Annotated in this window: 47 protein-coding genes (1 of these 47 running past the window's edge); 23 read left to right on the top strand and 24 right to left on the bottom strand. The window is 42.7% G+C overall.

The genetic code is table 11. The features are described 5' to 3' along the window. Positions 1-1,423, top strand: the 3' portion of a protein-coding gene (locus tag BM156_RS19335; RefSeq protein ID WP_093921557.1) for an endonuclease MutS2. It extends 1,070 nt beyond the left edge of the window; only the last 1,423 of its 2,493 coding nucleotides appear in the window; the start codon falls outside the window, past its left edge; the stop codon is at positions 1,421-1,423. A gap of 195 nt (positions 1,424-1,618) precedes the next feature. Here the strand turns inward: BM156_RS19335 and BM156_RS19330 are convergent, their stop codons facing one another. Both BM156_RS19330 and BM156_RS19325 read right to left on the bottom strand, forming a co-directional pair. Further along, positions 1,619-2,986: a sodium:solute symporter family protein gene (locus BM156_RS19330; RefSeq protein ID WP_093921556.1), complete on the bottom strand. Its 1,368-nt coding sequence runs from the start codon at positions 2,984-2,986 to the stop codon at positions 1,619-1,621. A gap of 112 nt (positions 2,987-3,098) precedes the next feature. Further along, entirely contained in the window at positions 3,099-4,271 is a 1,173-nt protein-coding gene (locus BM156_RS19325; protein ID WP_093921555.1) for a hypothetical protein, read from the bottom strand. 249 nt (positions 4,272-4,520) lie between these two features. Between BM156_RS19325 and BM156_RS19320 the strand changes: the two genes are divergently transcribed. The 18 genes from BM156_RS19320 (at position 4,521) to BM156_RS19235 (ending at position 29,559) form a co-directional block, all read left to right on the top strand. Then, entirely contained in the window at positions 4,521-5,921 is a 1,401-nt protein-coding gene (locus tag BM156_RS19320; protein WP_093921554.1) for a 3-keto-disaccharide hydrolase, read from the top strand. Positions 5,922-5,929: 8 nt separating this feature from the next. Further along, a complete protein-coding gene (locus BM156_RS19315) occupies positions 5,930-6,781 on the top strand; it encodes a sugar phosphate isomerase/epimerase family protein (protein WP_093921553.1) in 852 nt (283 codons plus the stop codon). A 27-nt stretch (positions 6,782-6,808) separates the two neighbouring features. Next, on the top strand, positions 6,809-8,155 hold the full coding sequence (locus BM156_RS19310; RefSeq protein WP_093921552.1) for a Gfo/Idh/MocA family protein: 1,347 nt from the start codon (positions 6,809-6,811) through the stop codon (positions 8,153-8,155). Positions 8,156-8,492: 337 nt separating this feature from the next. Then, positions 8,493-9,716 carry a PQQ-binding-like beta-propeller repeat protein gene (locus tag BM156_RS19305; RefSeq protein WP_093921551.1) on the top strand — a complete coding sequence of 408 codons (1,224 nt, stop codon included), beginning with the start codon at positions 8,493-8,495 and terminating at the stop codon, positions 9,714-9,716. A gap of 42 nt (positions 9,717-9,758) precedes the next feature. Then, on the top strand, positions 9,759-11,003 hold the full coding sequence (locus BM156_RS19300; RefSeq protein ID WP_093921550.1) for an outer membrane protein assembly factor BamB family protein: 1,245 nt from the start codon (positions 9,759-9,761) through the stop codon (positions 11,001-11,003). 1 nt (position 11,004) lies between these two features. Beyond that, a complete protein-coding gene (locus tag BM156_RS19295) occupies positions 11,005-12,426 on the top strand; it encodes an outer membrane protein assembly factor BamB family protein (RefSeq protein ID WP_093921549.1) in 1,422 nt (473 codons plus the stop codon). Between the two features lie 144 nt (positions 12,427-12,570). Continuing rightward, the gene (locus tag BM156_RS19290; RefSeq protein ID WP_093921548.1) at positions 12,571-13,545 is read left to right on the top strand and encodes an NHL repeat-containing protein; all 975 of its coding nucleotides are present in this window, start codon (positions 12,571-12,573) and stop codon (positions 13,543-13,545) included. Further along, complete coding sequence (locus BM156_RS19285) at positions 13,542-13,736, top strand: hypothetical protein (protein ID WP_093921547.1); 195 nt, start codon at positions 13,542-13,544, stop codon at positions 13,734-13,736. The genes BM156_RS19290 and BM156_RS19285 overlap by 4 nt, the downstream gene beginning before the upstream one ends. Continuing rightward, positions 13,726-14,322 carry a 4Fe-4S dicluster domain-containing protein gene (locus BM156_RS19280; RefSeq protein WP_093921546.1) on the top strand — a complete coding sequence of 199 codons (597 nt, stop codon included), beginning with the start codon at positions 13,726-13,728 and terminating at the stop codon, positions 14,320-14,322. The genes BM156_RS19285 and BM156_RS19280 overlap by 11 nt, the downstream gene beginning before the upstream one ends. 57 nt (positions 14,323-14,379) lie before the next feature. Further along, the gene (locus BM156_RS19275) at positions 14,380-15,633 is read left to right on the top strand and encodes a 4Fe-4S binding protein (protein ID WP_093921545.1); all 1,254 of its coding nucleotides are present in this window, start codon (positions 14,380-14,382) and stop codon (positions 15,631-15,633) included. Between the two features lie 72 nt (positions 15,634-15,705). Then, positions 15,706-17,586, top strand: a complete 1,881-nt coding sequence (locus tag BM156_RS19270; protein WP_170847017.1) for an outer membrane protein assembly factor BamB family protein — start codon at positions 15,706-15,708, stop codon at positions 17,584-17,586. Beyond that, a complete protein-coding gene (locus BM156_RS19265) occupies positions 17,583-19,961 on the top strand; it encodes an NAD(P)H-dependent oxidoreductase subunit E (RefSeq protein WP_212733562.1) in 2,379 nt (792 codons plus the stop codon). The genes BM156_RS19270 and BM156_RS19265 overlap by 4 nt, the downstream gene beginning before the upstream one ends. Positions 19,962-20,191: 230 nt before the next feature. Next, positions 20,192-21,274 (top strand): SGNH/GDSL hydrolase family protein, encoded by a 1,083-nt coding sequence (locus tag BM156_RS19260; protein ID WP_244525764.1) that lies wholly within the window; start codon positions 20,192-20,194, stop codon positions 21,272-21,274. 33 nt (positions 21,275-21,307) lie between these two features. Then, the gene (locus BM156_RS19255; protein WP_093921541.1) at positions 21,308-22,876 is read left to right on the top strand and encodes an FAD-dependent oxidoreductase; all 1,569 of its coding nucleotides are present in this window, start codon (positions 21,308-21,310) and stop codon (positions 22,874-22,876) included. A 3-nt stretch (positions 22,877-22,879) separates the two neighbouring features. Then, on the top strand, positions 22,880-23,992 hold the full coding sequence (locus BM156_RS19250; protein WP_093921575.1) for an outer membrane protein assembly factor BamB family protein: 1,113 nt from the start codon (positions 22,880-22,882) through the stop codon (positions 23,990-23,992). A gap of 54 nt (positions 23,993-24,046) precedes the next feature. After that, the gene (locus BM156_RS19245; protein ID WP_093921540.1) at positions 24,047-25,348 is read left to right on the top strand and encodes a glycosyltransferase family 4 protein; all 1,302 of its coding nucleotides are present in this window, start codon (positions 24,047-24,049) and stop codon (positions 25,346-25,348) included. A 138-nt stretch (positions 25,349-25,486) separates the two neighbouring features. After that, on the top strand, positions 25,487-26,191 hold the full coding sequence (locus BM156_RS19240) for an ABC transporter ATP-binding protein (RefSeq protein ID WP_093921539.1): 705 nt from the start codon (positions 25,487-25,489) through the stop codon (positions 26,189-26,191). A 134-nt stretch (positions 26,192-26,325) separates the two neighbouring features. Beyond that, a complete protein-coding gene (locus tag BM156_RS19235; protein ID WP_093921538.1) occupies positions 26,326-29,559 on the top strand; it encodes an ABC transporter permease in 3,234 nt (1,077 codons plus the stop codon). Positions 29,560-30,484: 925 nt separating this feature from the next. Here the strand turns inward: BM156_RS19235 and BM156_RS19230 are convergent. From BM156_RS19230 to BM156_RS19200, 7 genes are all read right to left on the bottom strand, one after another. After that, a complete protein-coding gene (locus BM156_RS19230) occupies positions 30,485-31,804 on the bottom strand; it encodes a citrate (Si)-synthase (protein WP_093921537.1) in 1,320 nt (439 codons plus the stop codon). Between the two features lie 37 nt (positions 31,805-31,841). Beyond that, positions 31,842-33,110, bottom strand: coding sequence for an NADP-dependent isocitrate dehydrogenase (icd, locus tag BM156_RS19225; RefSeq protein ID WP_093921536.1), 1,269 nt, complete (start codon positions 33,108-33,110; stop codon positions 31,842-31,844). A gap of 2 nt (positions 33,111-33,112) precedes the next feature. After that, positions 33,113-34,345: an isocitrate dehydrogenase (NADP(+)) gene (locus BM156_RS19220; RefSeq protein ID WP_093921535.1), complete on the bottom strand. Its 1,233-nt coding sequence runs from the start codon at positions 34,343-34,345 to the stop codon at positions 33,113-33,115. 21 nt (positions 34,346-34,366) lie between these two features. Beyond that, complete coding sequence (locus BM156_RS19215) at positions 34,367-36,628, bottom strand: aconitate hydratase (RefSeq protein ID WP_093921534.1); 2,262 nt, start codon at positions 36,626-36,628, stop codon at positions 34,367-34,369. 327 nt (positions 36,629-36,955) lie between these two features. After that, entirely contained in the window at positions 36,956-37,714 is a 759-nt protein-coding gene (locus tag BM156_RS19210) for a phosphosulfolactate synthase (protein ID WP_093921533.1), read from the bottom strand. A gap of 2 nt (positions 37,715-37,716) precedes the next feature. After that, the gene (locus tag BM156_RS19205) at positions 37,717-39,135 is read right to left on the bottom strand and encodes a tetratricopeptide repeat protein (RefSeq protein ID WP_093921532.1); all 1,419 of its coding nucleotides are present in this window, start codon (positions 39,133-39,135) and stop codon (positions 37,717-37,719) included. Between the two features lie 50 nt (positions 39,136-39,185). Then, positions 39,186-40,718, bottom strand: coding sequence for a DUF4301 family protein (locus BM156_RS19200; protein ID WP_093921531.1), 1,533 nt, complete (start codon positions 40,716-40,718; stop codon positions 39,186-39,188). A gap of 242 nt (positions 40,719-40,960) precedes the next feature. On the opposite strand from BM156_RS19200, the gene BM156_RS19195 reads away from it, so the two are divergent. Then, a complete protein-coding gene (locus BM156_RS19195) occupies positions 40,961-41,908 on the top strand; it encodes a tRNA modification radical SAM protein MnmL/YtqA (RefSeq protein ID WP_093921530.1) in 948 nt (315 codons plus the stop codon). A gap of 46 nt (positions 41,909-41,954) precedes the next feature. Here the strand turns inward: BM156_RS19195 and BM156_RS19190 are convergent, their stop codons facing one another. From BM156_RS19190 to BM156_RS19180, 3 genes are read right to left on the bottom strand one after another with little or no spacing between them, the layout of a single operon-like run. Then, positions 41,955-42,707: a DUF4197 domain-containing protein gene (locus tag BM156_RS19190; protein ID WP_093921529.1), complete on the bottom strand. Its 753-nt coding sequence runs from the start codon at positions 42,705-42,707 to the stop codon at positions 41,955-41,957. 40 nt (positions 42,708-42,747) lie between these two features. Further along, the gene (locus BM156_RS19185) at positions 42,748-43,164 is read right to left on the bottom strand and encodes a response regulator (protein ID WP_093921528.1); all 417 of its coding nucleotides are present in this window, start codon (positions 43,162-43,164) and stop codon (positions 42,748-42,750) included. A gap of 36 nt (positions 43,165-43,200) precedes the next feature. After that, positions 43,201-44,667 carry a PAS domain S-box protein gene (locus BM156_RS19180; protein ID WP_093921527.1) on the bottom strand — a complete coding sequence of 489 codons (1,467 nt, stop codon included), beginning with the start codon at positions 44,665-44,667 and terminating at the stop codon, positions 43,201-43,203. A gap of 300 nt (positions 44,668-44,967) precedes the next feature. Here BM156_RS19180 and BM156_RS19175 point away from each other — a divergent pair, with 300 nt between their 5' ends. After that, entirely contained in the window at positions 44,968-45,822 is an 855-nt protein-coding gene (locus BM156_RS19175) for a hypothetical protein (RefSeq protein ID WP_139218338.1), read from the top strand. A gap of 86 nt (positions 45,823-45,908) precedes the next feature. Here BM156_RS19175 and BM156_RS19170 read toward each other — a convergent pair whose 3' ends face one another. The 11 genes from BM156_RS19170 to BM156_RS19120 all read right to left on the bottom strand — a co-directional run bounded on the left by BM156_RS19170 (position 45,909) and on the right by BM156_RS19120 (position 54,259). Continuing rightward, on the bottom strand, positions 45,909-46,136 hold the full coding sequence (locus BM156_RS19170; RefSeq protein ID WP_093921525.1) for a putative signal transducing protein: 228 nt from the start codon (positions 46,134-46,136) through the stop codon (positions 45,909-45,911). Positions 46,137-46,211: 75 nt separating this feature from the next. After that, positions 46,212-46,715, bottom strand: a complete 504-nt coding sequence (locus BM156_RS19165) for a YkgJ family cysteine cluster protein (protein ID WP_093921524.1) — start codon at positions 46,713-46,715, stop codon at positions 46,212-46,214. Further along, the gene (locus BM156_RS19160) at positions 46,679-47,605 is read right to left on the bottom strand and encodes a DMT family transporter (RefSeq protein WP_093921523.1); all 927 of its coding nucleotides are present in this window, start codon (positions 47,603-47,605) and stop codon (positions 46,679-46,681) included. The genes BM156_RS19165 and BM156_RS19160 overlap by 37 nt, the downstream gene beginning before the upstream one ends. A 193-nt stretch (positions 47,606-47,798) precedes the next feature. After that, positions 47,799-49,226: a sodium:solute symporter family protein gene (locus BM156_RS19155; protein WP_093921522.1), complete on the bottom strand. Its 1,428-nt coding sequence runs from the start codon at positions 49,224-49,226 to the stop codon at positions 47,799-47,801. Beyond that, positions 49,226-49,447, bottom strand: a complete 222-nt coding sequence (locus BM156_RS19150) for a hypothetical protein (RefSeq protein WP_093921521.1) — start codon at positions 49,445-49,447, stop codon at positions 49,226-49,228. The genes BM156_RS19155 and BM156_RS19150 overlap by 1 nt, the downstream gene beginning before the upstream one ends. Positions 49,448-49,450: 3 nt before the next feature. Further along, a complete protein-coding gene (locus BM156_RS19145) occupies positions 49,451-49,666 on the bottom strand; it encodes a hypothetical protein (RefSeq protein WP_093921520.1) in 216 nt (71 codons plus the stop codon). Further along, a complete protein-coding gene (ablB, locus tag BM156_RS19140; protein WP_093921519.1) occupies positions 49,659-50,498 on the bottom strand; it encodes a putative beta-lysine N-acetyltransferase in 840 nt (279 codons plus the stop codon). Before ablB ends, BM156_RS19145 begins: the two co-directional genes overlap by 8 nt. A 2-nt stretch (positions 50,499-50,500) precedes the next feature. Beyond that, entirely contained in the window at positions 50,501-51,811 is a 1,311-nt protein-coding gene (gene kamA / locus BM156_RS19135; protein ID WP_093921518.1) for a lysine 2,3-aminomutase, read from the bottom strand. 187 nt (positions 51,812-51,998) lie between these two features. Then, entirely contained in the window at positions 51,999-52,511 is a 513-nt protein-coding gene (locus BM156_RS19130; RefSeq protein ID WP_093921517.1) for a MarR family winged helix-turn-helix transcriptional regulator, read from the bottom strand. Between the two features lie 330 nt (positions 52,512-52,841). Next, the gene (tpiA, locus tag BM156_RS19125; protein ID WP_093921516.1) at positions 52,842-53,600 is read right to left on the bottom strand and encodes a triose-phosphate isomerase; all 759 of its coding nucleotides are present in this window, start codon (positions 53,598-53,600) and stop codon (positions 52,842-52,844) included. A gap of 140 nt (positions 53,601-53,740) precedes the next feature. Then, on the bottom strand, positions 53,741-54,259 hold the full coding sequence (locus BM156_RS19120) for a YkgJ family cysteine cluster protein (protein ID WP_093921515.1): 519 nt from the start codon (positions 54,257-54,259) through the stop codon (positions 53,741-53,743). 394 nt (positions 54,260-54,653) lie between these two features. Here BM156_RS19120 and BM156_RS19115 point away from each other — a divergent pair, with 394 nt between their 5' ends. Together BM156_RS19115 and BM156_RS19110 are read left to right on the top strand one after the other, a co-directional pair. After that, complete coding sequence (locus BM156_RS19115; RefSeq protein ID WP_093921514.1) at positions 54,654-55,760, top strand: RHS repeat-associated core domain-containing protein; 1,107 nt, start codon at positions 54,654-54,656, stop codon at positions 55,758-55,760. After that, positions 55,753-56,304, top strand: coding sequence for a hypothetical protein (locus BM156_RS19110; protein WP_093921513.1), 552 nt, complete (start codon positions 55,753-55,755; stop codon positions 56,302-56,304). The genes BM156_RS19115 and BM156_RS19110 overlap by 8 nt, the downstream gene beginning before the upstream one ends. A gap of 607 nt (positions 56,305-56,911) precedes the next feature. Here the strand turns inward: BM156_RS19110 and BM156_RS19105 are convergent. Beyond that, the coding region (locus BM156_RS19105) for an IS110 family RNA-guided transposase (protein ID WP_093921512.1) at positions 56,912-57,671 on the bottom strand (760 nt) is incomplete at its 5' end.

Below are 57,671 nucleotides of genomic sequence, written 5' to 3'. Positions count from 1 at the left end.
TGTTGGGCTGTTACAATACATGTTGCAGTGTGGCTTGCTGATTCCGGTTGATGAAACCAGTAAGACTGGAGTTTTTGATCAGCTGTTTATTGATATTGGTGATGAGCAGTCTATTGAAAATGATCTGAGTACTTATAGTTCGCACTTGATGAATATGAAGCATTTCCTCAAGTTTACGAATGACCGAACCTTGGTGCTGATTGATGAGTTTGGAACTGGAACGGAGCCTATGATTGGTGGAGCAATAGCAGAGGCAATTTTGGATCAACTGAACCAGGAAAGAACTTTTGGGGTAATCACCACACACTATACCAACCTGAAGCATTTTGCTTCTTCAGCCGAAGGTATCGAGAACGGAGCGATGTTGTACGATAACCATCGGATGGAGCCTTTGTTTCAGCTTCAAATGGGGAAACCTGGTAGTTCATTTGCTTTTGAGATTGCACGTAAAATTGGGATGCCGGAGTCAATCCTGGAAGAGGCTACCCAGAAGGTTGGGAAAGATCATATCAATTTTGACAAACACCTGCGCGATATTGTGCGAGATAAGCGCTATTGGGAGTCTAAACGACAGCGTATTCGTAAGGTTGAAAGGAGCTTGGATGAGTTGGCCGACAAGTATGAGCATGATTTAGGAGATTTGGCTAGCCAGCGGAAGCAAATTTTAGCAGAGGCCAAGGAAGAAGCTACTCGGGTTTTGGCTGAAGCGAATAAGAAGGTGGAAAACACAATCCGCGAAATTCGGGAAAGTCAGGCTGAAAAAGAAAAGACAAGAGCTATTCGGAAGCAATTGACCAAGTATAAAGAAGAGGTTGTTGATCAGGAGCCGCAGGAGGATGATGCATGGATCAATAAGAAGATTGCCAAATTGAAAGCCAAGGAGAAGAAGCGTCAACAAAAACGGCCAGATCAACCCTTAGCGAAAGTAAAAACATCACCGAAGAAAGAGAAGAATGAGCTGGTGCCTGGCGATAAAGTTCGCATTGAGGGGCAGAATACCATTGGTGAAATTTTGGAGCTCGGGGATAAAAATGCCGTTGTGGCTTTTGGGCAACTACGTACTTCTGTCAGTCGGAAAAAGCTTCAAAAAGTGAGCAACAATGAGGCTCGCAGCGAAATGAGAGGTTCAAATCGTACCTTGCCCAATGTGCATCGCAAACTGTCAGAGAAACGAAATACATTTAAGCCCGAGATCGATGTTCGTGGGCAACGGGCTGAAGAGGCAATTGCCAATATTCAGGCATTTATTGATGAAGCCATCATGTTGGATGTGCGAGAGGTCCGTATTTTACACGGAAAAGGAAATGGAATTTTGCGTGAGATGATCCGGAGTTTTCTGGGATCAGACCCCGCAGTACGTTCGTTCCGAGATGAGCATGTTCAGTTTGGGGGCGCCGGCATTACCATTGTTGAAATCAGTTAGAATAGAGTCAAGATTCAAGAATTAAGACACTAGACAATAGATTTTTGGATGTTTAGACAATTTCGAGAATTTGAAAATAGAAATTCGACCCCGAAACTTGAAATTTTGAATTCCGAATCATTTAAAACAACCTTAAACCATTTCAAACTTAGGAGCTATAGAACTCAGGAACTTCTTCTTCAAATTTAGCACACTTTAAATACTTTTGGCCTTCCTACCTTCTCTACTTCTCTCCGGAATAGCAAGAATGGCGGCATTGATAATAAAAGCCAGAATAACAATCCAGTTACCAAAATCCAGATTCAGATAGCTTCCCATGATTTTCCCGGAAAGAGCAATCAATCCTCCGCAAATCATCGCCACAATACTCAGCTTTTTGTTGACTTTCAGATTGGCTAAAGCGGCAATCAGCGGAACAATAAAAGCACCGGAATAAAACGCCAGTGCCAGCAAGAGGGTGCCAATAATTGACGTAACTTTTAAGGCCATCAGAATGCTGACAATTCCGGTAAGGACAATGAAATAGCGCGTATTGCGTAGCGAGCGGCGATTATCAATATCCGGAGTAATCCATTCACTCAAAATCATGGACGAGGTGAGTAGGGTGGTGTCAGCCGACGATAGCACTGCTGACAGTAAAGCAGCAGCCATTAGCCCAGCCAGCCAATCGGGGAGGTAGAAGTTAAGAACATCAATAAGTGCAGCGGAACTGTCGGTAGCGGTGTGCTGCAGGTGGCTGAAAGCAAACATACCAATGTAGGCCAGCAAAAAGGCAAAAGGAATGAGAATACTGGCCACCAAAACGACACTTTTTCGGGCCGTTTTTTCGTCTTTTGCACAAAAAATACGAGAGTAAATATCAGGTCCTACCACAAAAGTGCTGGAAAACGTCAACACCAGAATCAATAAATCAATCGGTGAAAAGTTCGCATTAAAAGGGAATGTTTGATTGAACGCAGGAACTTGCTCCGGCATTCCCCAAAGAAGTGTGGCTGTTAGCGTAACACCACTTAGGATGATCAGTGATTGTATGAAATCGGTTTTGATAATGGATACTTGGCCTCCCAATAAGGTGTAGAAAATGAAAACAATGCCTGAAATGAGCACGCCCGATTCATACGGCAAGTTGAAAAAGCTAAAGAGGATTTTGGCTGATGCAATAATTTGGGCGGCAACAATACCGGTCCACGCCACAGGAATGATGATTGCCGCCGTTTTTTGAGCTGCTGTACCGTAAAATTGACCAATCAGGTTGGTGAGTGTGAATTTTCCCATTCGGTTTACCTTTCCAACCAGGGGAATAAGTAGCCATAAGCCAAATGACGCAGCCAGAAGGTACCAGGCAGAAGCCCATCCTTGATGTTGGCTGAGGTTGACAGAGCCTAGAATGGCAGAGCCTCCAAGAATGGTCGCCAACAAACTCCCGGCAATTTGCCAAACTCCAGAGCGTTTTCCCGCAATAAAATAGTCTTGTGGGGCTTTTATTCTTAACCAAGAGTATATGCCTAAAGCAGCCATGCCTGCCAGGTAAATAAAAAGAATGAGGACCTTTACACTAATCATGCTTACAAAAGTAGAAAAATGCAGCAAACCATTTGTTGTTGGATAATTTCAAACAACTTCGAACAAGCTCAAACTTGGAACTTCAAACTCATGAACTTCCCCTCCTGCTAGCTTAATCCACCCGTAGTAGCTCGAATGATAAGTCGGTTTTATTGATGCCTTCCACTTTGTAGAGAGCTTTAAAATCATTGGATTGAAGTTGCTTTGGATGTTTTTGGCTCAACTGTAAAAGATAATCCGGAGATGTTAGTTGATTAACGGCGGAAATATTTCCAATGTCATGAGAGGACAGAAAAAACAGAAAGCGATTGTCTGAAAAACCCGGTGTGTTGATTACCAGGGCATAGTCCGTTTCTTTGGCACTGCTGTCTTCTGGTTCATAGATTTGAGCGCAGGGATCATCGGCTGAAATAAGCTGTTCAGATGTGCTTGAAATTCCAAAGGGAAAATCAAGATCGCGGATGATGTTCTCAAAAAGTCCCAGATTTTTGTAGTTCCCAACAAAAATAATATTGTTGTTTTTCAAGTCATCGGGTTGCAAATCGGACGATAATTTGACATGAATGTCTCCTTCTGTTTGAGCAAAAACCTTATAGATACTACTCTGGCAAAACACCGCCATTTTAGAAAGGTAAGTCAGGTGTGATTTGGATAGGGTTTGAATTAGTTCCGGATTTTTATCAATCAGGTGCTCAAATTCAACTTCTGAGTTGATGCTGAAGTCTCGATATATGCCTACATTCCCTGTTGGGAGGTTGCCACTGAAGACAAAATAGTCGCCAAGAACGAGAAGCGTCCGCTTATCATTGTCAGCAAAGGATTGCCAAACAGGTAGCTTCTTCCAGGGATTGTGTTCTTCGTTGAGTTGCTTAATAAATAGAAAACCAACCACAAGTAACATCGAAAGACTTATAATGAAGGGGAGAAGAAAACGGTTGTCCTTGGGGGGACGATGATCTTTTTGCGAATCAAAACGAACCCGGTATTTTCCTTTCTCAACAACAAATACAATGGGGTCTTTGCCGCCTTCTTCCGCATAATATGCTTTTAGCTTCTTTCGAACATTATGGATGTAAACCCGGATGTTGGAATCAGGCTTATCGGTATCCTCATATTTCTTCCCAAAAAGTTCGATTCCAATGGTGTATTCCTTCGGATTTCGTCCTTCCAAAGAAGCTTCGACAAGGTAGCTAAGCAAATCGCAACTAATTTTCGACTTGACAAAGTGCTGACTTGTCGTGATTTTTTTTAGTTGTTTGTATATGAGGTCTTTATTTTTCTTCATAACAGGTGTTATAGCTTAGTTATAACAGTTATAAAACTTGTTTGGCTGGAGCAAATATACCTGAAATATCTATATTTTTCTAAATTCGTTACCGTTAACGAAAAATTGGAACTATATTCAGGTAATCATTAATGAATTATGAAACGAGCATGGCTAACACCAAACCATTGGAACTTGAATTCCTCCCAAATTTGGTACATGCAAATTCATGAGTCTACATAATCAATAAAACAAATAAATTTTAAACAGATGAAAATTGTAACTTCTCTCCTTTTGATTTTTGTATCGGCATTCACTTGGGCTGCCGATACCGATGGCTGGGAATACCTTTTTAATGGTAAAGATTTATCCGGGTGGAAACAGCTGAACGGTAAAGCCAAATACGAAGTTGTTGATGGCGTAATTGTTGGTACAACGGTGGCCAATACGCCGAACTCATTTTTGACAACTGAAAAAACATATGGCGATTTCATTTTTGAAGTCGAATTATTGGTCGAAAACAATATGAACTCAGGCATCCAGTTCCGGAGCTTGAGCAAGTCGGACTATATGGATGGACGGGTACATGGTTACCAATGTGAGGTTGATCCTTCAGCTCGTGCGTGGAGTGGCGGTATTTATGACGAAGCTCGCCGTGGCTGGTTGTATCCTTTGGAGCAAAATCCGGAAGGACGCGAAGCTTTTCGCTTGGGTGAGTGGAACCATTACCGTATCGAGGCGATTGGAAATTCTATTCGTACTTGGGTGAATGGTATTCCTTGTGCTGACTTGGTGGACGATATGACTGCTGAAGGTTTTATCGCACTTCAGGTACACAGTATTCACGATGCAGCTCAGGTGGGTAAGCAAATTAAGTGGCGCAACGTTCGGATTAAAACCGAGAATTTAAAACAAAGCCCTTGGACGGATATTCCTGTGGTGAATTTGATTCCAAATTACCTGTCTCCTCAAGAGCGTGCCCAAGGATGGCAATTGTTGTTCGACGGTAAAACAACCAAAGGATGGCGAGGTGTTGGTGAAGAAGAATTCCCATCTAAAGGCTGGTATGTTGAGAATGGCGAATTGGTTGTTGAAGATGCTGATGGAGCTGAATCAGGAAATGGTGGCGATATTGTTACCTTGGATGAATATTCAACCTTCGAATTTCAAGTTGATTTCATGTACAGCAAAGGAGCCAACAGTGGAATCAAATACTACATTACCGAAAAATATGGTTCTGACATGTCTGCAATTGGGTTGGAGTACCAGATTTTGGATGATGAAAACCACCCCGATGCAAATGCAGGAATGGCTGGTAACCGAAAAATTGCTTCGCTTTATGACTTGATTCCTGCACACAAAAACAAAATCGTTCAAAAACCAGGGAAATGGAACCATGCACGCATCGTTGTTGAAGGAACACGCTACGATGAGTGGTTGAAAGGAAATAACATTGAAGTAACAGAGTTTGTTGGTGCTCACGTAGAACACTGGTTAAACCATCGTAAAGTATTGGAGTATGAGCGCGGAACGCAAGCCTTTTATGCGTTGGTCGCTCGAAGTAAGTATGAAAAATGGGACGATTTTGGAAGCTGGCAATCGGGTCACATCTTGCTTCAGGATCATGGAGATGAAGTTCGTTTCCGTAGTATTAAAGTTCGCAAATTATAAGTCGAACCATGAAAAATAAAGCATTAATCCTGTTTCGGAGTTTGGCTATAGTTGCTATTGTTCTCTTTGTGAGTGCTTGCAATGCCAATCAAAAGCCCGAAACAAATGATCAACAAAAAGCTTCGGAGGTCAAATTCAAATTTGGAGTTGCCTCCTATTCCCTTCGGAAATTTGATATTGACCAAACACTTGCATTCTCGAAGCAGCTGGATGTAGATTACATCGCATTTAAAAGTTTTCATCTAAAACTGGATGCAACGGATACCGAGATTGCAGAGGCTGTTCGCAAGAGCAAAGAATACGGCTTAAACCTGTATGCTGGTGGCGTTATTTATATGAAGTCGGAAGCAGAGGTTGACCAAGCCTTTGAGTATGCCCGGAAGGCAGGTATGGAAATGATTGTAGGAGTGCCTTCGCATGAACTGCTTCCTTATGTGGAAGAAAAAGTGAAAGCTTACGACATCAAGCTGGCTATTCATAACCATGGCCCTGGCGATAAACTTTATCCGAGTGCCGAAAGTGCTTATGTGTTGATTAAAGATATGGATCCGCGCATGGGGCTGTGTATTGACATTGGCCATACCAAGCGAATTGGGCGTAGTCCATCACAAGATGTAAAAGACTTTTTTGACCGCGTACTGGATATTCATATCAAAGACGTTACGAAAGCCGATCATGATGGACGGACCTGCGAAATAGGTAGGGGTGTGATCGATTTCAATACCTTTTTAAATGATTTAGTCGAATTAGGTTATGATGGAGTTGTGGCTCTTGAGTTTGAAAAGGATGGAGATAATCCATTCCCCGGAATGGCTGAATCTATGGGCTACATTAGAGGAGTTTTATCTACATTGAAATAACCTGAATAACCAATAAAAAGAAAGAAAATGAGTTCGAATAGAAGAGATTTTTTAAGAAAAGCGGCTGCTGGGGTAACCGGTATTACGTTGGCAGGATCCACCATGGGAATGTCTGCCAAAAGCTATTCACGAATCATCGGAGCAAATGATCGGTTACGTGTTGCTTACATGGGCTGCGGACGGCGTGTTGGTGCGTATTATACAGCTGTAAAAGATAAAAAGAACAACGTTGATCTGGAATACATCTGCGATGTGATGAAATCGCAGCGTGAGCGAGTTGCTAAAGACTTGAAAGGAAAGGTTTCTGGAAAAGCAGCTTTAGTGTCTGATATTCGTGAAGTGTTTGCCGACAAGAATGTTGATGTGATTTTTAATGCGACACCTGACCACTGGCATGCTCCGGGTACTTGGATGGCCATGGAAGCTGGTAAGCATGTTTACATTGAAAAACCATGTAGTCACAGTCCTCGTGAAGGGGAGTTACTGGTTGCTTTCACCAAAAAGTACGGCAAAGTGGTGCAAATGGGAAACCAGCAGCGTTCAGCAGCTGATTCAATTGAAATCATCAAAGAAATTCATAACGGAGCAATCGGTGAAGTTTATCGGGCAGTAGCTTTTTATACGAACCGGCGCGGTGAAGTTCCTGTGCCAAAGAAAGCTCCTGTTCCTACAGGTTTGGATTGGGATTTATGGCAAGGTCCAGCACCTCACGAAGATTACCGTCACGATACTTGGGACTACAACTGGCACTGGTACGGATGGAACTGGGGAACAGCAGAAACCGGAAACAATGCCACTCACGAGTTAGATATTGCTCGTTGGGCATTGCAAGTCGACTATCCGGAGCGTGTCGATGTGCAGGCTGACAAGCGTCACTTCTTGAATGATGGTTGGGAGATGTACGATACAATGGATGCTTCTTTCCGCTTCCCAGGAAATAAAATCATTGTATGGGATGGCAAAAGCCGCAATGGTTATAGCACTTACGGCTCAGGTCGTGGAACAATTATTTATGGTTCGGAAGGTTCTGTGTATGTTGATCGTGGCGGTTATAAGCTATTTGACCGTAATGGGAAACTGGTTCGCGATAGCAAAACAGCCAGCAACGAAGCCGGAACAGCACTCGGTGGTGGTGGCGATATGACTGATGCGCATATTTTGAACTTCTTCGATAATATTCGTGGAAAGTCAAGCCAGTTGAACTCTCCAATTGATATGGGAGCTAAAAGCCAGATGTTGACACACTACGCAAACATTTCATACCGAATTGGTAAATCGTTTGATGTCGATACGGAGAACGGTCGTATTTATGACCGTGATGCCATGAAATTGTGGGATCGTGAGTATCAACCAGGATGGGAACCTAAATTATAAGATAATAACATTCAATTACTTCTAATGGAAATAGCCTTCAGCAATGGAGGCTATTTTTTTTGTGCAAAATACTAAGCCAGAAAAGGTGGTATGATAAGATGTTTGGAGTGTCTCGATTGATTAAGAAAGAGAAGACTGTTGTTAATGCATTTTAATGGAATTTGTATTTTTTCTTGGTAAGTTGTTGTTGCTTAGTTTGTTATTTGCATCGGGTGGCTGATTTTATTTGTTAATAAATGTAACTATTTAGAAAGCTATTAAATTTTATGCTTCACTGGGTAGTTTGGGCTTTCCTTAATAAATTTGAAAACATCAGATTCACTAATTAACGAAAACCATGAAAAATCAACTGACTACCATTCTTTTCGTCTTGTTCTGCTGTTTGTGTAGCTCAAATGCTCTTGCTCAGGAAGCAACTCGCTGGCGTGGCGAAAACTCCGAAGGGAAATATCCTGCTCCCAATTTATTACAACAATGGCCGGCTGATGGTCCCGAAGTTCTTTGGCATTTCGAAGAGCTAGGAGATGGCTATTCAACACCCGCTTTTGCTAACGGTAAAATCTATTGTACCGGCATGCAGGACAACATTGGCTACATCAATATCTTTCAAGAGGATGGCACTTTTCTGAAAAAAGTAAAGTACGCTAAAGAGTTTGAAGTTAGTTATCCTGGAACACGGCCAACGCCAACAATTGTTGGAGACTTGGCTTATGTAAGCAGCGGCTATGGAGAGTTGGTATGTGTCAATCTCAATTCAGGAAAGATTCTTTGGAATAAGGAGTTGAAAGCTGATTTTAATGCTGAAAACATTCGCTTTGGTTTTACTGAGTCGGTTTTGGTTGATGGAGAAAAGGTGTATTTCACACCAGGCGGAAAAGAATTCAATATGGTGGCTCTTAATCGGATGACCGGAGAATTGATCTGGAAATGTGCAGGAAAAGGGCAGCTTTCTGCTTATTGTACCCCTCAATGGATAAAACTGCCTCAGCGTCAATTGTTGGTTACACATACCGGCGATCAAATCATCGCGGTGGATACTCAAAACGGCCAACTGCTATGGAGTTATCCGCACCCTAACCAGTACAACATTCATCCCAATACGCCAATTTACAAGGATGGAGCACTTTTTTGCTTCAGTGGTTACGGGCAAGGCGGCGTTAAATTGTCTTTAAGTGAAGACGGAAGCGAAGTAACCAAAGTTTGGAGTACTTCAAAGATGGATAATCAAATGGGAGGGGCAATGCTTCTTGATGGTTGTATCTACGGTTCTGGGCATAAATCACGAGGATGGTTTTGTTTGGATTGGGAGACTGGCGAAGAAAAATGGCATTCAACTGATATGGGGAATGGAGCCATTATTATGGCAGGAGATAAGTTCATTATCTATTCTGATCGTGGTGAACTGGCACTGGTAAAACCAGACGCAACAAAGTTTGATATCATCTCAAAGACGAAAGTTAAATATGGATCTGCTCAGCATTGGGCGCACCCCGTGGTGCATAATGGTATTTTGTACGTTCGACATGGAAAATCCTTAATTGCGTATAAAATATCAACTTAAAATCAGCTGCTTAAAACCGAATCAAAAAACCAATAACCAAACATGAAAAAAACCGGACTAATCATTCTTGTTTTGTGCATAAGCATGATTGTAGATGCACAAGTTTTTCAATTTCGAGGACCAAATCGAGACGGTAAATTTCCGGAAGCAGGCTTACTGAAAGACTGGCCTGAGGCAGGACCTGAGCTTATTCTTGAAGTAGAAGGGATTGGAAAAGGGTATTCGTCTGTTATCTCCAATGGCGAGTATATTTATGTCACCGGCATGATAGATACCTTGGATTACCTGACTTGTATTGACTTTGAGGGCAATACAAAATGGCAGGTAGCCTATGGTGAAGCTTGGAAAAAAACCTTTCCGGATACCCGGAGTACACCAACCATCGAAGACGATCGGATTTACTTGGTTAGTGGAATTGGCGAGCTGGTTTGCCTTAATGCTGAAACCGGTGCTATAAACTGGAAAGTAAATGTCGATCGGGATTATCATGGAGAGTGGCATACCTGGGGAGTGTCCGAGTCCGCCCTGATTGTTGATGACAAGGTTATTTGCACGCCAGGAGGAACAGAAACATCGGTTGTTGCATTTGATAAAATGACTGGTCGCGAGCTGTGGAAGTCTCCTTGTATCGAAGGGCAACGGTCGTACGTTTCTCCCACACTCTACGATTATAATGGACAGCGTTTTATTCTGGCGGTTACAGCTAGCCATTTGTTGGCCGTCAACCCCGAAACAGGTAAAATTCAAATGACTTACCAGTATTTTCAACCTGATTTATGGCCACATCAACCCAAGGGAGTTATCTGGACAAACACGCCCCTGTGTCATAACGATGAGATTTTTATTTCCATGGGCTATAATTACCCGGCAAAAATGTTGAAAGTGGCAGCCGATGCCAGCCAGCTGGAGGAAGTTTATACCGATACCATCTTTGATAATCATCATCATGGAATGATTGAGCTGGACGGATTTATTTATGGTTCAAACTGGCAGAATAACCGAAAAGGCAAGTGGGTTTGTAAAAACTGGGATTCCGGAGAGATTAAATACGAAACCGAATGGAACAACAAAGGGGCAATCGTTTATGCGGACGGGCTATTCTATATTTATGAAGAGCAGCGGGGAAATGTTGCTTTGGTAGAACCGAATCCAGACGAGTTTAAAGTGATTAGCTCCTTCCGAATAACCAAAGGAGCAGGGCCGCATTGGGCACATCCTTATTTGTTTGACGGAAAACTCTTTTTGCGACATGGTGATGTGTTGATGGTGTATAATTTGAAAGCATAAGGTGAATAAAACTTGGATAAACTCAATTATTGGACTCTTGGCAATTGTCGGGGTTGTAGCTTTTGGCTTTTGGTTGTCAAAAGATCCTACGGACGATTTTCAGGCTAGTTTGCCGGGAGCTGATAACCGGCAGGCTGGCAATCTGATTCAGGAAATTGTCCGGATTGGGGAGAACTTTAACTTATTTGGTGCAAAAGCTCCTGAAATGAATGGAACCTGGTCACGATTTCGAGGGAAAAATTTTGACAATATCGTTTCTGAAAAGCAAAATTTGAAAGACACCTGGACAGGCGATGAACCTGAGATTTTGTGGTCCGTAGAATTGGGCGAAGGCCATGCTGGTCCTGCAATTTATAAAGGCAAGGTTTACCTACTTGACTATGATGAAGAAAGTCGGGAAGATGCACTTCGCTGTTTTTCATTAGCCGATGGCAAAGAGATTTGGCGACGTTCATACGGGGTGCATGTCAAGCGCAATCATGGCATGTCCCGAACTGTTCCAGCGGTTACCGAAGACTATGTGGTAACAATCGGACCTCGGTGCCATGTGATGTGCGTTGAACGAGAGTCGGGAAACTTGGTTTGGGGCCTGGATCTGGTAAAAGAATATGGAACTGAAATTCCACAATGGTATACAGCACAGTGCCCTTTGATTGATGGCGATCAAGTGATTTTGGCGCCGGGAGGAAGTACCATGATGATGGCTGTTGACCTGCGGACAGGAGAAAAGCTTTGGGAGTGTCCCAATACCATGCAATGGAAGATGTCGCATTCGTCAATCATCCCGATGACTTTCCAGGGAAAGAAAATGTATGTGTACAGTGCTGATGGCGGAGTATGTGGTATCTCTGCATCGGGAGAGGACGAAGGGAAGGTGCTTTGGCAGTCGAATGCCTGGAATCACTCGGTGGTAGCGCCATCGCCTGTTGTACTGGAGGATGGACGGATCTTTCTGACGGCTGGCTATGGTGCAGGCGGCATGATGATTCGCATTGTCCAAAACGGGGAGCAGTTCGATGTGGAAGTGCTGGATGAATACCAGCCACGCGAAGGATTGGCTTGTGAGCAGCAAACTCCCATCGTCTGGAAAGGTCATCTCTTTGGCATTTTGCCCAAGGATGGTGGAGCAAATCGCAACCAATTGGTTTGTGTCCATCCGGATGATGTAAAAACGATGGTGTGGACTTCTGGAAAGGATCATCGGTTTGGATTGGGACCATACCTGATAGCTGATGAAAAGATGTACATTTTGGATGATGATGGAACCTTAACCATGATAAAGCCGGATCCTTCGGGATACATCGAATTGGCGCAGAAGAAAATTTTAGATGGGCATGATGCCTGGGGCCCCTTGGCTATTGCTGATGGACGATTGTTGATGCGGGATTCAAAAACGATGGTTTGTCTGGCAATAGGGAAGTAATCAAGGAGTTGGCTCTGGGTTTGAAGTGCGTAAAGTTGGAGAAGAAGTTTGAAGTTGTTTGAAATGGTTTGAGTTCTTAACCTTGGATTTGGTTCTGAATATCTGAAACTCTGTTGTCTAAAATCTAATGTCTAAGTCTCTATTATGAAGTTTAGAAAACTTGTAAATATTGTTTTGGTAGTTCTGGCACTGGGGATTGCGATTATCATAGCTCGTGATTTTGTGATGAACCGGGCAGGTAAAGTGATTGAAAATCCTTATGCTTTTGATGTGAGTGAATATGCCAAAGTGAGTGCCGACGAAATTCTTTATGAGGAAGAAAAGGTGCTTCAATTGCGAGTTGCAGAACCTAAGGGAATTGCCTTTCATCAAGGGACGCTCTTTGTTATTGCCGACAGTAGCCTACTTCAAATGAATTTGCAAGGGCAGTTGCTCAAGGAAACCAAGTTGGAAGCTTCTCCAACGGCTATTGCTGTTGATGATTTGGTTTGGCTGGGAATGAAGAATCAAGTGGTTTGCTTGAATTTTGATGGGCAGGAGGTTGAGCGCTGGGAGAATTATGGAGACCGTTCTGTAATTACCTCTTTGGCCGTTTCGCCTGACTTTGTGTTTGTTGCTGATGCCGGAAATCGCTTGGTTTATCAATGCAAAAAGAATGGCGAATTGGTACGGCAGATTGGCGAAAAGGATGAGCAGAAAGCAGTTCCGGGCTTTGTCGTTCCAAGTCCTTATTTCGACATTGCCCTGAGTGAAGAAGGTTATTTGTGGGCTGTAAACCCAGGGCGCCATAGTTTGGAAAATTTCAATGCCGAAGGGGCTTTGCGTACTTCTTGGACCAGCTCATCCGTAAAAACAGAAGGGTTTAGTGGATGCTGCAATCCGGCTCATATGACAATTATGCGTGAAAATGCATTTGTCACTAGCGAAAAAGGAATTGTGCGGGTGAAGATTTACGATCAGCATGGAAAGTACCAAGGAGTGGTTGCTGCTCCCAATCAGTTTGAGGAAGTGGCACATGCCCCGGACGTGTGTGTGGATGAAAATGGGCGGGTGATTTTATTGGATTTTGATCGGAAACAAGTACGAATTTTCAAACCCAAAGAAAGGGGAAATTCATGAAGCGAAAAGAGTTTTTACAAACAGGCTTGCGTTTGGGGATTTTAACAGGAATTGTGGGAGGCTCCATTTTCTTGGTGCGCAGAAACCAAATTGATTATAGCTGTACGGCTGAGGGAACGTGCAAGTCGTGTTCATTGTACCGTCGTTGTGATTTAGATCAAGCTAAAGAAACCAGAGCCAATGAACGCTAAAAAAGAACATAAACCAGTTGACCGACGGAAATTTATCCAAAATGGTATGCGCCTGACCTTGGGAGCCTCTTTGGTTGGCGTGACAGGCTTGGCTTCGCTTAAGCTGAGCGCCAACGACTACGTTTGGCAGTTGGATCCATTTAAGTGTGTGTATTGTGGACGTTGTGCCGATTATTGTGTGCTGACTCCTTCCGCGGTAAAATGTGTGCATGCTTACGATCTGTGTGGCTATTGCGACTTGTGTGGTGGTTACCTAAAACCCGATGCCAATGCGTTGTCAACTGCTGCTGAAAATCAACTGTGTCCTACTGCTGCGATCAAACGCAAGTTTGTGGAGGATCCTTACTTTGAATATGAAATAGAAGAAGATTTGTGTATTGGCTGCGCAAAGTGCGTTGAAGGATGTTCTTCGTTTGGAAACGGCTCTTTACACTTACAGGTTCGTCACGACTTGTGTGTGAATTGCAATGAATGTTCGATTGCACGTGTTTGTCCTGCTGATGCGTTTGAGCGTGTTCCTGTTTCGAGTCCCTATAAAATAAAAGGCGATTTTCAGGCTGAAAATAACAATCCTGATCCAGCTTGATGATGAAAAGATGAATACTGAAATCTGCTAACTAAAAAACTGATGAACTGACAACGAATGAACCGACTATCAAAGATATTTTTTACCCTCTCTGCCATTATTCTTAGCATTCCTGCCTGGGCGCAGCAGCGCTTTCCAAAACCGGAGTTTGAGACGGGTTATGTGCAGCCTGCAACGAGTCAGACTTCACCACGTTTGCTGTTTCTGGAGTACCTGGATGTTTTTGTGTTAATGGCGGCTTTAGCTGTTGCCACTTGGTTTGTGGTTAAAAAGAGATCACGTCGGGGCGTAATGTGGACTTCGGTGTTTTCCCTGTTATATTTCGGATTTTACCGCGAAGGATGCATATGCTCAATCGGGGCAATTCAAAACATCACCTTGGCGATTTTCGATCCAGCTTATGTGTTGCCATTGACAGCCCTGTTATTTTTCCTTTTACCCTTGGTGGTTAGTCTGTTTTATGGGCGAACGTTTTGTGCAGGGGTGTGTCCGCTTGGGGCAATCCAGGATTTAGTGGCTTTTCGTCCCATTGAGCTACCAAAATGGTTGCAGAAGGTTTTGGGAATGATACCGTATCTGTATCTCGGATTGGCGATTTTGTACGCTGCTACTCGCTCAGAATTTTTGATTTGCCGATACGATCCTTTCGTTGGTTTTTTTCGCTTCGATGCTGATTTCCAAATGCTGTTGCTGGGAGGACTGTTCTTGCTGGTGGGGATTTTTGTTGCCAGGCCTTATTGTCGGTTCTTTTGTCCATATGGCGTTTTGTTGGGCTGGATGTCCACCTTCTCTAAGAAGCATATGCAAATAACGCCGAGCAATTGTATCCAGTGTAAGTTATGTGCTAATTCCTGTCCTTTTGGTGCAATTGAGAAGCCTGTGGAAGAAGAGGGAAATCGCCGAACAAATGTCCAGCGACTAATGACTTATTTATTTTTCATCCCACTCTGGATTGGAATCGGCGGATTAGCGGGATCTGCTTTGCATGTTCCGTTGGCTAAGTTCAATAAAACCGTTTACCTGGCTGAGCAATTGGTCGTTCATCCGGAATTCAAACAAGATCCGGATCATTTGGATGCTCGTGCATTCATGCAATCCGGTAAGTCGATGGATACATTGGTTGAAGAGGCTAAAGCAATTCGCAGCCAGTTTTATTGGGGTGGTTGGTTATTGGGTGGTTTTATGGGCTTGGTGGTAGGCCTGACTTTGGTGAAACTAGCTTCTCATCGAAATCGGAAAGATTATGAACCAGATAAAACAAATTGCTTAAGTTGTGGGCGCTGTATGGATTATTGCCCGGTGAAAAACTAACGATATTTAGGATTGACCATTTACAATTGAGAACAAATGCTGGTCAATTCGAAACTTGGAACTGTCAACTTTATGGAAGGAAAAGATAAATTGAAACAAACAGATAAATTAAAGCTAGCCCGGATAATTGCTTGGGGTGCTGCAATTTTTAGCTTGATTGTCAGTGTGATGCTGATTGCGAATTACCTTCAGCTAAAAATGGTTGATCCGCTGGAAAGTCCTGCACTAAAACTATTGGTGGAGCAATTGCATGAAAACCCAAATGATGATGTTCTGAAGGAGAATATTCGCGCGCTCGATCTGCTGATCCGTAAGGCTTATTTTACCAGTCAATGGCAAATTCGAACAGGAGCTTACCTCTTAATTTTTGGCGTGTTGGTGTTTGTTTTAGCCGTTCGGTATCAAAAGTCATTGCGTTCGGGTTTGGAAGAGTTGGAAAGCATTGAAAAAGATCCTTTCCTTGATAAGCAGTTAGCTCGGAAATGGCTGGTGTTCTCCAGTGCAGGTTTCTTTGTTTTGGCTTTGTTGGCTGGTTTTTCATCCTCCAATATTTTGGATCAATATGAGCCAGAGACTGTGGAAGAGAAACTGGCTGATAATCAAGTTGAGGTGATCGAAGTCCAGCCTGTAGCTACTCCCGAGCCAGTTGCTGCAGAACCTGAAGTTGAGGAGTCTCCAGATGAAAATCTTGCAACAGAAACGGAGGAGGAGCATGCTGAGGAAGCAGAGCCAGTTGCTGTTAAAGAGGAAAAAGCAGCTGATCCTACCTCAGCAGAAGTTCAGCCTGCAATCCCTTCCAAAGAAGAATTTAGGAAGAATTATCCATTCTTTAGAGGTCCGGATGGCGATGGCATCAGTTATAAAATGAATGTGCCTGAAAAGTGGGACATGGCTAGTGGTGACCAGGTTCTTTGGAAAGTGAAAGTGCCAAAGCATGGCTATAACTCGCCAATTGTCTGGGGTGATCAATTATTTGTTTCCGGGGCTGACCAAGAGGCTCGGGAAGTGTACTGTTATCATGCGACCTCGGGTGATTTGCTATGGACAGCACAAGCCAATCAGATTCAGGGATCACCAGCAAAAATGCCTAAGGTAACAGAAGATACCGGTCTGGCTGCACCAACCATGGCAACCAATGGGCAGGCAGTATTTGCCTTGTTCGGAACAGGCGATCTGTTGGCAACAGATATGAATGGAAAACGAGTCTGGGCTAAGAATTTGGGAGTTCCCGATAATCATTATGGTCATTCTTCATCCCTGATCATTTTTAAAGATAAGCTTATTGTGCAATATGACACCAACCGTGGCTCCAAAGTGATGGCCCTGTCAACAGTTGATGGCTCCACTCAATGGGAAACCACACGCAAGGTGAATATTTCATGGGCATCTCCGGTTTTGGCCGATGTTGAAGGAAAACCTCAATTGATCTTGACTGCAGACCCATTGGTGGCTGGTTACGATCCGGAGACAGGAAAGGAATTGTGGACAGTAGATTGCATGATGGGAGAAGTTGGGCCTTCGGTAGGATATACTAATGGCGTTGTTTATGCGGCCAATGAGTATGCTATTCTGGCGGCGATAAAGATAGGAGCAACTGCTGAGGTGATTTGGGAAGAGAGTGAGTACCTTCCCGAGGTGGCCAGCCCTTTGGCGGTGGATGGCTTTTTGCTGATTGCAACCAGCTATGGCGTGGTGGCTTGTTACAATGCCACAGACGGAACCAAGTATTGGGAGCAGGAATATGCCGATGGCATTTATGCTTCTCCGGTATATGCCGAAGGGAAAGTGTATGTGATGGACATGGGAGGAAATTTGCATGTGATCCGTTTAGGGAAAGAATTTGAGTTAGTTGCTGAATCTGCTCTTGGCGAGAAAGCTGTTTGTGCTCCCGTGTTTGCCAATGGCAGAATGTATCTTCGAGGATTCGATCAACTTTATTGTATTGGAAAATGAGCATGATGACAGACGATGTACAACATATAATTTCGAAGGTTGATGAGATTGTCCGGGAAAAGGGAAATACCAAGCGGGCATTGATTCCTATTCTTCAGGCTATTCAAAATACATTTAACTATTTACCCGAAGAAGCTTTGCGACGGGTGTGTGAGACCACTTCAATTACGCCTGAGAACATAACAGGTGTTGCCAGCTTTTACTCACAATTTCGAATGCAGCCTGCTGGTCGTCATATGATTAAGGTTTGCGTGGGAACAGCTTGCCATGTGAAAGGAGCCATGCAGGTTTACGATGCCTTTAAGCGTCATTTTAAACTAAAAGAAGGTGAAGAAACAGATGCTTCGGGAAGCTATACCTTGGAGAAGGTGTCTTGCCTCGGCTGTTGTACATTGGCTCCCGTTGTTCAGGTTGATGATGTAACTTATGGGCATGTGACGACGGATAAAGTTGACTCGGTTATTCAGGATTTTGAAAGCCAGGTTGGTAAGGTGGGAGATAAGCGAAAGTTCCGTCATGCTGATGGTCGTGAGTTTCAGGGCGAAATTAGGATTGGTCTGGGATCTTGCTGTGTGGCGAGTGGTAGCGAGGAAGTCAAGAAAGAGGTTGAACGAGCAATTGATGGAACAGGCATTAACCTGCACCTGAAGAATGTGGGCTGCGTGGGGATGTGTCACCAAGTGCCCTTGGTTGAAGTGGTGGATGAGCAAGCACAGCATAAATTGTATGCACGTGTAAAACCGAATGAAATACCGGATATTATTCATGCCCATTTTAAGCCCAAAGGGTTGGTTGGGAAACTCAAAGCCAAAGCTTACGATTGGTTGGAGAAAATGCAAACCGATGAAGTTTGGGAGGGAGTGGATCGCTATGCTATTGATGTGCGGGAGGAGATGGTGTCCAGCTTTTTGGATCGGCAGCTTCCGATCGCCACGGAGCATCGGGGTGTCATAAATCCACTGGACATGGATGAATACAAACGCTTTGGTGGATTTGACGCTTTGAAGCAAGTGTTGCAAATGGAGCCCAGCGAGGTGATTCAAACAGTAAAAGAAAGTGGCCTTCGTGGACGAGGTGGTGCCGGCTTTTTAACGGGACTGAAGTGGAAATTCGTAGCTCGGGAAAAAGGCGAAAAGAAATATTTGATTTGCAATGGCGATGAAGGAGATCCGGGGGCATTTATGGATCGGATGTTACTGGAATCGTACCCTTACCGAGTGATTGAGGGGATGCTTATTGCCGCTAAGGCCGTGCAGGCAACAGATGGTTATTTTTACATTCGGGCTGAATATCCGCTGGCGGTAACCCGCATTCGTCAGGCTTTGATGAATTGCCGCGAGCAAAATTTGTTGGGTGCGAACATTCTGGGTTCAGATTTCAATTTCGATATTCAAATTTATGAGGGGGCTGGTGCTTTTGTTTGTGGCGAAGAAACTGCGCTGATGGCTTCCATTGAGGGAAATCGGGGATTCCCAACGATCCGTCCACCTTTCCCGGCACAGCGCGGGTTGTGGGGACAGCCGACCTTGATCAATAACACCGAAACATTTGCGCAAGTTTCATACATCATCCGGAGAGGGAAAGAACATTTTGCAGGAATTGGAACGGAGCAGTCCAAAGGAACGAAAGTATTTTCCTTGGCGGGCAAAGTCAATCGGGGAGGGTTGATTGAGGTTCCCATGGGAATTACTATCCGTCAAATTGTTGAGGAAATTGGTGGTGGTGTTCAAAATGGGAAGAAATTTAAAGCGGTTCAAGTGGGAGGGCCATCTGGCGGCTGTATTCCTGCTTCTTTGTACGATACGCCAATCGATTACCAATCGCTCATTGAAGTTGGTGCGATGATGGGATCCGGCGGCTTGGTGGTCTTGGATGAAGATGATTGCATGGTGGATATTGCCCGTTACTTTTTATCTTTTACCCAAGAAGAATCCTGCGGCAAATGCACATTCTGTCGAGTGGGAACAAAACGGATGCTGGACATCCTGAATAAAATTACTTCGGGAAAGGGAACTTTGCAGGATTTGGAGGAGTTAAAATATTTGGCTGAATGGACGAAAAAAGGTAGCTTGTGCAACCTGGGAAAATCAGCTCCCAACCCAATTATCACAACCTTGCAGTATTTTTACGATGAGTATGAAGCACACATTCATGGGCATTGTCCTGCGGGTAAGTGTACTGAAATGATTGCCTATTCGATTAATGACGAATGTATTGGCTGTACCAAATGCGCACAGAAATGTCCGGTGGAGGCCATTCGTTTTGAGCCTCATAAAAAACATGAGGTTATTGTTGATCGGTGTATAAAGTGTGACGCTTGCCGGCAGGTGTGTCCGGTTGATGCAGTAGAAATTATAAGTAATAAACAAGAATAAGAACAGGCTTAAAACTAATGACAAAAGGTACTGATCAAGTCTGAAAGGGGTGTAGCTGGGATAGTACAATGCTCAATTTTGTGCTTGTTTTCTAGGCTTTTTGGTCTTAGTTCTAAACTTTAACCAGATGAAACGAACATGAATTTTTATTCTTCAAAATCACAAACAAAAGGAACTAAACTTCATCGGGAGTTTTATCGAATACAAATGAAATAGACAACTTTAATGAGATGAAAAAAATTATTGTAATGATTATGGTGGTATTGTCAGGAACAAGTTTTGGAGCAACCACTTCTTTAGATAGCCTCAAGTATGTTAATGCAGATGAATTTCCCTTGTTGGGAAAAGGGTTTGAAGACACGCAAGCTCGGTACCAACGTTTACCTGCTGGTTTAGAGGGCGTGACACGCCCTTCGGTGTGGTCTTTGTTACAAAATTGTAGCGGATTGGCCATTCGTTTTCGAACAAATTCAACAGCAATTGCCGCCAATTGGGAAGTTACTGGTGATGTGGTCATGAATCACTTTACCATGACCGGAATCAAAGGGCTTGATTTGTATTGCCTAAAAGATGGGAAATGGCAGTTTGTAAACTCGGGACGTCCAACGGGAAAGGCAACAAAGACAATGATCATCAGGAATATGACCGGAGAGATGCAAGAATACATGCTTTATCTTCCGCTTTATGATGGGCTGAAAAGCCTGGAAATTGGTATTGAGCCAACGGCTGCAATTGAGCAGCCTCAAGTTGATTCACCTAAAAAAGGCAAGCCGGTGGTTTTTTATGGAACCAGCATTACACAAGGTGGTTGTGCCACGCGAGCAGGAATGTCTTACCCAAATTTGCTTTCCAGAATGTTGGATAAAGAAATCATCAACTTGGGATTTAGTGGAAATGGACAGTTGGATTTGGAAGTGGCTGAAGCAATGGCAGGAATTGATGCTTCTTGTTTTGTCATCGATTGTTTGCCCAATGTGAACGTTGCTCAAATGAACGAAAAGTACGCCAAGTTCATCGATCTGGTTCGCGAAAAGAACCCTGATACACCAATTTTACTGGTCGAAACCATTCTTTTTCCGCATATGTATTTTGATCAATCAGTTTATCAGCTGCTGAAGGATAAGAATGAGACCTTGGAACGCATTTACAAAGAGCAGAAAGCAAAAGGTGATGATTTGATCTTTTATCAGGAGAGTGACAAATTGATTGGACCCGATCAGGAAGCTACGGTTGATGGCGTGCACCTAACAGACTTGGGCTTTGTTCGGATGGCAGAAAATCTCTATCCGGTTATTAGTACGCTTATCCGTTAAGGAAATATTTTTTGGACGATCAACTGACCCGCTATGGTTAAACTAAGAATCAATAACCAACCCATTGAAGTAGCCGAAGGAACGACTTTGTTGGAAGCTGCCCGACAATTGCAAATTGCAATTCCTACCATGTGTCATATGGAAGGATCGGGGCATTTTACATCCTGCATGGTGTGTTTGGTCAAGGATGTTTCCAATGGGCGGTTGATGGCTTCCTGCTCCATGCCAGCCATGGAAGGAATGGAAATTATTACGGATGATGAGGAGTGTCGCGAATCACGAAAAGCATCGCTTGAGTTGCTTTTGAGTGAGCATGTTGGTGATTGCGAAGCTCCCTGTCAGTTGGTTTGTCCTGCTCATATGAATATCCCGCTGATGAATCGGCTGATTGCAGCGGGAGATTTTCAAAAAGCTATTGAGGTTGTCAAGCGTGACATTGCTCTTCCTGCAATTTTGGGGCGGATCTGCCCGGCTCCATGCGAAGCTGGCTGTCGGCGAAAATCAATTGATGGTGCTGTCTCAATTTGTTTGTTGAAGGGCTTTGCAGCAGATGAGGAGTTGGAACAGGATTTTGTTCCTGCGACACCAAAGGCGCCTTCGGGCAAGAAAGTAGCGATTGTGGGAGCCGGACCCGCAGGTTTGGCTGCTGCCTTTTACCTGAATCGCTTTGGACACCAGACCGTAATTTTCGACAAAAACGGAGAGGCTGGTGGTGAACTGCTTCATTTGGATGAAGCACTTTTGCCGGCAACCATTCGAAAAAAAGAAATCGATCGGTTCATTAAGGCAGGTGTTGCCCTTCAGTTAAACAAAGAGGTCGATGCTGCTTTGTTTGAGCAGTTAAAAGCAGATTATGATGCAGTTGTTTTGGCCGTTGGCGCTCAAGCATTGGATTGGACACAGCTGGGCTTGACCACGTCGAAAACGGGAATTGAGGTTGATAAGTCAGCTTATCAGACTTCAGCAGAACATGTCTTTGCAATAGGGAATGCACTTCGTCCGTCGAAGCTGGCTGTTCGGTCGGTTGGACAAGGCAAGGAGCTGGCTTTTATTTTGAATGAGTACTTTGAAAAAGGAAAGGTCAGTGCTTATCCGGAGCGTTTCAACTCAAAGTTTGGCAAGTTTCAGGAGAATGAAATTCAGGAGTATTTGAAGGAATCTGTTGAGTTGGAACGGCAGGAGGCAGGCAGAGGAAAAGCTGTTGGTTTTACGCGCGATGAAGCGGTGGCCGAAGCTAAGCGCTGCCTGCATTGTGACTGTCGGAACCCTGAAAGTTGCCAATTACGAAACCTTGCCAATGATTTTGGTGCAGTCCAGAAGCGTTTTCAATACAGTGAGCGCTTGCCTGTTCGAAAGGAATTTGCGCCGCAGGGAATTGTGTATGAAGCGGCGAAATGCATTAAGTGCGGCATTTGTGTTCGATTGACACAACAGCATCAGGAAGAGTTTGGCTTTTCGTTCATTGGGCGTGGATTTGATGTGAAAGTGGGAGTTCCGTTTTCTGAGTCGGTTGAAAAAGCATTGACCAAAACTGCCTTGCTGGTTGCGGAACATTGTCCGACCGGAGCACTCTCGAAAACTGAGATAGAAGAACAATTATAGAAAATGACACGATTTACTTTAGTTCTCATTTTAAATTTGTTGGTGGTTGCAGCAGTTGCTCAGCCTGCCTGGTCTATATTTCGGGGCAACCAGCAACTTACCGCTTCAGTTGACGCAAGGCTTCCGCAGCAACTGCAGCTGCTGGCTTCATTTCAAACGGAAGACGATATTAAAGCGTCGCCTGTTGTTCTTGGGGGCATTATTTATTGCGGCTCTACCGATGGCTTTTTCTATGCGTTCGATCTAAACGGGCAATTGAAGTGGAAGTTTGATGCCGGGAATTCAATCGAAGCTCCGGCAATCCTGCTGGATGGTAAGGTTATTTTTGGTTCACTTGACGGATGGTTGTTTTGCCTGAATGAAGCGGATGGCAAGGTGGTATGGAAGTATAAAACCGATAATCAGATCATCGGTTCTGCAAACTGGTACAAGCATGGCGAGCAGTCCATTCTTGCAGTTGGTAGCTACGATTATTATTTGCACGGAGTTAATTTGGCTGATGGTGCTCGTCGTTGGAAATATGAGTCTGATAATTTCATTAACGGAGCTCCGGGATTGTATAAAAATGCCGTTGTTTTTGGAGGATGTGATGGCTTTTTACATCTGGTCAGCCTGCAAACAGGCAAGCTGGTTCGGAAAATTGAATTGGCAACTTATGTGGCTTCATCGCCTGCTATTGTTGGGCAAGAGGCTTATATTGGTGATTATGAAGGGCGTTTCTTTGCCGTTAATTTGGAGCAGGGAAAGGTTCGATGGACTTACGATAATCCCGATAAAAACCTGGCTTTCATTGCGTCGCCTGCTGTTGCTGACGATTTTATTGTATTGGGCAATGAAGACAGGCAACTCTATTGTTTCAACCGACAAACAGGTGATTTAGCATGGACTAAACGTTTGTCAAATAGGGTAAATGCCTCCTCGGTAATTGTTGGTGACAAAGTGGTTACAGCAACCATGGATGGCTTGCTGTACGTACATTGCTTAGAGACAGGAGAGGAACTGTCGACTTATGAAATAGGCGGACAAATTGTGAGTTCGCCGGCCGTCTATGATGGAAAGATAATCATTGGAGCCAATGATGGCCGGATATATATCTTGGGGAAGAAGGTTTTGTAGGAAAGTGGAATCACGAGTTCTACGATGCTTTTAAAAAACAATTAATTTAATCGTATGAAAATCGCTCATGTCATACCAGGATCAGGAGGCAGTTTCTACTGCGGTAATTGTTTGCGCGACAGTAAATCCATGAGGGCTTTACAGGCTTTGGGACAAGAAGTGGTAAAAGTCCCCTTGTACCTTCCGCTGTTTGAAGATGGCCATGATTTGAATGAGGTCCCGGTGTTCTATGGCGCTGTTGATATTTATCTGAAACAGCGTTTCCCGGTGTTTCGGCATATGCCAGCTTTCGTCGATAAAATGCTAAATTCCAAGTCGGTCTTACACCTGGCAGCCCAGAATGCCGGATCAACACGCGCCAAGGGCTTGGAAGAAATGACTGTTTCCATGTTGCTGGGAGAAGAAGGATTGCAGCAAGATGAGCTGGAGCGTTTGGTTGCCTGGTTGCGTGATGAGGCTCGTCCGGATGTTGTGCATTTGTCAAATGCACTGTTGCTTGGCTTGGCCAGGCGAATTAAGCAGGAAATGAATATTCCGGTTGTTTGCTCTTTGCAGGATGAGGATGTTTGGGTAGATGTAATGAGTGATCAGCACCGAGAGGAAGTTTGGCAGTTGATGACGGAGCGTGGGCATGAAGTTGATGCTTTTGTGGCTGTTAGCGATTTCTATGCCACAGTGATGCGTAAACGCATGCAAATACGACCAGAGCAGCTTTTTATCAATCACATTGGGGTGGATGCTTCAGATTATTCGGTGCGCCCAGTTGATCAAAAAGAACCGATGATTGGCTATATCTCTCGCATGTGTGAAGAAAATGGCTTGGGAGTGTTGATTGATGCATTTGTCGAACTGAAAAAAGAGACTCGGTTTGATGTGGTGAAATTGAAAATCACAGGAGGAAAAACCAATGATGATACCGATTTTATTCGCCATCAAAAGAAAAAACTGGTAAGCGCCGGAATTGAATCTGATGTTTTGTGGGTTGAGGAGTTTGAAGGACCGAGCCGGCAGGAATTCTTTGATTCAGTTGCTTTGCTGACTGTCCCTGTGCTGAAGGGAGAAGCATTTGGTTTATATTTATTGGAGGCTTTGGCTTCCGGTATTCCAATTGTTCAGCCTGCTTTGGGGGCATTCCCCGAAATCATTGATTTATCAGAAGGAGGAATGACATATCAAGACAATACCTCGGAGTGTTTGGCAAACACGTGGAAAAGTATCATTCTGGATAAAGAAAAATTGGCCGCTTACAGCGCGAAAGGCCTTGAAGGGGTGAGGACCCATTTTGATGTTCGGCAGCAAGCAGAAAAATTGGTTGATATTTATGCGCGTACCGTAAAAAGTTCAATAGTTCGTTGATGTTTCGTGTTTTGAAGGTCTGAGGAGTCTTCGTGAAATGCTCTACATTAATGTAGAATCAATGTCTGAGAGTCGATATCAGAAAATCTAATGATCTATTGAAAAGGTGCTTGGGATAAAATAAAAAACAAAAAAAGAATGCTTGAAGTAAAATCACTAACCAAAAGCTTTAGTTCCGGAGCAGACAGCCGGAGGACTATTCTGGATGAATTAAATCTAAAGGTGGAAGCAGGAGAACGAATTGCCATTGTTGGACCTTCCGGTTCAGGAAAAACGACCCTATTGAATATGTTGGGAGCACTTGATCGTCCGGACCATGGAGACGTGTTGTTGGATGGAGATTCGGTTTTTAGCAAAGATGACCGGCAACTGGCTCATTTTCGGAATCAATCCATCGGCTTTGTATTTCAAATGCATCATTTGTTGCCACAGCTAAACCTGTTTGAAAATATTTTGCTGCCTGTGCTTGCTCAGCAGGCGGAAGTTGATTCTTCAACCCGCGGACGAGCATTGGAACTGACCCGAAAATTGGGTATTGATCACCTGCTAAAGCAAAAGCCGGGGCAACTATCCGGAGGCGAATGTCAGCGAACAGCAGTGGCTCGGGCTTTAATCAATCAGCCTAAAATAGTCCTTGCCGATGAGCCAACGGGAGCCCTTGATCAGGCGTCTTCAAATCAGTTGGCCGATTTACTTCTTCAGTTGAATCAAGAGGAACAGACTTGTTTGATTGTTGTGACCCATTCAATGGAGCTGGCATCGAAAATGGATAAGATTTACCGATTGGAGAATGGGAAATTGAAACAACTTCAAACGCTTTCAAACAATCTCAAACTTTCTTAAACAACCTGAAACTTCATACTAAGCACAAATGAATGAAACTCCAAGGCAAGGAAAATTGACACGCAGGCTAAGGATTAAATAGCTTATTTTGTCTCGTGTCTTGATTCTAATGTCTTGGTTCTAATTTTAAACGAATGAAAGGATTGAGTTACGCCATAAAGTCATTGCTTCATTATTGGAAATTGAATTTGACCATTGTATTGGGAGTGGCATTAAGCACAGCCATTCTGGTTGGGGCATTTGTTATTGGCGATTCGGTATCCTACAGTTTGAAGCAAATCACCTTACAGCGTCTGGGAAAAACAACTTGGGTTGTGTCGGGAGGAGAACGTTTATTCCGAGAGGAATTAGCCCAGGCAATTGCGAATCCGGAAATGAAAACGGCTTCATTATTATTTGCCAATGGAATGGCTGTTCTGAACGGTGGTGATGCTCGGGTCGGGCAATTGCAGGTTTGGGGAGTTAATGATGATTTTAACCGCTTTGCGAAAACGGATAGCTTATTTTCACTGACTGGTAATGAGGTGGTTGTTAATGAACAGTTAGCAGGAATGCTGGGAGTGAAAATTGGTGATGAGTTTTTGCTGCGTGTTAACAAGCTAAGTGCCTTTCCAGCGAATACGCCTTTTGTTTCGGCCGATGAATCTTCGGTCGCCTTTCGGGTGAAGCTAAAGGGAATTGCAGGACGTGAAGCAACAGGAAACCTTAACCTACAAGCGATTCAATCTGTTCCGAAAAATATTTTTATAGGCAATGATTTTTTGTGTCGTCAAATGCAACTAGAGCATCGAGCTAATGTGCTATTGGTTGGGGGAGAGGAAATAACCCGAGGGCAATTAGCGGATCGGCTTACAGCCAGTTGGACCGTTGAGGACCTGAATTTGATTGTTCGCGAAAATCAGGAGTTGGGATATACTGAACTGATTTCGGATCGGGTATTTATTGATCCTGCCATTGCATCTTCACTGTTAAAAGAGGAGTCGGGAAGTTATCCTGTGTTCTCTTATTTCGTTAATGAATTTGAGTGCAGACAAAAGCTTACACCTTATTCGTTTGTTGCAGGACTGCCCAAGTCAATGAAAGCAATTCCTACGGATGGGCTTATTTTAAACGAATGGCTTTCGGAGGATTTGCAAGCTCAACTTGGCGATACCATTACGCTACGTTATTTTGAAGTGGGGCCTTTACGTCAGTTGATCGAACAAGAGATTGATTTGCAGGTTGCTGAAGTTGTTCCGATGGCGGGCATTTATGGCGATGTAAATCTTATGCCGGATATTGCTGGTTTGTCGGATGCCGGGCATTGTAGCGATTGGGAAACAGGTGTACCGGTTGACTTGGCCTCTATTCGGCCAAAAGATGAGGTTTACTGGAATGACTATAAGGGAACCCCAAAAGCTTTTGTTAGCTATGAAACGGCAAAAAAACTGTGGCAAAATCGTTTTGGTGAGGCTACAGCTATTCGCGTGGATGGAGCTAATCGCAAAGGTTTTGAGCAAGTTTTACTAAATACATTGAGTCCGGAAAGCGTTGGCTTTGAACTTAAGAATGCCAGGGAAGATGGTTTGCAGGCAGCAGGACAAGGAGTCGATTTTGGAGGTTTGTTTATTGGCTTAAGCTTTTTTGTGCTGATTGCCGCTTTGCTTTTGGCCTACCTGATGTTTCAATTGTATTTGGGATTTCGACGCCTGGAAATTGGCACGTTGCATGCGCTTGGTTTTTCTGCTGTCCGAATTCAAAAGTTGTTTTTTGTTGAGCTGGTTTTGATTGTTGCCTTTGGCACTTTGCTTGGAATTCCGCTTGGTCTGGCTTACAACAATTTGATCATGGAAGCCATCAATACAATCTGGCGGGATATTGTTCGAACTTCAATTCTGGATATTTACATTACACCAGCTGCAATCATTCAAGCTGTGGGGGCTGTGATTTTTATTAGCCTGTTGAGTGGTTGGTTGATCCTGAAAAAGTATGCACGTGAAACCGTTGTGCTTATGCAGCAAGGGGCAAGAAGAAAACAACGATCAGGAAAGCTGTCGCTCTGGTTGGGACTTTCGCTGGTTGTCGGTTCTTTGGCTCTGATGCTGAGTCAGGGAGTTGGAGAAGAGCTTAATGCTGAAGTATTCTTCATGAGTGGGTTTGGTTTAATGCCTGGCTTGATTCTTCTGGTTGATTTTTACTTTCGCAAGCAGGGCAATAAAAGCCAGGAGAACTTTGCTTTTTCAGCCTATGCCAAAAAATTGGTTCTGGGTGACCGGAAACGCAACATGTTGATTATTGGTTTTTTGACAGTGGGAGTGTTTTTAGTGCTTTCCACAGGCCTTAATCGTAAGGATCTAAGTCGGAATGCTGACAAAGCTTCTTCAGGAACCGGCGGATACACATTTTTTGCAGAAACCAGCTTCCCGGTTTTAGTTGATTTAAACTCCAAAGAAGGCCGATTTGAATTGGGATTGGAAGAATCAGCAGCTTCTTTTTTACAATTGCAGGCAGCGGTTGGTGATGATGCCAGCTGTTTAAATTTGAATCGTGTTAAACGCCCCCAGATTTTAGGAGTGGATCCCATGAAGTTAGATGATAGAGGTGCTTTTTCTTTTGTTACTAAAACCGATGAGGTTTCGGAGGAACATCCTTGGGAAAGCTTAAACAAGATTTTGGCGAATGGCCAGATTCCGGCCGTGGCTGATCAAACTGTGATTCAATGGGGACTGGGAAAAGCCATTGGCGATACCTTGGTGTATCAAAGCGAAACCGGAGAGCAACTTGTTTTAAAGCTGGTGGGCGGATTAGCGAACTCGGTCTTTCAGGGTAACCTGCTAATTGCTGATCAATATTTTTATTCAAATTTTCCATCTGTGAGCGGCTCACAGGTCTTTTTGATTGATGCGCCTGAAGTTGAGCGCGAGCCTTTGCAAAAGGCATTTAGAAACTATGGAATTGATTTGAGCTTGGCTAAAGATCAGCTGCTCCTTTTTTATCAAATCGAGAATACCTATCTGAATATTTTTCTGATGCTTGGCGCATTGGGCCTACTCATTGGAACGCTTGGCTTGGGCATTGTTATTTTCCGCCGAATCTATGAGAGCCGGACTGAATATGCCTTGTTACTTGCCCTTGGTTACCGGAAGCAGCAAGTGCGTAGAATGGTTTTAAAAGGGAACATGCAACTTGTTGGCATTGCTTTGCTTTTAGGTTTAATTCCAGCCGTATTGTCCGCTTTGCCGGCCTTGAAATCTTCCTTGTATACAGGTTTGATTATTTGGGCAATGGTCATTGTTGGCTTGGTTTTGCTTAGTGCCTGGCTTTGGGTTTTTCTTGCCAATCGAATGGTTTTTCGCGGTAAACTGATCGAAACTTTACGTAATGATTAAGGCTTCCGGGAGGTAAGGTGCTGAAATCGAGAATAAAAACCTATGAAGCAAGCTTGAGATGGCTTTTACTTGTTTTTCTTTGGCATTAAGAAACTTTAGCCAACGAATGATACAAAACAATAATGGGAACCACTCGGAATGAATAGCTCCCATTCACTACTGAACAACCGGAGTTGTTTTTCGTGTCAGGTTACTGTTATTTTGACTGGCTGATGTCTGATTCGGAAATCTGACGATTCAGCCCTTGGCTGTCTGGTTCTGTGTGTTACCACGTTCCCTTCTAGCTGTCCGTTCAACAAACCGTTAAGGATGTTTTCCCGGACGAAGTTTTTGATCGCTTTTGAGCAATTAGGGTCTTACGATCTTCCTTGCTTCAAATGTCGATGCAGTTTAGCTTGCGCTTCTTTCATCTCTTGTTTTCAGGTGGAATCTCTTCCGGTTGAAAACAGCCATCAATCATAAAACGACTTGGTAACCTGCCAGGGCAGGTCGTTTTTCGTTTTAATTAAGCTTTTAAAGAACTTGTCTTTGGTTGCTTAAACTTCGGCTCTTTTTGATGTGCAAACCCGGAGGTTTGATTGATTCGACGCTGGTTCAACTAAGTACTTTTGTCTCTTCCACATCTTTGGAGCAGTCTTTTATCGCTCACCTGATACAATCAAAATTAGCATATCAAAGGCATATAAGTCAATAGTTTTTAGGGTTTTAAATTCACTTTGAATTCACGGGAGATATCAACAAATGTTAGTAAGCTTTGGATGCCTTATTAGGTCTACTTTCTAGAGGTTTATTTATTGAAAATCAGTGTAGTTATTAACAGTTTTAGGAAGGTCGTTTTATTAGATATTGACAAAACGAGGCGGATGGAAATGAAAAATGCCCTCGAAAAGAGAGCATTTTTTTTATTGTAACTATTTGATTGTGATTAACAAGGTCCTTCTTTTTCTCCTGCTTTTTCGTGGTACCATTTCAATGGGAATGATGATGGACGCTCGATTGGTAGTCCGTACAAACGATCCATAACCAAGCTGGCCAATACGCCAAGGGCACGTGAAACACCAAAAAGAACGGTGTAGAATGAGTGCTCTTTGACTCCATAGTAGTACAATAATGATCCGGAGTAAGCGTCAACATTTGGCCAAGGATTCTTCACTTTGCCGGTTGCTTCTAAGATTGGAGGAACTACGCGGTGAAGGGTATTAACAATATTAATCAGTTTGTCATCCTTGATGTATTTCTTGGCAAATTCTTGCTGAGCTGTAAATCGTGGATCCGTTTGACGCAGAACCGCATGCCCGTATCCAGGAATGACACGTCCTTCACTCAAGGTTTTCTTGGTGTAGGCAACGATGTCTTCTTCGCTAGGATTATCATTATCCAGCTCCTGAATCATATCAAAAATCCAGTTAATAACCTCTTGGTTGGCATAACCATGCAAAGGACCAGCTAATCCGAGCATACCTGCAGCGTAAGCATAATAAGGGTTGCTTAATGCAGAACCCACCAGGTGAGTGGTATGTGCTGAAACATTTCCCCCTTCGTGGTCGGCATGGACAACCATGTAAAGACGCAACAAGCGTTTTACTTCTTCAGTATCGTGCCCCATCATGTGTGCTAAGTTTCCAGCCCAGTCAAGTCTTGGGTCTGGTTCAATATGATGGTTGTTATGGAAATTCCGGCGGTAAATATAAGCTGCAATGCGTGGAAGGCGTGCAATCAAGTTCATAACATCTTCGTAGGTGGTATCCCAGTAGTGTTTTTTATGAACGCCAGCGCGGTAGGCCTTTTGAAAGATAGAGTCGGTGGCCATACTCAGAATTGCAGCACTGAATTGAGTCATTGGACGCGATGTCAATGGAAGTGAATCGATGACATCAAAGACATGTTGAGGGACGTAAGCTCTTGTAGCCCAGTCTTTGCTGATATTCAGGACGTCGTCGCGGTCAGGAATTTCGCCAATAAGCATCAGATAAAACAGGCCTTCAGGAAGGGGTTCTCCCTCCGGGTTAAGGCGGGGGAGCTTTTCGCGCAACTCAGGAATGGTGTAGCCACGAAAGCGAATTCCTGTGTTTGGGTCCAACTTAGAGGTATCCGTAATCAAACTGGGGACTCCCTTCATTCCGGTCATCACTTGCCCAATTGTTACGTTCGCAATTACTTTATCACCATGCTCATTCTTGAGCTTCTGGTACTCGTTAATGCATTTGCTTGCTTTTTGGTAAAACTTGTTCTTAATGTACTCCATCTTTTGATCGTATTTAAGTTTTGATTTTTCTTATAAGTTAGTGAATATTTCTAATTATTTCATCAGCAAACTCAGTAGTTGATAGGAGCGTAGAGCTCTCCATCATGGCATGCAAATCTGAGGTCACCCTGCGCTTAGCAAATGTATGCTCCATCGCATCAAACACGTGCTCGGCTGCTTCATGCCAGCCCAGGTATTCCAACATCATAACACCAGAGAGGATTAGAGAACTGGGATTGGCTTTTCCTGTGCCTGCAATGTTGGGAGCTGTTCCATGAGTTGCTTCAAAAATGGCGAATCCACTTTGATAGTTAATATTCGCACCTGGAGAAATTCCAATTCCTCCAACCATAGCGGCCAATTGATCTGATACATAGTCACCATTCAAATTCATGGTTGCAATAACCGAATGATCATAAGGATGCAATAAGCTATCCTGTAAGAATGCATCGGTAATGACATCTTTGACAATGACTTTGTCCTCCTTCTTGGCTTGTTCCAATGCTTTTTGGGCATCTAGCTGACCTTTTTCTGATTCGATTTGCTGATACTGACGCCAGGTAAAAACCTGATTGGCAAATTCTGTTTCAGCTAAATCATATCCCCAATTTTTAAAGGCTCCTTCTGTAAATTTCATGATGTTGCCTTTGTGTACCAAGGTCACAGAAGGAAGTCTTCGGTCAATGGCATATTGAATGGCTGCGCGGATTAGTCGCTCTGAACCATCTTTGGAAATTGGTTTTACGCCAAATGAAGAGTTTTCAGGAAAACGAATTTGAGTGGTAATACCCATTTCATTGACCAAAAAGTCAAGGAATTTTTCTGTTTTTTCTTCTCCAGATTGAAACTCAATACCTGCGTAAATATCTTCCGTATTTTCACGGAAAATGTGCATGTCAACCATTGATGGGTAACGAATGGGAGAGGGAACGCCTTTGAACCAGCGCACGGGGCGCAAACAGACATATAAATCAAGCGTTTGTCGCAAGGCAACATTCAAGGAGCGAATTCCTCCTCCAACGGGAGTTTCCAGCGGTCCTTTAATTCCAACCAGGTACTCTCGAAAGGCTTCGAGCGTTTTTTCCGGAAGGTACTCGCCAGTACTGTTAAAAGCTTTTCCTCCGGCCAGAACCTCTTTCCATTCTAACTTACGTTTTGAGCCATATGCTTTGGCAACAGCTGCATCTAAAACTTTTTGGGAGGCAGTTGTGATGTCTTTCCCAATCCCATCGCCTTCGATAAAAGGGATGATGGGCTGATCGGGAACCTTAAGAATATCATTCTCTAGTGTTATCTTCTCTCCCATATTTAGTTCATTGTTAAACGATTTTTCAAGTTATTATCAATCGCACTCAGAAATTCTTCTGTAGTCAGATAGTGCTCTTCCTTTAGCTCTTTTCCGTGAATGATTAAAGCTAAATCTTTCGTCATTTTTCCACTCTCAACGGTTTCGATGCATATGTGCTCCAAGGTATGAGCAAAGTCAATCAGTGCTTGATTGTCATCGAGTTTTCCCCGGAATGCCAATCCTCTGGTCCATGCAAAAATGGAGGCAATGGGATTGGTTGAGGTTGGTTTTCCGTTTTGGTGCTGACGGAAGTGGCGTGTAACCGTTCCGTGGGCAGCTTCAGCTTCCATGGTTTTTCCATCAGGAGTAACCAGGGTTGAAGTCATCAAGCCCAGTGAGCCAAAACCTTGAGCAACCGTGTCAGATTGAACATCACCGTCGTAATTTTTACAAGCCCAAACAAATCCACCTTCCCATTTCATGGCTGCAGCTACCATATCATCAATCAATCGGTGTTCGTAGGTAATTCCAGCAGCTTCAAATTTCTCTTTGAATTCTTCGTTGTAAACCTTCTCAAAAAGATCTTTGAAACGGCCATCATATTTTTTTAAGATTGTGTTTTTGGTTGACATGTATAACGGCCAGCCTTTATCCAAGGCTTGATTCATACAGGCTCTTGCAAAACCAATAATGGATTCGTCCGTGTTGTACATGGCCATGGCAAGCCCATCTCCTTCAAAATCATAAACATCGTATGATTGTACTTCTCCGCCATCTTCAGGTGTAAAGGTGATCGTCAGCTTTCCCTTTCCTTTGGTTAGGAAATCGGTTGCCCGGTATTGATCACCAAAGGCATGACGGCCAATACAGATGGGTTTTTTCCATCCGGGTACCAAGCGGGGAATGTTATTAATGATGATAGGCTCACGGAATACGGTTCCTCCTAGAATATTCCGAATGGTTCCGTTGGGCGATCTCCACATCTTTTTTAAGTCGAATTCGGTAACACGAGCTTCATCGGGGGTGATAGTCGCACATTTGATGCCAACGCCATATTTTTGGATGGCATGAGCTGCATCTACTGTGATCTGATCATCTGTTTCGTCTCGCTTTTCCATACCAAGATCATAATACTTGATATCGAGGTCAAGGTAAGGGAAAATCAGTTTTTCTTTAATAAATGACCAAATAACCCGGGTCATTTCATCTCCGTCCAGCTCTACGACTGGATTTGCTACTTTGATTTTTTCCATTTTCGGGTGCCTAAATTTGTATTAGTTATTTTGTTGTTTGATTAAATTCAATGCTGAGCCGGCTTTGAACCAGGCAATTTGCTGATCATTGTATGAATGATTTAGCTGAATTGTTTCTTTTGATCCGTCTGCATGACCGACTTCCAACGTCAAGGATTTATCTGGAGCAAATGCTTCAAGATCTACAAAATTGAAAGTATCATCCTCTTGGATTTTATCGTAATCAGCTTCATTGTCAAAAGTTAAAGCCAGCATTCCTTGCTTTTTCAGGTTGGTCTCATGAATCCGGGCAAAAGACTTAACGATGACTGCTTTCACTCCAAGATGTCGAGGTTCCATAGCGGCGTGCTCGCGTGAGGAGCCTTCTCCGTAGTTGTGGTCACCAACAACTACCGTTGGAACATTGGCAGCTTTATAAGCCCGTTGTACTTTCGGAACTTCATCATATTCCCCTGTCAGTTGGCTCTTAACGTCGTTTGTTTTGCCGTTGAAGGCATTGACGGCACCAATCAGCATGTTGTTGGAGATGTTGTCCAGATGGCCTCTAAAACGTAACCAAGGTCCGGCCATTGAAATGTGGTCAGTGGTACATTTTCCTTGCGCTTTAATCAGCAAGCGGGCTCCTGTTAAGTTTTTGCCATCCCATGGCTCAAAAGCTGATAAAAGCTGCAACCGGTTTGAGTCTGGAGCAACAACAACTTGGACCGATGCTCCGTCTTGAGCTGGCGCTTGGTAACCGGCATCTTCTACGGCGAAACCTTTGCTTGGCAATTCTTCTCCTGTTGGTGGTTCCAGGCTAACTTCCTCTCCAGCTTCATTGATTAACTTGTCAGTCAGTGGGTTGAAAGTCAGGTCGCCAGCGATGGCCAGTGCTGTTACCAGCTCTGGAGATGCAACAAATGCGTGTGTATTTGGGTTGCCATCTGCTCGTTTTGAGAAGTTACGGTTGAACGAGTGGACGATGGTATTCTTTTCTTCTTTTTCAGCTCCTGCACGGTTCCACTGACCAATACATGGGCCGCAGGCATTGGCAAAAACGCTGGCTCCAATTTTGTCAAAAATTGAGATGAATCCATCGCGCTCAATGGTGTAGCGGACTTGCTCAGACCCAGGAGTAATGGTGAACTTGGCTTTTGTCTTGAGCTTTTTGTCCACTGCTTGTTGCGCCAATGAGGCTGCTCGTGAAATATCTTCGTAAGATGAGTTGGTGCAAGAACCAATCAGCCCAACTTCAATTTTAGTTGGCCAGCCGTTTTCTTTGGCTGCTTCAGCTACCTTTGAGATAGGAGTTGCCAGGTCTGGAGTGAATGGGCCATTCAGGTGTGGTTCCAGTTCATCTAAGTTGATTTCGATAAGTTGGTCGAAATACTTTTCAGGGTTTGCATAGACTTCTTCGTCAGCAGTCAGGTGCTCCTGAATGTTGTTGGCCAGGTCAGCCACTTCGGCTCTTCCGGTAGCGCGCAGGTAGCGTTCCATGGATTCGTCGTAACCAAAAGTAGAAGTGGTTGCGCCAACTTCGGCACCCATGTTGCAGATTGTTCCTTTTCCGGTGGCAGAAAGTGATTTGGCACCTTCTCCAAAATATTCGATAATGTACCCAGTTCCTCCTTTTACGGTAAGTAGGCCGGCAACTTTCAGAATAATGTCTTTAGGAGCTGTCCAACCACTAAGTTTTCCAGTTAGTTTAACACCAATCAATTTCGGGAATTTCAGTTCCCAAGGCATTCCGGCCATAACGTCAACGGCATCGGCGCCACCAACACCAATCGCGACCATGCCTAATCCTCCTGCATTTACGGTATGCGAGTCTGTTCCGATCATCATTCCACCTGGAAAGGCGTAATTCTCAAGAACAACCTGGTGGATGATTCCAGCTCCTGGTTTCCAAAAACCAATGCCATATTTGTTTGAAACTGATTCCAGAAAATTGAAAACTTCTTTATTCGTTTCGAGGGCAAATTTTAAGTCGGTACGTCCACCAACACTTGCTTGAATTAAGTGGTCGCAATGGACCGTGGACGGAACAGCAGTTTTTTCCTTCCCTGAATTCATAAACTGCAATAAGGCCATTTGGGCTGTTGCATCCTGCATGGCAACGCGATCAGGAGCAAAATCTACATAATCAACTCCTCGCTTGAAATCCTCTACTTTTTCAGGATTGAAAAGGTGAGAATACAGAATTTTTTCAGAAAGAGCGAGTGGCCTTTTTAATACTTTTCTGGCCTTTTCTATACGAGGGCCAAAATTCCCGTAGGTTTTTTTTATTAAATCTAAATCAAACATATTATGGTTTTTTAAACGATTGTTATTCGGGGGTAAAATATTTTCACCTTTCTTAACAAAAACAGGGCCTAAAGGTTTCCAGTAAAGGCCTTAAGATATCAAAAAAACAGCGATAAAATATGTAACTATTTAGATGTTTTATAGGTTAGCGATTAATTTAGAATTAATAAAAAGAAGGATATCTGTCAGGAAATCATTCTGAAATTAAGCTAATAATGATCCTTTTTTGAGTATGTGGCGTTGGAGGGGCCGAAAAAGGAGGGGAGTAGAAATAAAAAAACCACCGCAAAAAGCGATGGTTTTTATGCTGATAAAAATGTTTTTTTCTTAGGGCAAAAAGCTCAGAAGCGTGTCGCCACGCAAACCACGTCGAAGTGTTTCCAACGGAATTACTTCGGTATTGGAGATATTTCCGAGATTAACGTTTGGCCCTAATAACTTAATGAACCAAACTTGCTGGCTTTTTAAGGGGGCTTCCCATAAAATTTCAGCGGTATTGATCTCTTTTTTGATATCCATAATCAGGGTGCTGTTGGCCGAGCCATCTTCGTTGTAGATGCCCATGTTGCCGCTTTCGCGGGCTTCGGCAATTACTTTCCAGGCACCGGCTTCCAGTTCTGTTTTCATCCACGAAACCCATTCGGCATTGCTAATTTCTTTGCCTTTAAGTTTTGTTCCAACTTCAGAGAATATTTGGAAGTCTTTGGATAATTCCCGGATGTATTGGCATTTTTTATCGTGGTCGATGGGTAAGACGCCATCTGAAATTTCGGCTGTTTCAACTCCTGAATTCTCAATGAATCTGCGGTAGTCATCAAATTGGTTACGGGCAATAAAAGCTTCAAATAAGGTTCCACCAAAGTAGGGTTTAATTCCCGCTTCTTGGTAGCACTTAATTTTATCTTTTACATTGGGTGTTAATAGCCCGGTTCCAAAACCCAGTTTTACAAAGTCAGTATATTCTGAGGCAACTTCGCATAAATCTTCTGCTTGTCTGAGGCTTAAACCTTTGTCCATAACCATAGTCAAGCCTGATGAGCGCGGTCTTTCAGGTCGTTCAGGAATAAACGGTAAGTTGAAATTCATTATTAATATTTGGTTGATTGGTATTCTTTTATGAGTTGTTTGATGGATTCATTTTGTTGGGCTTTAGGATAGTAGTCAAACAGATCCCGGTAGCCATTGAAGTCGGCTTTTAATGCAATTTTTAAGTAATCAGTTGCCGAGTGTTCTTCATTGTTTTCAAGAAGATATGCCGTTAAACGGTAATTGATATCTGAATCACCTGCAATGATTTTTTGAGCTTTTTTCAGAATGTCAATAGATTTTTGAAGCATGCCTCGTTCGTATTGCATTTCTGCATAAGCAATCCATCCTTCCCGGTTATCCGGGTCAAGTGTTGTGGTCATGTCAAAAGCCGACTCCGCCTGATCGTACTGGTTAAGTTCATGGTTAATTTTTCCATACATTAACCAGAAATCCGGGTTTTCATCATCTAGCTTAATTGCTTTTTTAATGAGGATTTGGCTTTCTGAAAGCTGGTTTTCAATCCACATAATAAGCCCCGAACCATACCAGGCATTGGAGTTATTTTTATTCAGACGAATTGCTTTTCGGTAATAAACCAGCGCTTCATTGTACTGCTCCAGGTTTAAGTAACACTCTCCCATGTAGCAATACGCATCATCATTTTCTTGGTCTTTTTCAAGGTATTCCTGGTAGCATTTAATGGCTTCCTCATGCTGATTGTTGTTCGATAGAGCGTTGGCTTTATTGAACAAAGCTTGCACGAAGTCTTCATTGAGGGCTATCGAAAAATCGTAAGCTTCAATGGCTTTTTCATGTTTGCCGATGCGGTTGAAGGTAATTCCCAGGTTGTACCAAACAGAAGCGTTGAACGGGTCAATATCCAGGTACTTGTTGTAATAGTTGATGCTTTTGTCGTCCAAACCATCTTTATCACAATAGTAGGCTAATTCGTACAGGACTTGCTCATTTTTAGGGTTAATCTGGTGAGCTCGCTCCAAAAAGCTAACAGCTTTCTTGGTTTCTCCAGCCTGACCAAGCGTGATGCCAATATTGTAAAGCAATTCGTCCTCTTCGTCGTAGTTGTGGAAAATTGACTGTTCATAGGCTTCAATTGCTTCATCAACCATTCCAAGCATAATTAAGGCCGAGCCTTTGATCAGGTAGATGTCGGCATTGCTGTCTTCAATTTGTTCAATAACTCGAATAATATCCAGAGCTTCTTCAACTTTGCCATCGACTAAAAGTAATTGGGCTTTTTTAATTTGAAGTGCAATGGAAGACGGATGAAGCTCTAAGCCATTGTCAACAGCTATGTTGGCCATGCTTATTTTTCCTTCATCCAGAAAGTAGTCAACAATTCCTTCTATTTCAAAAACATCAAAATAGCTTGTTCGCTTGTCTTTCACCATCTGCTTGAAGCGCCTGACGGCTTCTCCAATTTCCTCACTGTCGTAAAAATCCCTTGAATCTTCTTCCATAGAATCCCAAAAATTGCAAATGCAAATTTAATAATACTTTTTAGAATTACTTAATCCGGCTGATGCTCTTTTCGTAATAAGTCGTTTACTGTTTTTACCGGATTGAAAGTCGTAATTGGAACTTCCACAAAAAGCGTGTTCCAATCAGCCATTGCTCCATTCCATAAGCCCGGTAATTCTTGGGCTTTTAGTTCCTTCCCGTCTTTGGATTTATAGGAAATAAACCCGGTTTGGGGATCTCTGTATGTTAAAAGATTATACTTTTCGCCTCGGTAGTTTTTTATGCCGCAAATCAGGTCAACCGGGTTGAAGTGGGTGGCTTGGCTGACAATGCTTTGCTGCTCTTTATTTTGAAGGTCAATTTGTGAACTTTCCACTACTTGAAGGGAAACTGAACCATCGCGATTCTTCGCCCAGAAAGGACCTCCGCCAGGTTCGCCCTCGTTTTTAACCATCCCACAAACTCGAATAGGACGGTTAAACTTTTCTTTTAGGTAGTGGTATAATTCTTCTTTTTCAGAATAATAGTGACTCGTTGGAGGTTTTACATTGAGGATGTTTTCAAGGAAACTACTTGCCTCGGCGTAAAATTTACTGTCAAGTGCGGTGTAATGTCGCTCATCGAGAATTTGCTGGTAACTGAAAATCCGTTTTTGGTAGTTCAGTAATAATCCAGCCAATGCTTTTTTATATTTGGTCGTGTCTTCTTTTAAATAGTCAGGTACGACGTTATCAATATTTTTGATAAAAATGAGGTCGGCATCCAAATCATTCAGGTTCTCAAGCAAAGCACCATGGCCTCCCGGGCGAAACAGCAAGCTGCTGTCTCCGTTTCGGAATGGTTGGTTGTTCATATCAACGGCAAGCGTATCGGTTGATGGCTTTTGCTGACTGAATTGAATGTCGTATTGTACTTCAAATGCTTGTTCGTACTTGGAACGGATCGCTTTTAAATGAGCTTCAAAAGCGTCCTGATGCTCCGGAGAAACGGTAAAGTGAATTTTTACTTGCCCTGCCTTGTCCTTGGCATATTGAGCACCTTCTGCGCAGTGTTCTTCAAAGGCGGTTCGGCAGTCGTCAGAATATTGATGAAAGGTCAGTAACCCTTTGGGAAGGCTCCCATAGTTCAACCCTTTTTCGGTTAGAACCAAATCGAGAACTTCCAAGGCTGAAAGTTGTTCAACAGGTTGGCTGGCCAACTTCTCAAACTCGGTGTAAAACGCAAATTTTTTCAGATTGTCAAAAAAGTAGTTGACAGATTTTTCCTGAAGCACCTTGGCTTCAGTTTCGCCTGACTCCAGCTTCGATTTCGCTGAGAAAAGGTCTTTAAACATCCGGCTGGCAGCGCCTGATGCAGGTACAAACTTGAGCAAAGAAATTCCGTGCTCTAATTTATGATTTAGAAAATCAATGAATTGATTGGCGTGTTCTTCGTTGAGTTGAATGATGCCTTTGCCGACAGTGGCAGCCTGGATTATCTCCATAAATGGAAATCCTTTTTCAAAGTTCTTGACTTGTTCTTTGACGGTGCTCAGGTCGCTTCCTCTCTCTTCGATGAAAACCAAATCTTCGGCATTAAACATAGACTGTTGGTTTTTTGAATTACTATAAAGTTAAACAATCACTAGTACAATTAGAACGCCCGAAAATGGCTTGGGTTTTTAAAGTTTTCAACATTTGTTGATAAGCACTTGCTTGTGATTTCATTTTCAGCTTGCTAGCTTGCCGCTCATTTTGTGCTTTTATATGAGGAAAAGGGGAGAAAGGCATTTGATTTTGCTCTTTTTTAATTGGAAATGATTTATTTTGCGCGATATTTTGGCTTATGACAGATCACATTTTCTCTTGGGGACACAGCAAACGCTACAATGATTTTTCCAGTTACTTTCGGAACAAGTTTAACGAACGAGTTCAAAAGGTATCGGTTGATGCTGGATTTACTTGCCCAAACCGAGATGGTGCTAAGGCTTGGAGTGGTTGTTCGTATTGCAATAACAAGACCTTTAAGCCGGATTATTGTCGTTTAGAGATCGGAATCTCGGAGCAGGTAAAAAAAGGAGTTGACTTTTTTGCCAAGAAGTATCAATCGATGAAGTTTCTGGCTTATTTTCAGGCATACTCTAATACTTATGCTTCGCTGGATGTGTTAAAAGCACGCTACGAAGAAGCATTGGCTCATCCAAAGATTATTGGCTTGGTGATTGGTACGCGTCCGGATTGTGTTGATGAAGCCATTTTGGACTACTTGGGGGAATTGGCCGAAAATCATTATGTCATGGTTGAGTATGGGGTGGAGTCGGTGCAGGATGAAACGCTGACACGAATTAACCGGGGGCATTTGTTTGAGACCTCGAGATGGGCGATTGAGCAGACGGCAAAACGAGGAATTCATACTTGTGCGCACTTGATTTTGGGCTTGCCGGGAGAGTCGAGAGGAGATGTTTTAAATCAGGCTAAAGTGATTTCGGAATTACCTGTAGAGAATTTAAAGCTTCATCAACTGCAAGTTCATAAAGGAACGCGTATGGCCGTTGAGTATGAGCGTAGCCCCGAAGACTTTATGTTGTTTTCAGCTGATGAGTATGTTGATCTGGTTGTAGATTATTTGGAATTGCTTAATCCTGAAATTATTATTGAGCGTTTCGTTAGTCAGGCTCCCCGTGATTTGCTGATCGCTCCTTTGTGGGGGCTGAAAAACTTTGAATTTGTTGCCCGGGTTGAGAAGCGTTTGGCAGAACGTGAAACTTGGCAAGGACGCCTTTGGAAGTATTGATTCTGATCCTTTTGTTGTTCTCACTCCAGAAAAGAGCTTGCCAAAGCTATTGTTTGGCAAAAACTCGTTTCAACAGATCGGTTACCCGTGCTGCGGGATCTTGTCGTATATTTTTCTCGGTTTCTCCTATTTTTAAGAACAAGCCATCGAGTGCCCTTTGGGTCAGGTAAGTGCTTAAGTTCGTTTCAACTTTCTCCAAGCTAGCGAGCTGTCCTACAAAAGAGCCGGCTACCTGGTTCCATTGTTTGGTTAACTCATCCCACGATTGCTGTGCAGATAGGTTGCCAACAAGCTTTTTATTAAGCGATGCTTCAATTTTTGGTTGATACAGTTGAGTTAGAGTATTATAATTGGTTTTCTTGAGATAATTGGTTGCCGCATAATCTCCGCCAGTCAAAATCCCTGCAGCATCCTGAATACTCATTTGCTTAATGCTGTTTGCAAGAATTGGGGCTGCTTCCTTAGCTGCATCTGATGCCGCATGGTTGATGCTGGTTATCACTTTATCCACCAACTGATCTCCGCCTGGGAGTTTGCTCAGGTTATTGGTAATCATATCCGCTTCTGGTGGAAGTGAAATTTTAACAGCTTCGTCTTTTAAGTAGCCGTCTAGCGCTGAAAGCCGAGAGACCGAACTGTCGGTTCCAACAACCAGGGCTTGTTTTAACCCACTTATAATTTCCGTTTGGGACAGTGGTTTTTGGTCTTGGTAAATTGTTGTCGCCAATTGTTGCATTTCAGCACAGCTCGTCATAAAAAAGAGGAGGCCGGCAAGCAGGCTTAATTTTAAGTTTCGCATATCAATGATTTATTTTTTGAACACAAACATTTGAGAGGGGCTAAAGTTGAGTAGAAAAATAATCACGAACAAGTTTTTCCAATATTTCAGAAGAAAGGGGTTTGCTTATGAAGTCTCGAACATCGGGATTGTTTCTGGCTTTCGTCTCGTCGTCAGGATTAGGTGATGTTGTGAGCATGACAACGACAATGTGTTTTTTGCAGGTGTCGTCCAGCTTTCTGTAAGCTTCTAGAAATTCCCATCCATTCATTGCCGGCATGTTGATATCTAAAAGAATAAGGGCTGGCGGTGGTGTGTCGGAGGAATGCTGTTGGGCGAGGTGAAGAAGCGCTTTTTCTGCATTTTGAAAGGTGACAATTTGGATTGATTCGTCCGTGTCTTTAATGATGATCTGGTGCAGAAAATTGTCAGCTTCGTTGTCGTCAATTAAAATGATGGTATGTAAATTTTTTTTCATGGGGATTATTTTGAATTGGTGAATAAGTGGGGCGGATTAAGTTCTTATGGTTGGCTCTTGTATTGTTAAATCATGCATTGGGTTGATTGGAAGCGTGAAAAAGAACGTACTTCCCTTGCCGAGGGTGGATTGCACCCAAATAGAACCTCCATGCAACTCAACAATTTTCTGGCAAAGGGCTAGTCCAATTCCGGTTCCTTCGTAGTCGGATTGGGGGTGTAAACGCTGAAAAATGACAAATATTCGTTCGAGGTGCTGGGGTGCGATGCCAATTCCATTATCTGCTACCTGGAACAAAAAATGATCCTTCTTTCGCTCTGCTTGAATTGTTATCATTGGAGCCCGTTTGTCTTCTCTGAATTTGATCGCGTTGACAATGAGATTCTGAAAAAGCTGACGAAGTTCCGTTGGGTAAGCCTCTACTTGAGGTAATCCTTTGGAGTGCACGGTTGCTTTGGCTATAGAGATTGAGGATGCAAGGTCTTGTTTTATCTCGCGGAGCAATTCGGAACAATTTACCGGGCTTTTTTGCTTGCTTTGCCCAATTCGGGAATAGTTTAACAGCCCGACAACTAACTCTTCCATGCGGTTGGTCGCTTGCGAAATAAAGTGTAGGAAATGCTTGCCCTGTCCCTCTAGTAATTCAGCATAGTGTTGATTTAACAAGTCTACAAAGCTTTTCACTGTTCGCAGAGGCTCTTGCAAATCGTGTGAGGCAATGTAGGCAAATTGCTCCAATTCTTTATTTTTTACCTGAAGTTGGTGATTGAACGAATGCAGCTCTTGCTCCGTCTTTTTGCGTGCAGTAATGTCGCGTATGGCTGCACTGACCAAAAGTTCACGGGCGGTTTTTAGCGGACTTAGGGATATCTCAACAGGAAATTCGTGGCCGTCTTTGTGTTTCGCAAAAAGCTCCAGATTAGCACCCATTGGGCGTATTTTGGGGCTTTTAAAATAGTTGGCTCTGTGCTGTGAATGATTGCCATGAAAGCGTTGTGGTATTAACTGTTCAATCTTTTGCCCAAGGAGCTCTTCTTTTTGATAACCAAAAATATTTGTTGCTTGTGCATTCATTCGTTGAATGGTGCCGCTTTCGTTTACAATCACCATGGCATCTGGAGCTGTTTCCAGTAGGTCTTGCGCTTTATTGCTCATTCTTTCTTCTGCAGTCAGCGGGCGAATTAGTTCAGATATCGCGATAAGTTGCCCTTGTTTGTTAAGGATAGGAGAAAAGCGTGCTGAAACAAAAACAGGTCTTTTGTCTCGTGTCAGTCTTATGGTTTGAATGGCTTCAGGTTGTTCTTGTTTGTCTAATCTGGAAATGATTTTATCGAGTTCACTATTCTTTGAGTCCTGCACTAAGGAGGAATGGGGAGTACCAATTAGCTGATGTTCTTGGTACTTTAAAAGTTGCAAGGCAGAATGGTTGGCGTAGCTTATTTTTCCATCCAGATCAATTGCTAGAATGCCATCCAAGGCATGGGTAAGTATGGAATTAATCATGCTTAATCTTTTTAAAAACATGGATGCGGTGCTTCTTGGACGCATCTGTGTTTTAATTCATGAAATTCCCAAAATGACGAATCGATAGGTCGATTTCTATAAAACATAGAATGGTGAAAGATAGTTCGGCAGGTGGTCACTTTTTATGTCGAGCTGATTCAATTGTTCGTGGGGCAACTTCAATTTAGAGTTAGGTGAAACGGCAAAAAATTGTTAGCTTGCCTTGGCTTTTTATATACGCTAAGTCTCGTATTTAAAGGCCTAAGGAAGTTTTAATGAATTTATAAATAGAAAAAGATAATGATGAAACGCCACCTGCTACTTTTGGGATTCTTGGTTTTGTGCTTTGTTGGAAAAGCTCAGACAGCTTATAAGTATGTAATTGTTCCTACTCGTTTTGCTGAGTTTACGGACGACCTTAACCCGTATGGATTGAGTGCCGCCTTGCAAAAGGAATTTACAGATAAGGGGATCCGAAGTGAGTTTCAGTCGGATCAGGTTGCAGATGACTACTGCGATGCTTTAACGGTAAATTTGGTTAAAGTGCAGCACTTATTTCGCAATAAGTTGAAGGTTGAGTTATTGGATTGTCGTAACCGGGTGGTTTGGTCAGAAGAAGGAACAGGACATTCAAAAGAATTTCGGGAGGGTTATGCCGAAGCGGTAGCCGATGCGATGAAAGACTTGGAGAAATTGCCATTAAACCCACTGGCTGGACAAGTTGCTGGAAGGACAACTCCAGTGGCAGTACCAGTTGCGCAAGCAGAAACCGCTCCTTCGCAGGCTGTCGTGTCAACGCCAGTTCAGGCCCCTAAAGTAGTAAGTCAGCAGGCTCCGCGTGCAGAGGCAAAGCGGACAGTTTCCTTATATCGCCCAGCAAACCTTTATTACAATTATACTTATTTTGTAGACTTGGTTGAGAAGGATAACGGGCAGAAAGCTTTGTTGGTAGTAAATGGTAAATTGCTTGGTTACGACGAACTGCAAGTAATTGCTGAATTGGAGCCAACAGGTTTGGAGCAGGTTTTTACGGTTGAATGGACTAAGCCGAATGGGAGTGCTGTTCGTGGCGTTGCCAATCTTACTGAAGGTGAGTTAACGCTGTCCTTGCCCGGAGATGATGGACAAGAAGTGATTCGATTGCAACGTTATTAGCGCCAAGATTCAATTTTCTTTAGACGGATTTGGTTGAATAACTTTGCTCCAAAAAGAATATAAGCACAAATTTTATTTGTGCTTTTTTATTGATTCAAATCGTCTAAAATTGCTTGAGCTGCTTCCAGGTCTTTCTGTTGGACGAGCAATTCAATGGATGAAGGAGTCCCTCCTCCAAATCCAGCGGTGATGCCGGATTGGTAGTCATTGCGAATAAGAGTTGAAATGCCTTGTTCTTCCAATTGTCCTTTAAGCAGAATAACTTCTGTTTCGGAGCCAGTGAAAATCGGGATTAGGGCTGTGTCGTTTTGCATGGTTTATTGTTTTGGTCTAATATAATGAAAAAACGATTGGCACCGGCATTCATAGATTTGAAATATTCGCTGTTTTTACCATTCCATTTTGCATAGCTCATCAGTAATGGCGAAAACAATGGGGCAAACTTCACAATTCTTATGGCTTAGTTTGAGTATTTGGTAGAAACGTTTGCGATCGGTGTGCGGATATTCGCGGCAAGCTCGTGGGCGGTTTTCATAAACGCAGCAATAGTTGTCCGCAAGTAAAAACGGGCAAGGGGTTTCTTGAAAGACGTAATCATCCTCCTCGTCCATATATAAGTATTGGCTTATAAAATCGGCTGCTTTCATGCGTTGCGATTTTGCCAGTCGTTCTACATCTTTGTCCTTAACAATGGGACTGATGCCGGAGCAGCAATTGGCACAATCGAGGCAGTCAAATTGGTCAAAAGCTTCTTGATGAAGGGCATGAACAATTGAGTCCAGGTTTTTGGGCTTTTTCTTTTTTAATTTTTGAAACAGGGCTGAGAATTCCTGCTTCCGGTTGGCCGTCATCTGCTTTAGCTCTTCGCGCTTGTAATACTTGATAGTTTCCATTCCCAACGTTTCTTTCTTTTAAATTGAGCCATAAAAAGCCCTAAAATCACAACTGTTATTCCTGTTATTTTTTGTGAATTGATTGTTTCTTTTAAAACAAAAAACGAAAAAATAGCGACAAAAACAGGAATTACATTGATAAACATGTTTGACTTGTTGATGCCAATTTTCCGAATGCTATAGGTGAAAAAGATAAAAGCCAAAATTGAAGCAAACACAGCCAGTTTAATAATTGCGGCAAATGCCTCGGCTGAAAAAGGAGTGGCTAAAGCTTCTTTCGCTTCAAAAATTCCCCAGAATGGGAGAAACATAAAAGCACCAAACAGATTTTGGTAAGCAATTATGGTAAATCCATTGTAGTTGGTGGTCATGCGTTTTAAAACAACAGCATAGCCAATGGTTGATAGCACGGCAACGAACTCAAGAGCGATTCCTAAAGGCGATGCAGACAGGCCGGAAGACATATCAAAAACAACCAGGCTACAGCCGAAAAAGGAAACCAGCAATCCGGTGAAGTTGGTCCAGCTGAGTTTCTCTTTGTAAAAGTACCAAGCAGCAAAGGGTGAAAATAGGGGGATTGTTGCAACAATGACGGCTGCTACAGTTGGCGATACATACTTCAATCCAAAACTTTCGCCCATGAAATAGAGAAATGGCTCGAAAAAGGAGAGGAGTATCAAAAGGCCCAGATCGCTCTTTTTAACAGCTTGTAGTTTGCCAATAACTTTAGAAACAACAAACATAATGGCCGCGGATAGACTCAGTCTAATAAGTACCACAGTCATTGGTTCGTAGCTTTTGTAAGCTATCTTGAACCAAACGAATGAGAAGCTCCAAAAGAACATGGCGATTAGAGCTGCCCCATAATATTGGATTGTTTTGTTTTTCATACCGCCGGTAAAATAAGCGGCAAAAATAACTATAATTTCATCTGTATAAATTTTAATTTCCTGATAATTTAAAAATTCAAATTTGACAGATGGAACGGCTCAGTTCGTCGCTCTCACATAAAATTTATCCATTCTTGTTTTTGTAATTTTTGAACGATAAATTTCATATTCGTTTCAGAGTCGAGAAATAGTTTTAGGCATAGGATGGTTTTGATTTTGTGGCTGAAGCGATCAAGAGGAAAACAACAAGAGAACTAGTTATGCCAAAGATGATTGGGTCAAGGCCCAGAGGTAATTGTAAGTCTAAGATGATCAAACTGAGCGAAGTGCTTCCTCCTGCAAGCATGGCGCCCATGGCAGCCCTGGGATTGTTTTTGGTTTTGATGAGTGCAGCCACTACTGGAATGAATAATCCAGAAACCATGAAGGTGTATGAATGTAGCATGAGCTCCAGAACATTCGGCATTTTAAACGCTAAAAGTAATGCAACTCCTCCAACGGCCAGCGTCAGAACTTGAGAGAGTCGTAAGCTTGATGGATGGTTGTGTCCTTTCAGGATATCTGTGAGTATATTGCCTGAAGCTGCCATTAAGCAACTGTCGGCAGTAGACATGATGGCCGAAAAGTAGGCGGATAATACAATGCCGGTTAAACCTACAGGAAGAACTGTTTTTAATAGTAGCGGAAGCCCCATCTCTGAGTCAATTGCCGCCCCTGCGGGAAAGCCTGCGCCAGCAAGCATACCATTTTCAAAAGCTACTTTGGAAAGCAGTCCTAATAAGACTCCGCTGAAAGCCATTAGCGGGTATTCAAAAAGTCCGGCAATGAACCAGGCGCGTTGAGCTGATTTGGGACTCTGCGAAGCATAAATTCGCTGGTAAAGAGTCATTCCTATAAACCAAATGGGAATGACCGTAGCCATCCAGTTTAGAAACTGTTGCCAGCTAATGTTGGTAAAACTTAAGAACGAGCTGGGCAAGGTTTCTTTGACTGCTTCAAAACCTCCAACGGCAAAATAACACAGTGGAAGAGCAACAAAAATAAGGCCTCCCATCAAGATAATCCATTGAATGGTGTCGGTGTAAATAACCGCCTTGAGTCCTCCCAGTACGGTATAAACAACAGCAATTACTCCCATAACCAACAGCGCGGTATTGAACGAGAGAGCAGGAAAAGTAGCTGCAGCAAGTTTTGCTCCAGCAAGGATTTGCGAACTGGTAAATCCGAGATAGCCGATGGCTGAGATGATCCCGGCAATTAGCGCTACTTTGGTGCTGTAACTGTTGGCTAGAAATTGGGGAAAGGAAAGTAGGTTTTGGCGTTGGGATAATCGATGAACTTTAGGAACCAAAATTACTGCGGTGAGCCAGGCTCCTATTAGTCCGGAAAATAAAAGCCAGCTTCCGGAGAGCCCCATGATAAAACCCAGTCCTCCCAGTCCAATTGAAAATCCGCCGCCAACATCAGTTGCTACTACAGACAAGCCAATATGAAGGCTGCTCATTTTTCGACCGCCTACAAAATAGTCGTCTGTGTTTTTGTTTTTGCGCAGGAAAAAAAATCCCACACCTAACATGAAAATGAGGTAAACCACAAAAATGGTCAGATCAATCCAATGCATTATTTTAGGCTGATTTTTAGGGTGTAATAGGGTGCTCTTTCGGTGTTGCTAATCCAATTCTTGGCTCGTAAGGCACGGAGGTGTTCTTTGCCTTTGCGGTAGCTTAGTTTGAGCCGCATGAGAATATCTCCTGTCGTGAACTGGTCGTTATGCTCAAGTAGCTGAAGGATTGCACGCTCAGTATTGTCTTCAATTTGTTCTAATCTGATTTCTTGTTTCATTATTTAGCTTTGTTTATAGGGGGTTGCAGTTGCAGGAATCTCCTGTCCTGTGTCGGCAATTTTAAAACGCTCACAGTTTTTCCATCCTTTTTGACCTCTGTTGCAGAATACATTTTTGATCAGAAAAGGAGAGATTTTATCAATAAGAAGTTCTTCTTGATAAACGGGGCATTCTTTGGCAAAGGGGCAAAGTTTCCCCAGATGTCTTTGGTTAACCATTTTTCATAAGCTTTTTGTAATACACGTTCATGCTTTCGATTTGTCCGGAGATGTTGGTGTTATTGGTTAGTACGCCTGAAAAACGATAACCATGGTTGATGAATGTTTTATTCATCCCGGGCGAATTGAGTCGGGCAATCGTGTATACGGTTTGATATTTTTGTTCTGTTAGGTATTCTTCCATTTTCTGTAGCAGAAAATAGGCAAGCCGATGCCCTCTATATTCAGGAAGAACGGCAAAGTCGGTCATCTCCGCATTTTTGTTTTTGGGGTCTACTTCGGCAGAAGAAATGCCGACCAGCTTTTGGTTGTGCCAGATTCCAAAATAAATGACGGTTTCTTCCTGCATCGTTTCCCGGATGTACTCGGGTTGCGTGACAGGAAATGGGTAGGTCTCGAAAACCTTTCCAAATAGCTCAGACATTTGCGGAGCTTCCTTGGGGCTCAAAAGTGTTAGTTTAAACTCTTTTGCCAGCACAGCCCCATTGTTGTTCTGGGGTTGTGCTAGTAAGTCTGTTAAAGTATCTAAGGCTGAGGAAGGTGCTTTTTTTCGTTCGTCTGATAAGAATTTAGACATGAAAAAAACATCCTGTTCTCCCTGGTAAAACGAAGGAATGAAAGCTTCTTGTGTGAAGCCATCTTTTAAAAAGACCGGTTGAGCAGCAGCCGGAACTTTGGCTATAATTTTTGTATAGCCATTGGTTTCAGCCAGCTTATTGAGCTGATCAGTAATGTTATTTCGGTCCTTTTCGTCGTATTTCAATAGGAAAATTCGGTTGTTGAATTCTCCGTGATGAACCAGCGAGTGTCCTAGCTTTTCAATCAAATCCATAATTAGTCGTCTCTTCTGTTATGTCGTTCGTTATTTTCAGGAATCAGCGAGATTGAATCATTTGAATCTGCGAGTAGCTTTTCAATTCCTAATGATTGCATTTCATCACTTTCTTCCATATTCAATTCAAGGTTGCAGTTTTCGCAATCCCGGTCGCAAAATTTGTTTTCGTAATGATCCGGCTCTTTGTAGGTGGTAATGACACCTTCGTAGTTTCGAAGCACAACTTTATGTGTTGACCAGGAGATAATGTAGTTGGGCATAACGGGAATTTTTCCTCCACCTCCAGGTGCATCAATCACGTAGGTTGGAACAGAAAAACCGCTGGTATGTCCGATAAGGCTTTCCATGATTTCAATTCCTTTCCCTACCGGTGTGCGGAAATGCGAAAGTCCTTCAGATAAATCACATTGGTATAAGTAGTAGGGGCGAACCCGGTTTTGTACTAGCTTGTGCACCAGCTTTTTCATAATCCGTGGGCAGTCATTCACATTGGCCAAAAGAACGGTCTGGTTTCCAACTGGAAAACCGCCATCGGCCAGCTTGCGAACGGCCTCTTTGGCTGAGGCTGTCATTTCGCGCGGATGATTAAAGTGGGTGTTAATCCACAGTGGTTGATATTTCTTCAAAATCTGGACGAGTTCGTCTGTAATGCGGTAAGGAAGTACAACGGGCATTCTCGTTCCTATGCGAACTACTTCGACGTGTGGTATCGCGGTAAGCTCACTCAGTAGCCAGTCAATTTTACTATCTGGCAACATGAGCGGGTCACCTCCTGATAGCAATACATCCCTTACTTGTGGCGTGTTTTTAATGTACTCAATTCCTTTTTGAAGTTGTTCTTTTGAGGGGATAAAATCGATGTCACCAACTTTGCGTTTTCGTGTGCAATGGCGGCAATACATAGCACACACATTACTAACATGGAATAAAACACGGTCTGGGTAGCGATGGGTAATTCCTTCTTCTGGGCTGTCTTTGTCTTCTGATAGAGGATCAGTTAAGTCTGTGTCTAACACATGCAATTCATGAACATTCGCAAATGATTGCTTAAACACCGGGTCGTTTTGGTAATTCTCTGTAGAAATTAGAGAAGCGTAATAAGGAGTGATGGACAATGGAAATTTTTCCAGTGTTTTTTTTAGCTGTGATTTTTCGTCGGCATTAAAAGTAATGCCCGTAAGTTTTTCAAACTGATCGATGTTGCTAATTGAATTTTTTAGCTGCCACTTCCAGTCTCGCCAATTTGAAATTGTAGATGTTTTGTTGATTTTGTTAGCAATTGCTTGTTGGGTGCCATTAAATATCTCCATATAAAAGGTTATTGGTTTCTATGCGAACAAAAATACTTTTTTAGGAGAATATAGGCAAATGGAAACCGTTTTTGTAAGTGGTTTTATTTGCTTGTGTGAGCGTTGTTTGTGCTGTTATTCAGGAGATTGTTTTAGGGCATAAAAAAAGCCAGAAAAATATCTGGCTCATTAAATGTTTGCTTGCAAACTAAATTTCTTGGCTCTTTGAGCTTATTTCTTTTTTTGTTTCTTCGATAGGTTCTTCGATTGTAAGCATTGGAGAAGCCTCTACTTGTTCAATATCGAGTATGTGTACAAGGGTTACTAAACTTTCTTGAATTTGCTGTAGCTTAATACTGGGAAGTGATTGAAGCCTCTCTGACAACCGATCATGCAACAAGGGGGGGACCTGTTTTAGCAGTTCTGATCCTTTGGAGGTCAGTGCAATATTAACGACTCGTTTATCTCCTTGTTTTGGAAGTCGAGCTAAACACCCTTTATTCTCTAAACGATCAATAATACCGCTAGTGGTACTTGAGTTCAAATTTAAAAATCGACGAATTTCTCCTTGTGTTGATTGAAAATTTCGTGAAGCATGCAGGTAGCTTAAGCACAATAACTGTGGAATACTAACGCCGTATTCCTTTTGTATCTTTTTTGATTCCAGGTTAATTGATCGAACAATTCTCCTGATCGTGATTAGAATTTCTGTTGTATCCATGATATTTGTTTCGATAGGACAAAAGTAGGCCAGTTTTCTCAATATTCAAAAGCAAAAAATGGGGTAAAACAAAAGAAGAATTTGCACTCAGGAAAATTGCCTGGAGTATTGTTAAATTACTCGATAATAGAGGCAAACGATGCCTGAGTGTAAATAGAAGTAGCAGAAAAAGGGTGTTTCGATCATGTCGTGAAAACGATGGAGGGATAACAAAAACTGAAGAATGACCTAATTTTATGCGTTCAGTAATTGCTGTTGAGAATAGAAAGAGCCATCCTTTTGGGGACAGCTCTTTTCTGAATAAATATTTTGCGTATTGCTTACTACGAACTAGTATGCATTGATGATTGCAAGAAAGTCTTCAGCTTTCAATGAAGCTCCACCAATCAAACCACCATCGATGTCTGGGTTAGCAAACAATTCGTTAGCATTTTTAGGATTACAGCTTCCGCCGTAAAGAATTGAAGTCTCTTCAGCAACTGCAGCTCCAAATTTGTCCGCGATCAATCCGCGGATGAAAGCCAACATTTCCTGAGCTTGCTCTGAACTGGCAGTTACACCTGTTCCAATAGCCCAGATTGGTTCGTAAGCAATAATGATTTTTGAGAAATCTTCAGCTGAAAGATTGAAAACAGTTTCTTCCAATTGTGTTTTTACAAAGTCGTTTTGAGTTCCTGCTTCGCGGATATCCAATGCTTCACCACAGCAGTAAATTGGAGTCAAGCCGTTTTCCAATGTCAAAGCTACTTTTTTGTTCAAAATTTCGCTTGTTTCACCGTAGTATTCGCGTCTTTCAGAGTGTCCTAAGATTACATATTCAGCTCCGGTAGATTTTACCATAGCAGCTGAAACTTCACCAGTGTAAGCACCTTTAGCTTCTGCAGCACAGTTTTGAGATGCCACACCAATACGATTGGTATCAACAGCGTCAACAACGCTGGTAATGTGTGTAAATGGAGTTCCAAGAACAACAACAACATCTTTTGCACCATCTTTTGCAACTGCTTCGTTTACAGCTTTTGCTAGCTCAACACCTTCTTGTAGGTTGGTATTACATTTCCAGTTACCGGCAACTACTTTTTTTCTCATGTCTCTTTATTTTGAGGAATAGTGATTATTGATTCAAAAATATCGCATCAAAAATAGGAAAAGCTACGAAAAGCACCTAACCATTTTCGTGATGAGTATGGGATTTAACCTAAGGTTTAAACAACGGTCTGCTGCCCTTTTTAGGAGTTTTTTGGCTGGAAGTGATCCTTTAGGTGCTGCATGGGAATTAACTCAAATTCGGAATGTTCTCCTTTACTTTCTTCAAGAAATGCTTTGTTTAGCATGAACAACTTGCTGTTGAACGTGTCCTGCGGGAAGGAATTTTCCGAGGTAAACTCTTCATCGGCAAAATCAGTAAAGTTTAGTTCACAAGCTGATAGTTCCCATTGATCATCATTCATAAATAATAGTGGGAGTCCGTGGGTCCGGCAGATAATTGGCCGATGCTCATAAATCTGACATGCATGATCTTTCAGGAAAATACAACTTCCGTCAATTGACTCCTGAAGTTCTACCGGATGATTTTGAAGTGCTTCTTTCATGGCTTCAAATTCAATGGGAAACACATCATAGTCCATACAGCAAAGGTCGCAGCCTTTTTTGCAGGCCATGTGCTTTTGGTGTTTGCTTGCGAGTTGTTCAGTAAGTTGATCCACTTGTGCTCGAAGCTGAAGGTATTTTTTTATTGATGCTGACATTGGCGAGTAATTTGGAGGCAAAAGTAACAAAAGAGCCGAAAAATCGTCAATTGCGAGGCAGTGCAAGGTGAAAAACAAGGAAAGTACGCGCGTGAATAGCAAGTTTGATGCCTGTAAGTTGAAAGAAATAAAAGATTATGCTCATAAACATATTTGATAAAAGATGCGGGTTGAAATGCCCGTATTTAGCGGGATTGCTAGCTGCTGTTTCGGATTTGTGAGGATTAATAAGAGGGATAAATCGTCGTCTTATTTTGCTTGCCTATTGACTTTGTTAGTTAATTGTGTTAACTAGTAGTGCGGTTAACAAAACGTAGAAGGGTAGGATGAGGAAATTGAGAAGATTTGAGTAACCGAATTGTAGACGGGAAGATAGCTATTGTGTGGCTCACCAATGACGAACCCGGTAAGCGTCCGCTTCCGGGTTTGTTTAGTTGGTGGAAGAAAGCGGCGATGCGAACGACTTCTGTATTTAGAAACCAACGTTCTTTACAAGTTTGAATATCACCTGAAAGATCACCTGGGCAATGTACGCGTGGTTTTCGGAGGGCACAGCAATGGGCAGCCCGAGTATATCCAGCGGACGGATTATTATCCTTTCGGGTTGGTGATGGCCCAGAAGAACTACACCAGCTTTGATGAGCTGAATGCTGACCGGGCCCCCTTTGAAAACAAGTACCTGTACAACGGCAAGGAATGGCAAAACGATGAAGTCGGCGGGGTGAAACTGGATTGGTATGATTACGGGGCCAGGATGTACGACCCGGAACTGGGGAGATGGCATGTGGTTGATCCAAAAGCTGAATTGGGCAGAAGGTGGTCGCCTTACAACTATGCTTGGAACAATCCAATGAGATTTATTGACCCAGATGGAATGCAACCTAATGGATATGAATTTGCAAAATGGGTACGCAACAATCCAATGTCAGCAGTAACTGAAGGATTTCGTCAAATGTTTGATGCTGCCGCTTCGTTGTTTACGGTTAAAGCAGGAGCTAGAGTTACTCAAACCAAGAGATTAGCTGGGATAGAATCAAAATCTTTTTCTGCATCTTCGTCAGTTGTAACAACAAGCAAATTTGAAGCAAAACTTGATGCGTCTCAAGTTTTTGACTATAATGGGAACAACAAAACAACTTTGTCAGAAATAAACCCAATAAAGTTAGAATCATCAACAAGTACTAATCTTGTTCAAAATGCCAGTGTTGATTTAACCGCAGAAGGAATTCCTGCAGAGATTTCTGTTTCACATCAAACGGACTTAGCTAATGGGGATACTTCTGTTACAACAGAGTTCAGCTCAGGCGTTTCTGGAGGAAATGGCGTTGTGAATTCTTCGGGAAATATATATGTAAATACAACGACAACAAACTCTGATGGAAGTACCAGTACAAGTGTCGCAGCAGGAGGGCAGGTTGATGCTCAAGTTAGTCAGGGAAATACATCTATTAGCATAGGGGCTTACTTGGAAATTGAAAAATTATTGAATCAAAATGAATAATAAAATAAAAAAATACAAACAGGATACTGCTTTCATTATCCTGTTTGTTATTGGATGTTATACTGTCATAACTAGCCTAATCAAGGGAATGCCTTTGAGTTGGCATGGTTATGCCGGGCTTGGTTCTATTGCCTTCAGTACATTTTTATATTTTACTCGTTATGGATTCTTTAAATATTTTTTTGTAATCGTCCTCTTTTTAGGACTTGCAAATGTACTTCACTTTACAACAAGCATGGTAACCATCAGCTTTTATGTTGGGATTCTGAAAGTAATAAATCTACAGACACTTGAAGTGCAAGTGCTTTCATTTCTGCTACTTTTAGTACATGGTTTTTTCCATAGAAAGTCAATATTTAAAGTACTCAGAGGACTATCATTGAAGTCAGAGGAAGAGAAATTAGAGGAAGAAAAAAAGCGAATAGAAATGTTTGAAAAACAATTTAAAGAGTTGCCAAGAACAGAACTTGAAGTTATGAAGGATAATAAGGATTCATATTCAAAAGAAGCGATTCTTGCAATAGAGAACTTACTAAAGGAATAAACCCTAATATAAAAATCAAAACAACAAACCCGGCCGTTTTGGTCGGGTTTTGTTTTTATAACATTAATTGCTTAAGCTTCCCTTTAGTAATAAAAGCATCAATAAGCTTTTTAACCGTTTGGCGGTCATCATCGCCCATCTTTTCAACTTCCTTGAATTGCTGTAACAGCTCGGCATCTTGTAGGGTGTTCCCACACTGCCCCTTCTATGTTGTAATCCAAACTTAGGGAGTATTATTTTGAAACTATTTTCGCTATAACTTTTTAAATCTAAGTATATTATCTTTATTTCTTGTAAAGAGGAAGAGGACGCAGGCTCTGCTGGGGAGCAACCTGTCAGCAATACTCTTTACGGATACACTGTATAAGGGGAGGTTCTCGGACCTTCCTTTTACTTATACAGGAATCCTCAATGGCTAAAGAAAACCCAATATGGTTTCTATAGCTTACGCTGATAAATATCCCGTAAAAACAACCTTCTATCAGTAGACAAATACTACATTTCCCTGTTTCAGTTTTTACAAGTAAAGCGCCGCAATCTCGTTAAGCAGACCAGACTGCAAGGGGCAGTAAGCGGTCACTTTAATATACTGGTTGTTTTTAAGGGTTTATTTGACAATTCCTGGTACATATTCCATTTTGTTTTTCAGTACAAAATATATCCGGTTCAATACTTTTCGGGCAATTCGGACAATCGCTTTGTTTGATTCCATCCGTTTTATGTAGGTGTTATAGCTTAACGAAAGGGCCGGATCAAGGCTTGCAGCAATCCAGGAGGTTTCTATCAGGGATGTCCTTAAAATATTTGAACCCCGGAAAGTTATTTCACCATCACTTGCCCTTTCCCCGGAAGAACGATAATTGGGCACCAATCCTACAAAGCCTGCAAAATGATCTGTATTTTCAAACCGGTCAATATTTTCGATCTCTGTCAGAAAAGTAATGGCTGTTATTAGTCCAATTCCAGGAATGCTTCTTAGCAATGCTATGTTCTTCTCATATTTTTCACAACCGGCCAACAGCCTGATTTTCGTTAGCACCTCCAGCAATAATTGTCGCTGTTGTTCAGCCTCTTTTACCAATATTTTTAATGCTTGTGTGCCAGAGTCATGTTGGAGTGATACTTCTTCGCCAAGCCATTTCATAAACCGTTTTGACCAGTGGGAGCCTGACTTTTCGAATTGAGGGGGAAATGGAATTCCATAAAAATACAAGAATGATTTTATTCGTTGCTTGAATCTTACCATGTCCTTAACCATTGTGGCCCGTATACGGACAAGTGACCGGTCTTCCAATGTCGATTGGGCAGGAACATATATTGCCGTCAATTCGCCGGCCCGTAACGAATGGGCAAGTTTCCGGCTGTCT

This window comes from Sunxiuqinia elliptica, assembly GCF_900113005.1.
In the GTDB taxonomy this organism is placed as follows: Bacteria; Bacteroidota; Bacteroidia; order Bacteroidales; family Prolixibacteraceae; genus Sunxiuqinia; species Sunxiuqinia elliptica.
Note: the sequence above shows the minus strand (reverse complement) of the source record. Positions and strands in the feature narration are given on the sequence as shown.

What these genes read in the sequence shown, in the direction of transcription:
- BM156_RS19120 (WP_093921515.1), bottom strand. Translation starts at nt 54,259, where the DNA reads ATGTCAGCATCAATAAAAAAATACCTTCAGCTTCGAGCACAAGTGGAT.
- BM156_RS19160 (WP_093921523.1), bottom strand. Translation starts at nt 47,605, where the DNA reads ATGAAAAACAAAACAATCCAATATTATGGGGCAGCTCTAATCGCCATG.
- BM156_RS19130 (WP_093921517.1), bottom strand. Translation starts at nt 52,511, where the DNA reads ATGGATACAACAGAAATTCTAATCACGATCAGGAGAATTGTTCGATCA.
- BM156_RS19315 (WP_093921553.1), top strand. Translation starts at nt 5,930, where the DNA reads ATGAAAAATAAAGCATTAATCCTGTTTCGGAGTTTGGCTATAGTTGCT.
- BM156_RS19220 (WP_093921535.1), bottom strand. Translation starts at nt 34,345, where the DNA reads ATGGAAAAAATCAAAGTAGCAAATCCAGTCGTAGAGCTGGACGGAGAT.
- BM156_RS19150 (WP_093921521.1), bottom strand. Translation starts at nt 49,447, where the DNA reads ATGAAACAAGAAATCAGATTAGAACAAATTGAAGACAATACTGAGCGT.
- BM156_RS19330 (WP_093921556.1), bottom strand. Translation starts at nt 2,986, where the DNA reads ATGATTAGTGTAAAGGTCCTCATTCTTTTTATTTACCTGGCAGGCATG.
- BM156_RS19270 (WP_170847017.1), top strand. Translation starts at nt 15,706, where the DNA reads ATGGAAGGAAAAGATAAATTGAAACAAACAGATAAATTAAAGCTAGCC.
- BM156_RS19115 (WP_093921514.1), top strand. Translation starts at nt 54,654, where the DNA reads ATGACGAACCCGGTAAGCGTCCGCTTCCGGGTTTGTTTAGTTGGTGGA.
- BM156_RS19175 (WP_139218338.1), top strand. Translation starts at nt 44,968, where the DNA reads ATGATGAAACGCCACCTGCTACTTTTGGGATTCTTGGTTTTGTGCTTT.
- tpiA (WP_093921516.1), bottom strand. Translation starts at nt 53,600, where the DNA reads ATGAGAAAAAAAGTAGTTGCCGGTAACTGGAAATGTAATACCAACCTA.
- BM156_RS19155 (WP_093921522.1), bottom strand. Translation starts at nt 49,226, where the DNA reads ATGCATTGGATTGATCTGACCATTTTTGTGGTTTACCTCATTTTCATG.
- BM156_RS19200 (WP_093921531.1), bottom strand. Translation starts at nt 40,718, where the DNA reads ATGTTTAATGCCGAAGATTTGGTTTTCATCGAAGAGAGAGGAAGCGAC.
- BM156_RS19180 (WP_093921527.1), bottom strand. Translation starts at nt 44,667, where the DNA reads ATGATTAATTCCATACTTACCCATGCCTTGGATGGCATTCTAGCAATT.
- BM156_RS19165 (WP_093921524.1), bottom strand. Translation starts at nt 46,715, where the DNA reads ATGGAAACTATCAAGTATTACAAGCGCGAAGAGCTAAAGCAGATGACG.
- BM156_RS19250 (WP_093921575.1), top strand. Translation starts at nt 22,880, where the DNA reads ATGACACGATTTACTTTAGTTCTCATTTTAAATTTGTTGGTGGTTGCA.
- BM156_RS19110 (WP_093921513.1), top strand. Translation starts at nt 55,753, where the DNA reads ATGAATAATAAAATAAAAAAATACAAACAGGATACTGCTTTCATTATC.
- BM156_RS19210 (WP_093921533.1), bottom strand. Translation starts at nt 37,714, where the DNA reads ATGAATTTCAACTTACCGTTTATTCCTGAACGACCTGAAAGACCGCGC.
- BM156_RS19275 (WP_093921545.1), top strand. Translation starts at nt 14,380, where the DNA reads ATGAACCGACTATCAAAGATATTTTTTACCCTCTCTGCCATTATTCTT.
- BM156_RS19235 (WP_093921538.1), top strand. Translation starts at nt 26,326, where the DNA reads ATGAAAGGATTGAGTTACGCCATAAAGTCATTGCTTCATTATTGGAAA.
- BM156_RS19230 (WP_093921537.1), bottom strand. Translation starts at nt 31,804, where the DNA reads ATGGAGTACATTAAGAACAAGTTTTACCAAAAAGCAAGCAAATGCATT.
- BM156_RS19215 (WP_093921534.1), bottom strand. Translation starts at nt 36,628, where the DNA reads ATGTTTGATTTAGATTTAATAAAAAAAACCTACGGGAATTTTGGCCCT.
- BM156_RS19145 (WP_093921520.1), bottom strand. Translation starts at nt 49,666, where the DNA reads ATGGTTAACCAAAGACATCTGGGGAAACTTTGCCCCTTTGCCAAAGAA.
- ablB (WP_093921519.1), bottom strand. Translation starts at nt 50,498, where the DNA reads ATGGATTTGATTGAAAAGCTAGGACACTCGCTGGTTCATCACGGAGAA.
- BM156_RS19195 (WP_093921530.1), top strand. Translation starts at nt 40,961, where the DNA reads ATGACAGATCACATTTTCTCTTGGGGACACAGCAAACGCTACAATGAT.
- BM156_RS19265 (WP_212733562.1), top strand. Translation starts at nt 17,583, where the DNA reads ATGAGCATGATGACAGACGATGTACAACATATAATTTCGAAGGTTGAT.
- BM156_RS19300 (WP_093921550.1), top strand. Translation starts at nt 9,759, where the DNA reads ATGAAAAAAACCGGACTAATCATTCTTGTTTTGTGCATAAGCATGATT.
- icd (WP_093921536.1), bottom strand. Translation starts at nt 33,110, where the DNA reads ATGGGAGAGAAGATAACACTAGAGAATGATATTCTTAAGGTTCCCGAT.
- BM156_RS19255 (WP_093921541.1), top strand. Translation starts at nt 21,308, where the DNA reads ATGGTTAAACTAAGAATCAATAACCAACCCATTGAAGTAGCCGAAGGA.
- BM156_RS19325 (WP_093921555.1), bottom strand. Translation starts at nt 4,271, where the DNA reads ATGAAGAAAAATAAAGACCTCATATACAAACAACTAAAAAAAATCACG.
- BM156_RS19285 (WP_093921547.1), top strand. Translation starts at nt 13,542, where the DNA reads ATGAAGCGAAAAGAGTTTTTACAAACAGGCTTGCGTTTGGGGATTTTA.
- BM156_RS19245 (WP_093921540.1), top strand. Translation starts at nt 24,047, where the DNA reads ATGAAAATCGCTCATGTCATACCAGGATCAGGAGGCAGTTTCTACTGC.
- BM156_RS19240 (WP_093921539.1), top strand. Translation starts at nt 25,487, where the DNA reads ATGCTTGAAGTAAAATCACTAACCAAAAGCTTTAGTTCCGGAGCAGAC.
- BM156_RS19320 (WP_093921554.1), top strand. Translation starts at nt 4,521, where the DNA reads ATGAAAATTGTAACTTCTCTCCTTTTGATTTTTGTATCGGCATTCACT.
- BM156_RS19310 (WP_093921552.1), top strand. Translation starts at nt 6,809, where the DNA reads ATGAGTTCGAATAGAAGAGATTTTTTAAGAAAAGCGGCTGCTGGGGTA.
- BM156_RS19305 (WP_093921551.1), top strand. Translation starts at nt 8,493, where the DNA reads ATGAAAAATCAACTGACTACCATTCTTTTCGTCTTGTTCTGCTGTTTG.
- kamA (WP_093921518.1), bottom strand. Translation starts at nt 51,811, where the DNA reads ATGGAGATATTTAATGGCACCCAACAAGCAATTGCTAACAAAATCAAC.
- BM156_RS19185 (WP_093921528.1), bottom strand. Translation starts at nt 43,164, where the DNA reads ATGAAAAAAAATTTACATACCATCATTTTAATTGACGACAACGAAGCT.
- BM156_RS19205 (WP_093921532.1), bottom strand. Translation starts at nt 39,135, where the DNA reads ATGGAAGAAGATTCAAGGGATTTTTACGACAGTGAGGAAATTGGAGAA.
- BM156_RS19170 (WP_093921525.1), bottom strand. Translation starts at nt 46,136, where the DNA reads ATGCAAAACGACACAGCCCTAATCCCGATTTTCACTGGCTCCGAAACA.
- BM156_RS19280 (WP_093921546.1), top strand. Translation starts at nt 13,726, where the DNA reads ATGAACGCTAAAAAAGAACATAAACCAGTTGACCGACGGAAATTTATC.
- BM156_RS19190 (WP_093921529.1), bottom strand. Translation starts at nt 42,707, where the DNA reads ATGCGAAACTTAAAATTAAGCCTGCTTGCCGGCCTCCTCTTTTTTATG.
- BM156_RS19290 (WP_093921548.1), top strand. Translation starts at nt 12,571, where the DNA reads ATGAAGTTTAGAAAACTTGTAAATATTGTTTTGGTAGTTCTGGCACTG.
- BM156_RS19260 (WP_244525764.1), top strand. Translation starts at nt 20,192, where the DNA reads ATGAAAAAAATTATTGTAATGATTATGGTGGTATTGTCAGGAACAAGT.